Below are 44,422 nucleotides of genomic sequence, written 5' to 3'. Positions count from 1 at the left end.
ATGAACGCAGTTCCAAGACTCGTTAATCAGTAGTTGAGGGAGATGAACGCAGTTCTAAGACTCGTTAATCAGTAGTTGAGGGAGATGAACGCAGTTCCAAGACTCGTTAATCAGTAGTTGAGGGAGATGAACGCAGTTCTAAGACTCGTTAATCAGTAGTTGAGGGAGATGAACGCAGTTCTAAGACTCGTTAATCAGTAGTTGAGGGAGATGAACGCAGTTCTAAGACTCGTTATATCAAGTCCATCTAATTAGTTATCATAAACACTCGTGAAAACTCTCTGCGCCCACCGAAGTTTGCTCAACGGGGGGAACCCCCCTTCGGGTGAATCCTACGGATACGCTGCGCGAGCGCCAGTCACCTGCGGAGGGAAACCCTCCCGCAGTGCTGGACTCACTGCACCGCAACTTCTCTCTGCGTCTCTGCGTGAGCTTTAAGTGTAACTGTTTTGCCGGACATGATATTAATGAGTATCTGAGGCAGATGAATGGAGTTCTAAGACTCGCCGACGAGTATCTGAGGTGGATGAACGTAGTTCTAAGACTTGTCGACGAGTATTAATTTATCAAGAACCGGAGATTTTTGCAGATTTGGCTTTACCAATAGCTTTAAAGCGTTCACCCAACTGTTCGGCGAGAGTTTTTAACCCTGGAGTTTTCTTTGCGGCTGTTTTGACGTAATCATAAACTGTCAAACTGCTGCTCATGGCTTCACTACCAACTGCCAAAAGAGTATCATCTACTTGTTCGGTGAGTTGCCGCATTGAGGTTAAAAGTTCGGTGAGCGTAGTGGCTAATTGGTAATCTTGGACAAGTTCCTCAACTTTAAAACTGGCTGGGAGAATTTCACGGTTTGACTGAGCAGCAGTGACGCTATTATTAACGAAGGCTAGGCTTTTATCGCCCATTTTCACTAACTTACGCCGCTCTTCGGTGCTGAGGTTAACTAAAAAGGGTAGCTTTTTTTGGATTGTCTGTAGCGCTGCTTTAATGTCTCGGATATCTTCTGGCGAAAGAGTGCCTTTGATATTTTGATAACTCATCGTATTATTACCCTGGTATTTCTAATGGGAAAGTAGCAATAGTTGCTAAGTATATGATTCCCACAGATCAAGGTAATTGCACATTTTGTGGCAATTTAGGAGTAATTGAGGAGCGATCGCCCCAATACACCAACAGGCTGGTAGATAATAGACTATGCTAGTCCTAATTCTTTCGTGAATAACAAAATCCCCGACTTCTTAAAGAAGCCGGGGATCTAAGCCCTCAATTTTTACTTGTCTAATTCTGCCAACTTTTTCTGAGCAAACTCCCGGATTTTCTCAGGACGTTATCGCAATCGTAGAAAGCGGTTTGGCTTACGTATAAATCTAATTGCTGGCTTGCTGAACTACGAACTGGCACATGCTTGTTGATTCGTGCAGGAGGTCTAATGGTTTCAGATGCTCCCGAACTGAGGTTACATACCCTTCTAGGGTGTTGCGATACGAACAAAGTCTGACCACCCTGGCTATAAAACTTTTAGCAGGGTCATCAGGTTTCATATTTAGAGCCAGTCTCTTCTAGGGTGAGAGCACAACCTTGTCACTAACAGGGTTTGAAATCTTGAGTGCTTCTGCCTTTTCGTAAGCGCGAATTGTTGCCGGACGTGCATTAATTGTCTCAAACCAACGCTTCAGATTCGGAAAATCTTCTAGATTTTGATTTTGGCGCTCATAAAGGGCAATCCAGGGATAAGCAGCAATATCAGCAATGGAATAAACGCCAGCTACAAATTCTCTATCTGCTAGTCGTTTATCTAACACTGTATACAAGCGTCCTGTTTCTTTGACGTAGCGGTTAATGGCATAATCAATTTTTTCTGGTGCGTATTCGCTAAAGTGGTGGTTCTGTCCAGCCATTGGCCCTAAACCTCCCATTTGCCAGAATAGCCATTGTAAAACTTCTACGCGCACATCTTGAGGAATTAATTTCCCAATTTTTTCTGCTAAATATAGCAGAATTGCACCAGACTCAAAAACAGAAATTGGCGCACCTCCATTTGTCGGTTTATGGTCAACAATTGCGGGGATGCGATTGTTAGGAGAAATCTGACTAAACTCCGGCTTGAATTGCTCGCCAACCATAATATTTATAGGAATAATGTTGTAAAGAATTCCAACTTCTTCCAAGAAAATTGTGATTTTATTACCGTTTGGGGTTGGCCAATAGTATAGGTCAATCATAGGTTATTATCTCTAATTTTTGTAGTTTTTTTGCGAAATTAGACTTTTTTTGCTGCTAGTATTACACCACAAGAATTTCGGAGTAAGGACTGAAGAGCTTATTTTCAGAACGCTCTGTGCTGACTACGTACATATCTACTTCAGCTACTGCCTCCAGCTGGTTAGTTTCTTGCAGCCGTCTGCTACAAGTACATACACTAGCCTCAGTAAGCATTCCAGATTTGACGATAATCTAAAGTCACTAAACCACCTTTAGTTCCTTTAGTTGTAGTGTGGGCATTAGCCACCAAAACCCTTACCTGGTGGGTATTTCTCACTCCAATTAATATTTACTTATATATTTAAATTGATACTAGGAATAGTTTTATGGCTCTACAAGTTCAGCCCAGCCGAAAAGAACCAACTGTTACTTGGGAAGCACTTCCAGCCGACTTTATTTTACCTGACGATCCAGTGGAAAATATTCAGCAACCCTCTCTCGCTGCGGCGCTTACCGATGCTTTGGGAAGCTCAGGACGCATTCAACCGCAGATGCTAATTGGCTCTAATTTTGGATTAGTAGCCACAGTCAACAAAAAAATTGTTGTCAAAGCACCAGATTGGTTTTACATCCCGCAAGTGCAACCTGTGACCGCTGATGTAATTCGCCGTAGTTATACCCCAAATTTAGAAGGTGCTGCTGTTGCTGTGGTGATGGAATTTCTTTCAGACACAGAAGGTGGAGAACTATCAGTTCGCTCGACTCCACCCTACGGTAAACTCTATTTTTACGAACACATTCTCAAAGTTCCAACCTACGTCACCTACGATCCTTACGAACCTAGCCTAGAAGTACGGTGCTTGCAAAATGGACAATATACTTTGCAGCCAGCAGATGCAAATGGACGTTACTGGATTCCTGAGTTAGAGCTGTTTCTCGGAATTTGGCAAGGTGAAAGATTGTGCCAAACGATGAATTGGCTGCGGTGGTGGAATAAAGAAGGAAATTTGCTGTTGTGGAGTAACGAACAAGCTGAACAAGAACGCCAACGTGCTGAACAAGAACATCAACGCGCTGAACAAGAACGCCAACGTGCTGATATATTAGCAGCTAAGTTACGTGAGCTAGGTGTTGACCCTGATGCGATCGCATAAAGGGATAAAGGGAATAATAAGCAAAACAATTATTGTATCCCTCAGCGACTACCCGAACTTTAGAAAGATGCACCTGAGGTTGGGTAACAGCACCGAGATTCCATGAAACAGCAAAAAAATCAATTCAGTCATCTCACAGCGATAGAAAGAACTAACCTGTCATTTCCTGCACAGTTTTTATTAAATCAAAACCTGCTTCAAGGCAAAATACTAGATTTTGGTTGTGGTTTTGGCAATGATGTGAAGATATTGCGCCAAAAAAGCTTTGATATTACAGGCTATGATCCTTATTATTTTCCCCAATATCCTCAAGATAAATTCGATACCATAATTTGCTTTTATGTTTTAAATGTTTTGTTTCCTGAAGAACAAGCAAATGTTCTCATGGAAGTATCGCACTTACTAAATCCAGGAGGGAAAGCTTATTATGCCGTGAGGAGGGATATTAAAAAAGAAGGCTTTAGAGAACATTATGTCCATAAAAAGCCTACATATCAGTGTATTGTCAAATTGCCCTTTCATTCAGTTCATTTAGATGATTATCGTGAATTTTATGAGTATAGTCACTATAATCACCAGCGAAATTCGTCTAATAACTGTATATTTTGCAATCCTTATAAAAGTCTCAAACTATTAACCGAATCAGCTACTGCTTATGCCATGTTTGATGGTTATCCTATAAGCAAAGGTCATGTTTTGGTTATTCCTAAACGCCATGTTAGCAATTATTTTGACCTACCATTTAAAGAGCAATCTGCTTGCTGGTTTATGGTAAACAAAGTACAGGAGATTCTGAAAGCAGAATTTGCACCTGATGGCTTTAATGTCGGAATGAACATTAATCGAGAAGCAGGCCAAAATATGATGCACGCCAGTATTCATGTCATCCCTCGTTACAAAGGTGATACTGTCGGTGCTAAAAGTGGAATCAGAAACGTTATTCCTAAAAAGAAATAATTTTTTAACTAAACATTTTGCAACAGTGGTAAAAACTGAAGTTACTGCAAGTGCATAAATCTGAAAACTCTACAAAATCTGTTCCTAAAAAGAGTTAAGCAAGATTATCAGGATCTATTCCCAACGCCCTTAATTGTTCCGCCATCCTTTGGGCGCGTTGTTCTGCTTGTTGAGCGCGTTGTGCTTCTTGTTGAGCGCGTTGTTCTGCTTGTTGAGCGCGTTGTGCTTCTTGTTGAGCGCGTTGTGCTTCTTGTTGAATTTGTTCTTTTGGCGTAGGGTAACGCTTCCCCTCGGAGTCATACCAATACATCCATTCCCGCGTTACTCCGCAATAGTTTCCGCGTTCGCAGCCAATTCCTAAGCCAATTTCTGGTAGCCAAACAGGATTTCCTGGCTGTAATTCATACTTACCATTAACTAACTTATGCACTTCTAGATGCGGTTTGCGGCGACGACGGGAAGAATAAATTACGTAGTAAAGTACGCCTAATTCCGCATATTGATCTAATTTAGTAGTGTATTCTTTACGATAATTTTGGGAAACAACTTCTAGCACTAAAATGGGTAGAACGTTTTCATCCCACAGTACATAACTGGGGCGCAGTTCCTCATCATAAAATCGCTCTACCCCTAAACTCAAAAACCCATCAGGCACAATTGGTGGTTCATCAGGGTGATAATAAATACCCATATCTACCCCGAAAAACCAGTCCATGCGTTCTGCCCAAAGTATCAACAGTATTGCTTTGAGCAAGCCTGGTATTAATTCTTGTAGTTCATTATCCACAGGGGTTTCATCAGAGTCGGGTAGTTCTTCGGCAGAAGGCAAGTACCTCGGCAGGTTGTAGTTTAACATGGCTAGTTTCCCCAAAACTCACAAAAATTATAGCGATTTGTTGAGGGACGTAGTGATTTTTGATAATTACCAAAGCTGTAGTGATTGTCTAGAAGTTAAGCGATCGCACTGACTCTTAAACTTAAGGTAAGGTTTGTATCAACTTACCTCTTGATAGGTGAACAAAGTTTATCAGTGTTTGAAGAGATAAATACTACAATGACTGCTATAAATAATCCACCAATAGCGATCGCCACTTTGGGTTAGGCTAACAGTATCTACTCAACCCCCAAGAAATTTATGTAACTCTTAACTATTAATAAAGGTATTGATTTTTAGCACTACTGATGGTTTATATTTACCCAAAGGTGGCGCAAGCAGCCACTTATCTTCAAACACAGGAGGCCGCGCCACAGTACCCCCATAACTGATGCATACCCTGATTGCAAAGTGTCAGTTGAGGTTAAGTTGACATTAAAATAAACAATTTTTGCTGAATTGCGACGGATAAAGACTAAACTTAAAAGTCTTGTGCAGCAAAACCTGTAGCTTTAAATAAAGTAATTATGTCCAAGGTTCTCGTCTCCGATCCTATTGACCAGGCTGGAATTGACATTCTTTCCCAGGTTGCTACTGTTGATGTCAAAACAGGTTTAAAACCAGCAGAACTGGTACAAATCATTGGTGAATATGACGCGTTAATGATTCGTTCTGGTACACGCGTCACCCAAGAAATTATTGAAGCTGGCACGCAGCTAAAAATCATCGGTCGTGCAGGTGTGGGTGTGGACAATGTAGATGTCCCTGCGGCCACACGTCGGGGAATTGTAGTAGTCAATTCTCCTGAAGGTAACACGATCGCTGCTGCTGAACACGCGATCGCTATGATGTTGGCTATGTCTCGTCACATCCCCGATGCTAACGCTTCTGTTAAACAGGGTGAGTGGGATCGCAAAACTTTTGTTGGTGCGGAAGTTTATAAAAAAACTCTCGGTATCGTCGGTTTGGGTAAAATTGGCTCCCATGTTGCCGCTGTTGCTAAGTCCATGGGGATGAAGTTGTTAGCTTTTGACCCCTTTATCTCTACTGACAGAGCAGAACAAATTGGCTGTCAGTTAGTGGATTTAGATTTGCTCATGCAGCAAGCAGACTATATTACACTGCACATCCCCAAAACCCCAGAAACCACCCATCTCATCAACGCCAAAACCCTGGCAAAAATGAAACCTACTGCCCGCATAATTAACTGCGCTCGTGGTGGGATTATTGATGAAGCGGCTTTAGCAGTAGCGATTAAAGAAGGTACAATCGCTGGTGCAGCCTTAGATGTGTTTGAGTCAGAACCACTAGGCGAATCAGAGTTGCGATCGCTAGGTAAAGAAATCATCCTCACTCCTCACTTAGGAGCATCTACTACAGAAGCTCAAGTGAATGTCGCCATAGATGTTGCTGAACAAATTCGGGATGTTCTTTTAGGACTACCAGCACGTTCAGCTGTTAATATTCCTGGACTCGGCCCCGATGTGTTGGAAGAACTCAAACCTTATATGGAGCTAGCTGAAACTCTAGGTAATTTGGTAGGACAGCTAGCTGGCGGACGGGTGGAATTACTCAACGTCCGGTTGCAAGGCGAACTAGCAACCAACAAGAGCCAGCCTTTGGTGGTAGCATCCCTCAAAGGACTACTTTACCAAGCCCTGCGGGAACGGGTAAATTACGTCAATGCCAGTATCGAAGCTAAAGAACGAGGCATCCGAGTGATTGAAACGCGAGATGCATCTGTACGTGACTATGCAGGTTCGCTGCATTTGGAAGCTACAGGTACTTTGGGTACTCATTCGGTCACAGGTGCGTTGTTGGGTGAAAAGGAAATTCACCTAACCGATGTTGACGGTTTCCCAATTAACGTCCCCCCCAGCAAATATATGCTATTCACCCTGCACCGTGATATGCCAGGGATTATCGGCAAACTCGGTTCTCTACTCGGCAGCTTTAATGTAAATATTGCCAGTATGCAGGTAGGTCGGAAAATCGTCCGTGGTGATGCGGTGATGGCTCTGAGCATAGATGATCCCTTACCAGAGGGCATTTTAGCTGAGATTATCAAAGTGCCTGGTATTCGGGACGCGTACACAGTAACACTATAAAGTGCTGAGTTCTGAGTTGTGAGTATGAAAATTCAGACTTTTCTGTTCTACCCAAGAATCAGGCAGAACAAAAGAAATCTTTCTCAGCACTCATGACTCAGCACTCAGCATTCAGCACTCAAAGATGGCAAAAACTTGGTGGGAATTACAGATTTTATGTGAACCAGACCTAGAAGATTCTATCTTTTGGCGACTGGAAAATTTTGGCTGTCGTGGCACAGCTAGCGAAGGCAAAGGAAATTCTTCCTTAGTAAAAGGTTATTTACCGGAATTTCAAGCACACCTATTAGATTTAGCCGCACTGTCGTTGTGGCTGCGTCAAGATGCTTTATGTGTAGGTTTGCCAGCACCTGCTTTGCAATGGCAGCTGATTCATGAAGAAGATTGGGCTACAAGTTGGAAGCAATATTGGCATCCGGAGAAAATAGGCGATCGCTTTTTGATCAATCCCGCATGGCTACCATTACCAGAAACATCAGAACGGCTGGTAATTCGCCTCGATCCAGGCGTAGCATTTGGTACAGGTAACCATGCGACAACTCAGTTGTGTTTAGAATCTCTGGAAATGCGGCTGAATCCATTACCTAAATCTTTCACTGATTTAAGTGATAAACAAGAGCCTGTGATAGTTGCGGATATTGGCTGTGGTTCTGGTATCCTTTCGATTGGAGCATTGCTACTGGGAGCAGAGAAAGCCTACGCAGTGGATACTGACCCTTTAGCAGTGCAATCCACATTTAGCAATCGCGCACTCAACGAAATTAGTCCCGAACGCTTAGTACCAGCAGAGGGAAGTGTAGATATTTTGCAGAAACTGCTTGAGAAACCAGTAGATGGTATCGTCTGCAATATTTTAGCTAATGTAATTATTGAGCTAGCTCCAGAAATGAGTGCGATCGTCAAACCCACCACTTGGGGAATTTTCAGTGGTATTTTGCTTGAGCAATCGAAAGCAGTAGCTGATACATTAGAAGAAAATGGCTGGGTAATTGCAACCTTGTGGAAAAAGAAAGAGTGGTGTTGCTTGAATGTCCGCCGTTCTTAATTTAAACCCTTTAATTTACGATAAATAAATTAAGGGGATTTGCCTGTTTCCTTTTAAAAATCTTTATTTTGCCCTGAGTACTGAATGTAATGATTTGAGTAATTCCTGTAGCGTGTAGGGCTTAGGCAGAAATGCTTGAACATCTGTACCTATAGCTACATTAAACTGAGAACTGTCGGTAAGCCCACTAGCGGCAATCATCAAGACTTGTGGATTAATTTGCTTTAACACTCGAATGGCAGTTAGTCCATCCATCTCAGGCATCATCATATCCATCAATACAACACTGATTTCATTTCGATGCTGCAAATACAGTGCGATCGCCTCAAGTCCATCATTAGCTGTGAGAACCTTGTAATTAGATTTTTCCAGTGATGTCTTAGTAATTTCTCGAATAGTAGCTTCATCATCGACAACAAGAATTAATTCTCCCTGTCCTTGAGGCAGTTCTTTATGTAAAGATGGCAACACTTGGGTTCCCAACACCGTTGGCAAGAACACTTGGAATTTAGTTCCTTGCCCAACAGCACTCTCCACAGTCAGGAAACCACCGTGGCTTTTAATAATTCCTCTTACGGTTGACAGACCAAGCCCTGTACCTTTGCTTTGCTCTTTGGTTGTGAAAAAAGGCTCAAAAATTCTCGACATCACATCAGATGTCATGCCAGTTCCCGTATCCGATACAGTAATAACACTGTAGGGGCCAACAGAGGCTTCAAGATTCATGCGGGCATAATTTTCATCAATGAAAAAATTCTCCGCACAGAGCTTTAAAGTACCACCGTCAGGCATTGCATCGCGGGCGTTGATTACTAAATTCATTAAAACCTGATGCAATTGGGTAGGATCTCCAGAAACAAGCAAAAGTTCTGGCGATATATCTACGTCAACTTCAATCGATTTAGGAAATGTTTCTTTAACAATATGCTTAACTTCTAATATCAGATGCTTGAGTTGCACCATCGTGTGCTCACCTTCCATTCCGCGGGCAAACGACAGAACTTGCTTGACCAAAGCTGCTCCGCGTTTAGCGCTGGCTTCGATTATCGTCAGCAACCGTTCCTGCTTCTCAGGTTTGAGTTGTGTTTTAAGCAAGAGTTGAGCTGAAGTAATTATTGGTGTCAGCACATTATTTAAATCATGGGCAATACCACCAGCCAAAGTACCGATGCTTTCTAGGCGTTGGGCTTGGAGAAATTGCGTTTCGAGTTGTTTTTTCTCTGTGATATCGGTATTGACAATGAGTATTGATTGAGGTTGTCCCTCAAAATCAACTACCAATGTCCAGCGACTAGAGACAATAATTTCTTTGCCTTCTTTCGTGACTTGATACAACTCACCTTGCCACGAACCACACTCAATCACAGATTGCTGGGCTTGCTGGAGTTGAGGCGAAGTTTTATGAAGAATTAGCTGATGGAGATTTTGTCCCATAACCTCAGCAGCCTTCCAGCCATACAAAGCCTCAGCGCTTTTGTTCCAGAATCGAATTTGGTTGTCTAGAGATTGGACGATAATTGCATCTGTGGCAATATCAAGCAAAGCAGCTTGCTCACGAATTTTTTGTTCCGATTTTTGGCGCTCGATGAGTTCGGTTTGGATATGCTGATACAGTTCAGATTGCTGAATGGCGATCGCTACCTGCGTTGCTAATTGCTTAAGCAAATCAATCTCCAACTGCTCCCACTGTCGTGGTTCGGAACAGTGGTTAGCCACCAGCAATCCCCATAATTTTTCCCCCTGCACAATCGGTATGACCAAGTTCGCCCTGACCTCAAGTTGAACCAGAAAATCAACATGACATTTAGAGAAACCAGCTGTGTAAATATCTGCTACAGCTTGGATGCGACCCTGCTTATAAAGTTCACGGCAAGTAGGTTCTACAAAGAAGGAATCTGTGATTTTTGTACCCAGAATAGGTGACCAGCCAGGAGCTACGGATTCTACTGTCACAGAGCCACTCCAATCTTCATTGAAACGGTAAATGAACACCCGCTCAGTTTGGAGAAACTGCCGGACTTCCGAAACTGTAGTGCTAAGAATTTCTCCCAAATCAAGAGACTGGCGGATATGTTGCGTTATTTGTGCTACCAATCGCTCTCGTTCAGCTTGCTGTCGCCAGACTTTTTCTTCATACTGGTGTGCGGTCAATTCCGCTAGTTGTACTGCCTGGCTCTGACTTTCCAGCCTCACCCTCTCTCGATAGGGGCAAAAGAAATCAGCCAAAGCAGGCTCCTCTGACAACAAAGGGGCCAAATGAGCGATCGCTTTCGGTACTAATGGTACTAAAGCCATTGCTGTGTATACTGATACCAACGCAGTTATCGCTTTAAGCAATCCTGACACCCAATAAATTGGATACCAAAGCGTCCAAACCTCCATTAAATGAGTAGTACCACAAGCAACAATAAAAGCGCCAAACAACAAAAATATCCAATCAAAGGGCAAATCTTGGCGTTGGCGTACAAAATATAGCAGTGTGATTGGGATCGAGTAATAGGCTAACGCGATCAGCGAGTCGGACATAACATGCAGCCATACCAACCCTGGCTTCCAAAGGTAACAGTGTCCGTGGGGGATAAATGGCCCAAAAGAAAATAGATTATGCCAAAATTCCGACATATTAAACTTTATTTAATAACAAGCAGATATCTTCAACAAACAGCTAAGTAGATAAATATTTAGCTAACTTCATAATAGTTTTTATGCAGCAGTAACTAATTGCTGTTAATTTGATTGATTTATGGCGTTTTCAATCTTATGGCTGAGGTTGGTAATGTGCTTGAGATATATTAAACACTTAAGCTATTGTGTTTTTAATTTGCACAATTTTATAATTTGAATTTTATTTATTGCAGTCAAATTTCTATTTATTGAAGTTAATCAATACAATCTAGATGAACTTTTGGGCATTTAATCATTATTATTACTGATAGAGACGCGAAATTTCGCGTCTCTCGGCTTCAGGCTCTTAGGGGTTGCCAAAAATTAAATTATTCATTTTGTGGGGGAGCTACAGCGTCCTTGCGGTTTCCCGACTTGTAGACAACCGTAGGGTGGTAAGACAGCGCACACAACTTCTCTCCATCCCACAAGAAAATTTGAAATATTTTTTATTTGGAAGTCCCTTAAATTATGCTTTTTAGATGTTGTACCAACTGTGGCGCTTGCATAACACCTTCAATTCGGTCTACTGGTTGACCTTGTTTAAATAGTAGCAGTGTTGGTAAGGCGTAAATTTGATACTGGCTAGCTAACTCCGTGTATTTTTCTGTGTCAATTTTGACAATACGCAGGCGGTCTTTCAGTTGAGCATTAACTTGCTCTAAAATCGGAACCATCATCTGGCAAGGGCCACACCACTCCGCGTAAAAATCTACCAACACAGGTACATCAGAACCAGACAGCATTTCTTCAAAACTGTTGAATTGTTTTTTAGTAGTCATGTGACACACACAGATTTTCTCTTATTTGTTTTTAATAGTAATGCGTGTCAAATGGAATGGCTGTAACATAATTTTGTTTTTATTGTTGCTACATTTTGCGCCTCGTTCCAAAGCTGTAACTGTCTATTAAGTTAGGTCGGATCTCAATTCAAAATCCAAAATTCTATCAGTTACAGGTACGAATCGCCATAAGATAATTAGCGCGGTGATTCAAAACCTGAGGAATAGTTCATGGAAGTCTTGAGCGAAAATTTGCAAAGCTTGCGAGGAAAAGTGGCAGTTATTACTGGTGCTTCGCGGGGAATTGGGAAAGCGATCGCACTAGAATTAGCCACACTAGGAGCTAATGTAGTTGTCAACTATGCCAGTTCCAGCGCTGCTGCTGACAACTTAGTTGCAGAAATTACAGCAGCTGGGGGACAGGCGATGGCACTACAAGCTGACGTTTCTAAAGTCGATCAAGTAGACACACTGTTTAATACCGTCATCGACAAGTTTCAGCGCATCGATATTTTAGTGAATAATGCAGGTATTACCCGCGACACACTACTGTTGCGGATGAAGCCAGAAGACTGGCAAGCGGTAATTGACCTCAATCTTACTGGTGTTTTCTTATGTACGCGTGCTGCAAGTAAAGTCATGCTCAAGCAACGTTCTGGGCGCATTATCAATATTGCCTCCGTTGCTGGTCAAATGGGCAACCCTGGTCAGGCAAACTACAGTGCTGCTAAAGCAGGCGTCATCGGCTTTACCAAAACCGTTGCCAAAGAACTTGCTTCGCGCGGGATTACTGTTAATGCTGTTGCTCCTGGTTTTATCGTTACTGATATGACCAGTAATCTCAAATCTGAAGAAATTCTAAAATATATCCCTCTAGGTCGCTATGGTCAACCAGAAGAAATCGCTGGTATGGTGCGCTTTCTCGCCGCCGATCCTGCTGCTGCCTATATTACGGGACAAGTGTTTAACGTTGATGGTGGTATGGTGATGGCATAGAAAGTGCTGAGTGCTGAGTGCTAAGGAGGTTAAGAGATTTATGGGTCTTTCTTTATATACAATTTAAAATTCACAATTTAAACCTGAAAACTCAGAACTCACAACTCAGCACTCACGACTGCTGCCGCATTCTTTGCCAAACGGTAAAGCCTAAAGGAATGAAGATACTAATAATAGTAGCGAGCATCACTACTAAGGTCATGCCTTGGACTCTCATCGCCAGCAAGTTGCAAACTAAGGTAACTGACCAAAGGGTGAATGCAGCATGGCGTTGAGAGAATCCCCAAGCAAGCAAGCGGTGATGGAGGTGATCTTTGCCTGGAGTACTAAGGGGGTTTTTTCCTGCCATTAGCCGACGTACAAACACTTGAGTAGTGTCTAACACTGGTAACAGCAAAAATAAAACTGTCGGTACAAGAGCAACAACTGTGTTTTGTTGTAGGTTTCCTAAAATACTGGTTGCCGCTAACACATAGCCAAAGAAGTAGGCTCCAGCATCACCCATAATAATGCGTGAGGGATGGAAGTTGTGGCGCAAAAAGCCTAGCGCCGCACCCCCCAAAGCTCCCAACACTAAGGTCGCCGCCGCACGATTAGGAAACTGAGCAGAAACTGCTAACAAACTCATAGCAGTAATAAAACTGACGCCTCCTGCTAACCCATCCATACCATCCATCAAATTGATGGCATTGGTAATACCTACTACCCACAATACTGTCAGCAATGTTGATAGTAGGGAATCGATGGGTGTACCAAGAGGAACCGTAATACTGATCCCATTGGCAACCAATAACAATGCCGTAATAATCTGTGCCCACAAGCGAACAGAGGGGGGTAAGCCGAATTGGTCATCAATAAAACCAACCAGCACTAAAATAGAACCCCCCAAGAGAATCGTCAGTACTTGAGCTAATACGCTTTGGATCTCAATTGGTCTTAAGAGGCTAGCTAGTACCAGTGCCGCAATCACACCCGCGTAAATTGCCAAACCCCCTGCATTAGGCAAAGGTTCTCGGTTGAGCCGCCGGGCATTTGGTTGGTCAGCCCAACCTACCCGCAAGGCAAATTTGCGTACTATTGGAATTAAACGCCAAGTTACTAGCCAAGCCAAGATAAACGTAAATACTACTGCCAACCAGCCGGAGCCGCTAGGGTCGGCAATACCAAGGGGCTTAAGGGAGTTGTATAGATTCATCTCCCAATTCAACCATTACTATCTGCATCTAATATGAGCATCAACTGTATATTAATCAATTTTTTTATTTCCATTTGTAATCTGAGTTGTTTGAAGAATTAGCACTCTTGCCCTGTGAGTGCTAAATTGTCTAATGGAAGCGCTTGAGAAATAAAACATGGCAAAGATTATTGCATTTGATGAGGAATCGCGGCGGGCCCTAGAACGGGGTGTTAACGCTCTTGCCGATGCCGTAAAAATCACCTTAGGGCCAAAAGGTCGCAATGTTCTTTTAGAAAAAAAATTCGGTGCGCCCCAGATTGTCAACGATGGTATCACTGTTGCTAAAGAAATTGAATTAGAAGATCCTTTGGAAAATACTGGTGCGAGACTCATCCAAGAAGTAGCATCAAAAACGAAGGATGTTGCTGGCGATGGTACTACCACCGCAACAGTTTTAGCACAGGCTTTAATTCGGGAAGGGCTGAAGAACGTTGCAGCCGGTAGCAACCCAGTTAGCTTGAAGCGAGGGATCGACAAAACCGTTGAGGCACTCGTGGAAGAAATTGCCAAGATATCAAAGCCAGTGGAAGGAAGTGCGATCGCTCAAGTTGCTACGGTTTCAGCTGGCAATGATGAAGAAGTTGGTAGCATGATTGCCGAAGCCATGGATAAAGTCACCAAAGACGGTGTAATCACCGTTGAAGAATCGAAGTCCCTGACAACTGAACTAGAAGTAGTAGAAGGGATGCAGATAGACCGGGGTTACATTTCCCCCTACTTTATCACCAACAACGAGCGGCAGACGGTGGAATTTGAAAATGCCCGCATCCTGATTACCGACAAGAAAATCAGCAGCATCCAGGATTTAGTACCTGTTTTGGAAAAAGTTGCCCGTTTAGGTCAATCTTTGCTGATCATCGCTGAAGATGTTGAAGGAGATGCTTTGGCGACTTTGGTGGTGAATAAAGCGCGGGGTGTGCTTTCTGTAGCTGCTATCAAAGCGCCTGGGTTTGGCGATCGCCGTAAAGCTTTGTTACAAGATATTGCCATTCTTACCGATGGGCAGATGATTTCTGAAGAAATCGGCTTAAGCTTGGATACCGCTTCCATAGAAGCACTGGGAACTGCCCGCAAAATCACCATTGATAAAGAAAACACGACAATTGTAGCTGGCAGTACCACCAAGCCAGAGGTGCAAAAGCGGATTGCTCAAATTCGCAAACAATTGGAAGACACCGATTCTGACTACGATAAAGAAAAACTGCAAGAACGCATTGCCAAGCTAGCTGGCGGTGTCGCGGTAATTAAAGTGGGTGCGGCAACAGAAACCGAACTCAAAGACCGCAAACTCCGAATTGAAGATGCCCTGAACGCCACCAAAGCTGCGGTGGAAGAAGGTATTGTTCCTGGTGGTGGCACAACCTTGATTCACCTGGCTACAAAGGTAGAGGCGATTAAAAACAGCCTCCAAGATAGTGAAGAAAAAATTGGGGCTGATATTATCGGGCGAGCTTTAGAAGCTCCCTTACGTCAAATAGCAGATAATGCTGGTGCTGAAGGTTCGATTATCGTCTCTAGAGTACGAGAAACTGATTTCAACGTCGGTTACAACGCTGCTACTGGCGAATTTGAAGACTTGATTGCTGCTGGTATTATCGACCCTGCGAAAGTCGTGCGTTCAGCTTTGCAAAATGCCGCTTCTATTGCTGGTTTGGTCTTAACTACCGAAGCTCTCGTAGTTGAAAAGCCTGAGAAGAAATCCGCTGCTCCTGCTGGTGATGGTGGCATGGGTGGCATGGGCGGTATGGGTGGTATGGGTGGTATGGGTGGCATGGGCGGCATGGGTATGTTCTAATTGCCCATATACAACCATTTCCAATGCGTCGAATACAGGTGATTGTAGGGGCACAATATACTGTTCCCCCAGCCTGTGGACTTACCAAATAAAACCGCTGTAAATATTTCTTAAGCAGTTTGTCTTAGCCAAGACAAACTGTTTTTTATATCACTGCTGAACCAGAGGTGAGGAAATGATATCATATCGGCTTAAATGGTCATGTCATACAAATTCGTAATTCATAATTCGTAATTCGTAATTAAGGCACACTTAAAAAAGTTGGCTAGAAGTGATTTTTCATATGTTATCCTGCTTCTGAAACAATACATACTTGGACAATTTAGTGTTATTTGTAACTTAAATTAGGATATAAAACATGGAAAAAATAGCTTTTTATACTTTGTTGTGTGACGGCAATACAGCGGAGTTTATCTTGTCAAGGTGTCAGCTATATTTTGCAAAAATCAAAAATCAAATTTTGACAATTCTTGAGTATTAATAATTGACTAATGACCAATGATTAATTATTAGAGATAAAAATGCATGATCAAAAAAATTCGCTGCCGTCCTCAAGCTGCCCAAGAGCGATTTAGCAGGGACTTTTATCATCAACCGGGAAATGTACCAGGAACTCTCATCATTGATGAGAGTTCTGAATATCCTACGATTTTTTTAATTGATTACAATTCAATTAGCTATGTCCGTATACAAGTAGAAGCCCCGGAGGAATGCATTCCCTATATAGATACAGAATCTGTGTCTTGGGTTGACGTACAAGGTTTAGGTAATAAAGACATTTTACAACGATTAGGTCAAGTTTTTGATTTACATCCTCTAGTTTTAGAAGATGTAGTTAATATGGCAGAGCGACCAAAAACAGAAGACTATGAAGACCAATTATTGATAATCGCTCGTATGGTGGTGCCAAAGGAGAATGCATTTGGTTTTTATAGCGAGCAAGTAAGTTTAGTTTTAGGAAAACATTACTTACTCACTGTACAAGAAGAACCAGAACATGATTGCTTTGAAGGAGTAAGGAACCGAATTGATAAATCCAAAGGCATTATTCGCAAGCAAGGAGCCGATTATTTAGCTTATGCTCTTTTAGATGCAATTATTGATGGCTTTTTCCCTGTACTAGAACGTTACGGAGAGCAAATCGAAGATTTAGAAGAGGAAGTAATAGTTAAACCTACCCAGGAAACATTGAAAAAAATTTATCAAATTAAACGAGAGTTACTGCAACTGCGTCGCGCTATTTGGCCTCAGCGGGATGTAATTAGTTCCTTAATAAGAGATAGTGGTGAACTGATTAGCGAGGAAGTAAGAATTTACCTGCGAGATTGTTACGACCACGCAGTGCAAGTAATTGATATGGTAGAAACTTACCGAGAACTAGCATCGGGTCTGATGGATGTTTACCTGTCGGCAGTTAGTAATAAGATGAATGAAATTATGAAGCTGCTCACGGTGGTTTCGTCAATTTTTATTCCTTTAACTTTTGTAGCAGGAATCTATGGAATGAATTTCAATACTGAAATATCACCTTATAATATGCCTGAACTGAATTGGTATTGGGGATACCCGATTTGCTTGGCAGTGATGGCAGCGATTGCAGGTGGTTTAATATTCTTTTTTTGGCGACGGGGTTGGCTCGAAAAGTCTGTAAAGATTAAGCCAGATTAAATATGGAATATGGAAATGACTAAAATATACAAAATTAATACAGAGAGTTTATATTTGAAATTATGAGAGGGAACGGCGACCAAAATTTATTTATTTTAACGATTTATATCATCGGCGTCACTTATATATTTAATCTGATGATTGAATCGATTGACGACAAAGTTAAATTTGAGTTTAAAAAAGGAGTCGTTGACGATCAACTCAAAGAGCAAAATCTTCAAGATAAGCTAGGAATTTCTGTTAAACTCAATGCCTCATACTCATTTGACGAGTTGAAAGAGTTGTCGATTAGCATTGAGAATAAATCTGATAATCATGCTATATACGTTGACTGGGACAACAGCTCTTTGGTGGTAGAACATAGTAAACAATCGCGTCGGGTGATTCGTAAATCGCCAGATTTGACTCGTGACTTGGCTGTACCCCAAAGCCCCAGCTTAATTGCTCCTAAAAAAACACTTTCAGAAACAGTGACAGCGGAAGATGTTTTCGAGCGCGATGCCGTAGCTGGTACTTATTCAGCCAAAAAACCGATAGTTAATATCACTGCTTTGCAAAAAGGCCCTAGCAAAAAGTTATACAATGACTTTATTAACAGAACAAAGCAGTTGGAATTTTCGCTACAGCTGGTACTACGAATATCTGAAGTACGCGTTGGTCTAGCTCCTGGTGCAAATATCCCCCCCATGTGTATTGTCAATTGTCCTTTCACCATCAGGAAACTGCCTTGGACATACGCCCTGCCTTGGAATAAAAAGAAGTAATCAAAATCAGACACATAATGCCATCCAAGATTACACTGGATTTAAGGAGAGAGTAGGCGTAGGCGGTTGCAGATTCAGTCACAATGGCTGGTTTGAGGAAAGTCCGGGCTCCCGAAAGACCAAACTTGCTGGATAACGTCCAGTGCGAGCGATCGTGAGGATAGTGCCACAGAAAGATACCGCCGGGAATAGGGGCTGGGGACTAGGGACTAGGGACTGGGAAAAAATATTCCTAATCCCCAATACCCAATCCCCAGTACCCAATCCCCGGTAAGGGTGCAAAGGTGCGGTAAGAGCGCACCAGCAGCGTCGAGAGGCGCTGGCTCGGTAAACCCCGGTTGGGAGCAAGGCGAAAGGAACTACGGTTGGTCTTTTACCAGTTCCGCTAAAACAGAGCCGCTAGAGGCGTCTGGTAACAGGCGTCCCAGATAGATAACCGCCCTCATGCAGGGAAGTTACTTGTAACCTCTCTACATTCGAGAACAGAACCCGGCTTACTACCAACTCTCTCCCTATTTCAGTGCTGAGTGCTGAGTGTTGAATGCCCAATGACGGCAGTTGCTACCCTGCAGGAAGCCGCTTTGCGTCTACAAGCCGGGGAACCCTTTCGGCAGTCGCTCATGGGGGAAACCCCCTGCCTACCCGTCACTGCCTCACCAACGCACTGCCTCCCCAATGCCCAATGCTGAGTGTTGAGTTAGGAGTCTACAGTTAACAGTCATTTTCCCTTCTCCTGTTCCCCCATCTTATTTGATGTCTCTTGCTTATCCACGCCGTCAGCGGCAACTCGAGAGTTTAGTCAGAAAATTAGGTTTGCGAAAAGAAGCACCTATACAGTGGCAAATGCTAGACTTGGCGCTGACTCATCCGACTGTCTCTGAGTCAGCAAATTATGAACAACTTGAGTTTGTCGGCGATGCGGTAGTGCGACTAGTAGCGGCTGTTGTTTTGTGGGAACATTATCCAGATTGCCCTGTGGGGGATTTTGCAGCAATTCGTTCGGTGTTGGTGAGCGATCGCATCCTCGCCCAACTTGCAAGAGAATATGGTTTAGAACTTTATTTATTAGTTGCTGGCAGTGCTACCGCTGATAAAGTTGGTCAAGAATCGCGGTTAGCAGATGCTTTTGAAGCTGTTCTCGGTGCTTTGTACCTTAGCACCAACAATCTTGATCTCATTCGCCCTTGGCTAGACCCTCACTTCAAAAAACTAGCAGCAGAAATTCGTCTCGACCCAGCCAGACTCAACTACAAAGCCGCTTTACAAGAATGGACTCAAGCACAATTTAAAGTTTTACCCGAATATCGGGTTGTGGAAGTTAGCCAACCACACCGCAATCAAGAGCGTTTCGTCGCTGAAGTCTGGCTGCATGGAAAACAGTTAGGTCAAGGCAAGGGCCGCTCGATCAAAGCTGCTGAACAAGCCGCAGCTAAAGTAGCTTTTTTAGCCATTACTAATCAGGAACAACCCTGAACTCAAAAGCTTATTTGTTAGTTGATAATCATTGTTTAATTGTCAGTTGTAATTTTTTTTACCATTGGCAACTCACAACTGATTAATGACTAATGACTAAAATTACAATTGCTGTCTTCGGGGTTGGGCGTTGGGGAGTGCATTTACTAAGGAATTTTTTAGAACACCCTCAAGTACGGATTGGAGCGGTAGTAGACCCCAATCCAGAACGATTAGTGAAGGTGAAACAGCAATTTAATTTAAATGAAGATGTATTATTGACCACCCAGTGGCAGGCTATTAAACAAGTGCCAAATTTGTCAGGAGTGGCGATCGCAACCCCTGCTATCACCCATTACGATCTCATTAGAGATGCCCTCCAGCAGGGATATCACGTTTTGGCAGAAAAACCCTTAACTCTAGACCCGTTAGAATGCCGTGAACTTTGTCAATTGGCAGAGCAACAGCACTTAATCCTAATGGTGGATCACACCTATTTATTTCACCCAGCAGTTGAACAAGGGCAAAGTATTGTTCATGCAGGTAAATTAGGTAATTTACGCTACGGCTATGCCACCCGTACCCATCTAGGCCCCGTCCGGCAAGATGTCGATGCGCTGTGGGACTTAGCTATTCACGATATTGCCATCTTTAACGCTTGGCTAGGTCAGCTACCTGTGAAAGTACAAGCAACGGGTACGGTGTGGTTACAGGGAGTCGCTACGCTTGCAGGGGAGCAAGAGAGGAGGGGAGCCGAGGGGAAGAAAGATACAAATTCTTCTCGACCTCAAGGACTAGCCGATTTAGTATGGGTGACGCTGACATATCCAGATGGCTTTCAGGCATATATTCATCTGTGCTGGCTGAATAGCGATAAACAGCGGCGGCTGGCAGTTGTGGGCAGTCTTGGTAGCTTGATTTTTGATGAAATGTCACCTTTATCGCTTTTGACTTTACTACATGGCGAGTTTGAACTCCAGGGAAATCAATTTCTGCCTGTGAATCAAAGGCAAGAAACACTGGAAATAGAAAAGGCCGAACCATTACAGCGGGTCTGCGATCGCTTTGTTACTTGTATCCTTAAAAATATTCCCCCAGTTGTTTCATCTGGCTGGGTAGGCACAGAGTTAGTACAAATTCTCGCTGCCCTCACAGCATCTCTAAATCAGGGTGGGCAACCTATTTTTATCGACAAAATTTATTAAAATTATTAATTCGTAATTTACCTTTCTGAAGTTCCTTTAGCACAAGCACCTCCAGCCTGGAGGGAGGGAAGAACACCTTGTGGTGAAACTAGGCTGACCTCGCAAGTATTATCGAGAAGTGATAAATCGTGCTTCTGTGTATCCACCTCTGCTTTTGTACCTCCACAAACTGTACTAGTCTCAAGCAACGACTCTTCCCGAAAGGTAGGATAGCAGTTCATTTCCATTGCTTTCTCATCTATAGAGGGAACTGCCAGTTCTTCTAAATCCTCTTCTTCTTCTGGGGAAGACAACAGCGACATCTCAATTAAAGGCAAAGATATGGTCACTGTTGTACCTTGATGAAGACCTGCACTCTTGAGGGTAATGCTACCTCCCATCAGTTCGATTAAGTTTCGTGAAATTGCTAGTCCCAATCCCGTACCATCAAACTTGCGTGTAGTTGTACCATCTACCATTACAAAGGGGCGAAATAGTTTATGCTGTTGGGCAGGATCAATGCCTATACCTGTATCTGTGACATTAATCATCACCTGAGATTGGTGATCATGATGTTGAATTTCACAAGCGATCGTAATGCTTCCCTCTTCGGTGAACTTAGTAGCATTGCCAATGACATTAATCAGCACCTGCTTTAATTTTGCTGCGTCCGCCTTAACTGGAATTGGCTTGCTACCTAAATCGATTTTTAATTGTAAGCCTCTTTGTTGAACATTTACAGATTGTAAATTAATTACTTCCAGTAGTAATTGTCGGAGGTCAATAGGTTCTGTGACTACCGAAAGCTTACCTGCCTCAATTTTAGAAATGTCGAGTAATTCATTAATAATGCCTAATAAATGAATCGCTGTTTCATCGGCACGTTTGAGAAACTCAATTTCTTCTTCCCGGTTATCACACAAGCCATCGTGAACCAGGCGAACACAGTTAATAATAATATTGAGTGGATTCCTCAGTTCATGGGAGGTCGTAGCCAAAAACTGACTTTTGATTTGGTTGGCAGTTTTTGCTTCTTTCCACGCTATTTCTAGTTCTTCTGCCCAAGCTTTGAGTCTTTCGACCATTTGGTCTAATGCTTGTGCTAGTTGGTTAAACTCCCGAATTTTGAAGTTGTGAGGAACTGGTTGTGCGGCGTGGTGGCTGTAAATATTCAGAGCATAGTCTCGTAATTCTTCTACAGGACTTGCTAAGTAAGGGGCTAAATATAATGAAGCCAGTAAGCTTGCACCTATCAAACCAACTGTTAAAACGATTAGGATAAGTTTTATTTCCTCTAAACCAAACAGAGCATCGTCTACACTTGTCACAGCTAAGACAATCCATTTTTGCTGGGGCTGTTGTGTAATAGGATTGGCAATAGCTGTATAACCAGCAATTAATTCTTTTCCTTCTTTAAAATATAAATTTATAGAATCTGTTTGCCCAATGCTCACATCTTTGATTATGTTTTGGATTTGGGAAGCATATGGGTGCTGTTGAATATGAGTCCCCACTCGGTCTACTAATGGGTGCGCTAAAATCGTGCCATCTTCAGCAATGACAACCATAGCGCCTGTGAGCGATCCCGGCTGATTTGGAGTTTGTTGGTACAATGCTGACTGAAGACTTAAGTTATAAAGCAATTGACCCGCATTATCATAGACTGGGGTGGATAATAACAAGTGCAGTTGGTTTTTTGGATCTCTTGAACCGGTTGTTCCTGCCTTTGGGGGTAATATTGCGGTAATCTCAACTCCTTGGCTAGGCAAAGGCGAACTCAAGTCTCCAATTGCTTTATCACCACAACTACTAGCAACTATTTTGCTAGTTTGCAGATTTTTTAATTGCAGGCACTCGATGCTGGTTGGTAGTTGTTGCGCTATCTGAGCAAAAAATTCTTCCGCCTGATTGAGCGAACCAGACTGTATAACCTTTGTTTGGCTTACAATTAGCAAACTAGTTTTGAGGGTAGCGATCGCATCATTAATCTTCTCCCCTTTAATAACAGCACTTTCTGCTAAATTTTGCCGAGCAGTCTTTAATAGGCTAGAGCGTGCCTTATTCAAGGCGACAATCTCCCCTATCAGCAACACTGGGACAAACAAAAGCAGTATTCTCGTTAATAAAATACGCCTAAAGGATGATTGACGGGTTTTAGCCATCGAGTGTCTCACTTCGCATCTGCAAACCACAACAGCAAAGATATGCAATTGAACCAGCTAAATGAGACATTTTATTAAGTTATGAGGATTTTATCGCCAATTCTCAAAAATATCAAAGTTAGAAGCTGCAAAAAGAAACATGGTATACCAAAACTCTTGGAGGATAGTTGTAAAAGAGACTTGTGTTGCATATCGATACAGTGATGAAATTAGTGAACAGTGGCTTGCAAGCATGAATTTTTTTGAATCATCATACTAGCAAAGAAAATAATAAAACTATATAGATCAACTCAATGGTGCAACATCGTCCTCATACCATAGTGGTTTTGGCAATGAGTGCAGATGGCAAAATAGCAGATTTCAGGCGATCGCCTGCTCGGTTTGGCTCCAGTACTGATAAAGCGCACCTGGAAAAACAAATCGCTGCCTCTGATGCCGTTCTGTTAGGAGCCAATACCCTCCGCGCCTACGGTACTACACTAACCGTATCACATCGAACACTTTTACAACATCGAACTCAAGAGGGCAAGCCTACCCAGCCAGTTCATATAGTCATTACACACTCTGCTAACCTCAATCCGGAAATTCACTTTTTTAAACAACCAGTTAAACGCTGGTTGCTCACAACAACAGTAGGGGCACTTTCCTGGCAAGGACGTTCAGAATTCGAGCAGATTCTGGTTTTTGAAACACCAACGGGCAAAATTGATATTCCCGCTGCTTTGCATCACCTGGCACTTCTACATATACCACGTTTAGCGGTATTAGGTGGTGGTGAGTTAGTAGCTTCAATGCTGGAATTAGATTTAATAGATGAATTGTGGTTGACAATCTGTCCGCTAATTTTAGGTGGTATTAGCGCACCTACACCCGTGGAAGGTGGGGGATTTTTAGCTCATTTAGCTCCCCATCTCCAACTTTTAGAAGTTCATACAGTTGAGCAGGAAGTCTTTTTGCACTATCGCCTGCAACGACCAGCAGATTAGATTACCCTATTAGGGATTGGGGATTGGGTATTGGGCATTGGGTATTGGATAAAGAAGACAAGGAGCATGGGGGATGGGGGGACAAGAAGCAAGAGTTAATCATGGTTCTTTCCCCTTGTCCCCTTGTCCCCTTGTCTCCCCTGCACCCTGCCCCTTCCTTCCCAGTCCCCAGCCTCCAGTCCCCAGTCCCCAATCCCGGAAAGCTACACGATGGTAGAAAAACTAAAGCCTCGCTATTCTATCGTTTGGAGCCACAAAATTGCCGAAATACCCCAATCTGCATGGGATGCTTTAGCATTGCCGCTCAAAACCCCTTTTTTGGAGTGGGAGTGGCTGAATAATCTCGAAACATCCCATAGTGCTACGGCTAAAACTGGTTGGCTACCAAATCACTTAACACTGTGGCGAGACAGAACGCTGATTGCTGCGGCCCCACTATACCTCAAAGGTCATAGCGCTGGGGAATTTGTCTTCGATCACCAATGGGCAAACTTGGCTGAACGTATTGGGGTAGAGTATTACCCGAAACTGTTGGGAATGACGCCTTTTACTCCTGCTGAAGGCTATCGGTTTTTAATTGCTACTGGAGAAGATGAGGATGAGATTACAGCTTTGATGGTGCATGAGATTGACTCTTTCTGCTCCAAGAATCGCATTTCTGGCTGTCATTTTCTCTATGTTGATCCTGAATGGCGTCTTGTATTGGAACGGCATGGCTTTACCAGTTGGTTACACCATAGCTACATTTGGGAAAATGATGGTTTTCAGGCTTTTGATGACTACTTGAATGTGTTCAATGCCAATCAGCGCCGCAATATAAAGCGAGAACGCAAAGCAGTGGAGAAGGCGGGTTTACGGTTACAACCACTAACTGGTGATCAAATCCCACAGTCTCTATTTCCTTTGATGTATCAGTTCTATGCGGATACTTGTGATAAGTTTGGCTGGTGGGGCAGTAAGTATCTGACAAAGCGGTTTTTTGAACAGCTACATCTGCATTATCGCCATCGGGTGTTGTTTTTCGCTGCATATAGTCAGCAAGATAATCGCCATCCTCTAGGAATGTCTTTTTGTTTATTTAAGGACGACAGACTATATGGGCGCTATTGGGGCAGTTTTCAAGAGATAGATTGCTTGCATTTTGATGCTTGCTATTATGCGCCAATTGAGTGGGCGATCGCTAACAATATCCAAATTTTTGATCCTGGGGCTGGTGGACGCCACAAAAAACGTCGTGGTTTTCCTGCTAAACCTAATCATAGTTTGCACCGCTTTTACAACACACGTTTAGAACTGATTTTACGGCCTCATATCAGCGAAGTTAATCGACTGGAGCAAGAAGAAATTGAGGCGATGAATGCGGAGTTACCCTTTAGTAAACGCGATGCTTAAAAATTATAAATTACAGAATTAACAAGAACGAACCGGAAGATAGTAAAGGAAGAATTACACTTGAAATAGAGTGTAAAAAATTTGAACAGATTTAATTTTTAGAATGATTATGGATTTGATGGTAGAAGATTTAGCAGCAATTGATAACCAGCTTTCTCAACGTCATATTGACCTTGACCCTAGTGGATATTTCATTATTTACTTGGATAGAGAGGCAAAGTTAATTTATGCCAAGCATTTCACAAATGTAATTGATGAGCGTGGTTTAGCTGTCGATCCAGAAACGGGGAAGGTGATTCCCGCTAGAGGTAAAGTAGAACGCACTCACACGACGGTGTTCAGTGCTAGGACAGCAAAGGAACTTTGCGTAAAAATATTTGAAGAAACTCAGCCCTGTCCGGTGACTCTGTTAGACCATGCAGCTTATTTGGGTCGGGAATTTGTCCGAGCTGAGGTTGCTTTAGTAACAGGGCAAGAGTACGTTCAAGATTAAACCTATGAGCAAATTTGTAATTGCTAAACAGTGAACAGTAATCAGTTAACAGTTAATAGGCTGATAACTGATTACTGTTTGCTGACAGCTGATTACGGATCAATTAGCCATTATTAGAAGGTTGATTAACTTGATAGAGGTAGTAAGTTGCCATAGGGATAATGGTAGCGGCAATTAACAGTCCTACTACCCAAGCAGTTGCATTACCTTGGTCGGTTTCTTCTGCTTTTTTGAATGTGCCTTCTACCTGCACATTGTCAGCAATTTGGGGTGGGCCAGGATCGGGTTTACCGGAGAGGACGGCAACTAGGCGATCGCCCGCATCTAGAAATGCTTGGTTGTATTTGTTACCATTACGCAACGGTGCCATGACTGTTTCCGAAGCGACGCTCTCGGCTATAGAATCTGACAGCAAGGATTTAACTTTATCTCCGGTGATAATGGCGGTTCCATTAGTAACTGTGTCAATTACTAATAAGGCTTGATTAGCTTGTGCTTCTTTTGTGGGAAACCATTTTTCAAACAATGCTTTAGCGAAACTTTCTGGTGTTTCTCCATAGTCGAGTCGGCGAATGGTGACAATTCTCGCTTCGTATCCAGTTTGCTTTGCCAAATCCTCTAAAGTGCTGCTAATCTTCCCTTCATTGATACGGCTGATAACTTCTCCTTGATCTATAACCCAAGTGCCATTGCCTGCTGAGAGGTTGGGTATTTGATATACGCCTGTGGCTAATGCAGGTGTAACCATTAGCCAAGAAGCTAAAATGAGCATTACCGATGGCAAAATGAGCTTAATAAAGTGTTTTTGAATGCTAAATACTTGGTTGAGGAGCTGTTTCATTGGATAAACCTTAAGACAGACTTGCACCAAAAATACTACACAACCGCTGTCAAAATCACCTGGTCTATAGCTTTTTGCGCTTTGAAGTTTTAGTTACATCTAAAAGATAGGTTTGATACTCGAAGTTTTTTATGGCTCAAACTAGAAATACATGACTATCATCCTAACTAACGACGACGGTATCGACGCTCCTGGTATTAAAGCGCTGCTTAAAGCTGTCAACGGTAAAAATGTGATTATCGCCGCGCCAAAAGACCATCAATCTGGCTGTGGGCATCAAGTCACCACCACTCGTGCCATCAACCTCCAGCGCCGTTCAAAGACTGAGTATGCGATCGCAGGTACTCCGGCTGATTGTGTGAGAATTGCCATATCACAAATTTGCGAAGATGCCCAATTTGTGTTGTCAGGGATCAATGCTGGGGGCAACTTAGGCGTAGATGCTTATATTTCCGGTACTGTTGCTGCTGTACGAGAAGCTGCAATGAACGGGATTCCAGGAATTGCCATCTCTCACTATCGCAAAGCCAAGCAAAATTTTGGCTGGGAACTGGCTGCTAAATTCACTGCTGGAGTATTAGCTGACTTACTCCAGCGTCCTCTAGAACCAGGAAACTTTTGGAATGTGAATCTACCTCATCTGCAACCCGGAGAACCTGCACCTGAGTTGGTGTTTTGCCAACCCTGCACCAAGCCTTTACCCGTCAACTACCGTGTTGAGGGCAATGATTTTTATTATGTAGGAGAATATGGCAAACGCGATCGCACTCCAGGTAGCGATGTAGATGTATGTTTTTCTGGCAACATCGCTGTTACCAAATTAAAAGTTTAATTATTGAACCGCATACTTACTCATCTGGCCCTTGAAGCATTGACATCAGCTTATCTAGCGTTTGTGTCAATTGGCTAAGTTTTTGTAATGAATTATCCTGAGAATCAGCGAGAGTCTGTACAGCATCACACAATGCGAAGATTTGATAACCCTGCTGCTGTAACTGCTGTCCTTGAGCTTCAACTTGCACGCTAAGAGTCTCCAACCTTTGTGCGAGACTTTCAATTGTCTCCGTAGTGGAGAGTACTGCTTCGCCAATTTGCTCAACAATCGATTCCAAGCGACTGATCTTTACTTCGACTCCTGTGGAAATCATTTCTTTACCACCCCGATCTTGAGAAATCATCATAGTAATATCACTATTATTCTTGAATAATTTAATATACGTATAGCTACCAGATGGCTGCCACCCTGCATCCGTAATTTATTATTTTTTACTTTGCATTCTCATACCAGTTCTGTATGAGATAAATATATTTACTTTACGTAACTTAGTAATTTAGCAACCTTAATTCTCATTTACCATCTACTTTCTAGATGCGTTACCTGATGATTTTTACCATCAAATTCGTCCTTTAGTGCCTGTGTATTTTCTTCGTGCTATGGCTATCTCCCACCCACTAATTAAATTGTAGTAAATTATACTAATTTTTTTTAGTAATGATGAGCCAATCCTTATATAAGTTATTTGATCAACTTTATCTTAAAAATATAAAAAATCAGGATATTGGGAATCTTATTAAAGATTAAGTAAAATTACGGTACAAGTGTATTAATTTTAATAGGGTTGAGTTTATATTCAATTAAAGCTAAGTGATCCTCGATATTAGCCTGGATGATGTACACTACAACATTACACAGTAATTTTAAAAATGCCACTTCTACAGCTTGGGAATTACAATTTACTCCTCACCCCTCGCTACAATCTAAATTTAAACGTTGTCTAGATATTTTAGGCAGCTTGGTAGGGCTATTGATTCTGGCGATTGTATTTGTGCCGATCGCGATTGCTATTAAAATCGATAGTCCAGGCCCAATTTTTTTCACTCAAGAACGCTATGGGCTTCAAGGACGCTCATTTCGTATCCGTAAATTCCGTTCAATGGTTAGTAATGCGGAAGAATTAAAAACTTTAGTCAAAAATGAGGCTAACGGACTTATATTTAAAAATAAAAATGACTTTCGAGTAACTAAGGTAGGTAGCTTCTTGAGACGCACTAGTTTAGATGAACTACCTCAATTTTGGAATGTCTTAGTAGGAGAAATGAGTTTAGTCGGAACGCGTCCACCGACGGCTGATGAAGTGGTGAACTACACACCCCACCACTGGCAACGTTTAAATGTTAAACCTGGCTTAACTGGTGAATGGCAAGTGAACGGTCGTTCTCAAGTGACAGATTTTGAACAAATAGTTGATTTAGACTTGCGTTATCAAAAAAATTGGCATTTATTTTATGACTTATTGTTGATTAGTAAAACCATTTACGTAATATTTGCTAGAAAAGGAGCTTTTTAAAGACATTAATTCAAAATTTATCCGTTGCGTGAAGCACAAAGTCACAGGTTTTAAGGCATAAGGCAGAAGAATAATTTCTGTGCGGAGTGGCTCCGACTCTGCTTAGTTTTAGTCGGGGGTTTAAATCCCCGACTAAAAAATGTCTTTAATTCTAAATTTTGAATTTGGAATTTTGAATTGTTAATGATGCCATGCAAGTCTGAAAAATCGATTGTTTCATTGAGCGCTGATTGGTAAAATACTGGACTTAACTATTCTCCAACAATAAAACAATGGACTATAAAAACTTCTGTTATTTACATTATTGCTCTGATTGAGTTACTCAAAAATACGATACCACAAGCAGCAAAAGCTAAACTAATCAAGCTAATTTTACTCGGTAATATTTGATTAATTTCTCTGGCGCTCATAATCAGCACACACTGAGTTAAGGTAACGCCAAGCACATAGACTACCAAGGGCAGTATTCCAGCCCCAACGATGAATTCAGCATTAGCATAACCATGAAATAAACCAGCCAGCGCCCCCAACAATGAGAGTAATATCAAGTTTGGTTGTTTTGACATCAGCATGACGCCAATGGCCACAGTAGAAATTGCGATCGCTATGTCTGCACCTGCTAAATTCATATAGAAGAAATGAACTGCTGTGCCAAAGACTGCTGCTAAAACAAAAGATGCAGCGATCAAAGCACCACGAGCAATCCCAGCAGAAAGTAAGCCAATAGCTACAATACTAGCCAAACGATCCAAGCTAATTACGGGATCTGCTATTCCCCACAACAAGCCTTCCCAACAATTAGAAATAGACTCATGACCGTGGAATCCACTTAGTGAACTCAGTACGCTAATTAAGGCTAGAACCGCGATCGCCCCAAGATGGCGATGCTTTAATGCGGTAGTAGAAGGTGATAACTCAATTGCCAACATCAATTTATACCAAATCAGTTTTTTGGTAATTTATACTACCCGAATCCGATAAGAAACTAACGTAGTAATTCCTCTACTTGATGCTGGCTCCATAAAGTTCTGTAAAGACCCTGTTGTTGCAAGAGTTCTAAATGATTGCCAATCTGGACAATTTTTCCTTTGTCCATCACAAAAATCCGGTCAGCGGCGGCCGCTGCTGACAATTGATGAGTGATAAAAACGACAGTTTTTCTTTCAGTGCCACTGGAGAGATTTTTGAGGATTTGTGTGGCCGTTTGATTATCAACACTGGAGAGGGCATCATCCAAAATTAACACGGGGGCATCAACTAGCATGGCTCTAGCCAAAGCAGTACGTTGCCGTTGCCCACCAGAAAGAGTAATACCACGCTCACCAACTATTGTTTCGTATTGTTGCGGAAAATTGTTAATCTCTGAGTGAACCTGGGCAAGTTGAGCCACTGTTTCTACATCTTCTTGTTCCCTGTCTGGTTCACCATAGCGGATATTATTTTTGATTGTGGTACTAAACAAAAAGCTATCTTGTGGGACGTAGGCGATCGCACCTCGTAAATCTGCTAATGCTATCTTCGTAATGTCCAACTCATCTAAAAATAATTGCCCTGGCTCAATATCTAATAAGCGGGGTAAAGCATTCGCCAAAGTAGTTTTCCCAGAACCGATGGCCCCCACAATTGCCACTGTTTCCCCAGGATTGATCGTAAAGCTAACATTGTCTAAAGCAGGGGTAGTAGAACCTGGGTAAGAATAGCTGAAATTTTTTGCTGTAAGTGACCCTTTAACTTCAGCTTTGGATAGATGAATAACATCGGTTGTATCTTCAATCTTCGGTGTGACAGAGAGAATCGCCTCTAGACGATCAATACTTACCTCACCTCGTTGGTAGGCAGTAATTGTGAATCCTAATAAAGCAGTGGGGAAAACCAGACGCTCTACATAAATTAATAGCGCTAAAAAATCTCCAACAGCCAAGGTTCCAGCAGAAATTCGTGTTGCTCCTAGCCAGAGTATGATGAGCGAACTGATATTAGCGAGTCCGCCAATGAGTGGAAACAGTGTATTTCTGCTTTTCGCCAGTTCTAAGTTAGCCTTCAATAGCTGTTGATTCTTCTTGGCAAAGGCTCGACGCTCGTTTTCTTCTTGGGCGTAGATTTTAATTAATGCAATGCCACTGATATCTTCTTGGATGAGTTCACTGATGTCAGAAAGTTGCTCTTGTACGACTGTTTGTTGTTGGCGTAAACGATTACTAAAAAGATGCACCAAAAAGAACATCAAGGGATATACTGCCAAGGAAACTAATGTCAGATCCACACTAATTAGTAGCATTACTGGCAGTGTCAGAGCATAAGCAAACAATGTATTTGCTAGACTCAGTACTGCAAAACCCAACAACCGCTTGATATTCTCCACATCACTGGTAGCCCTACTAATCAAATCACCAATGGTATTGCTGGCAAAATAAGCAGGCTCCAATTTAAGTAAGTGTTCAAAAATCCGCTGTTTCAGGTCAAATTCTACCGCGCGTCCCACTCCAAACAGCCAAATGCGCGAAGCCATGCGGATGAGCCACATCGCTGAACTGAGCAAGATGATTATTACTACATAATGTAGTATTTCATACCAGCTAAAAGTTTTTGAAAGTTTCTCAACACAAGCGCGAATCAACCAAGGTATATAAACACCCAATCCATTTACAGTTAACAAAGCAAGAATGCCGAAAGTAGCTTCCTGCCAATGGGGACGCAGGTAAGCACCGAGTTTAGCAAGTCGTCGAGAATTTGCCATGCAAATACTTTTGAGAAGTTACCATTCTAGACCAACTACTGAGCAGTCTAGGCTTATCAGAAGTTCAGCAGCCCGCCCTACACAACTCAACAAATAAGTCGCTTTAAGAAAGCGGGAGCCGCCCACTCTATGAGAAGCCGCTCCGTATCTACAGGACGCCTACTCAAACTTCTCTCATTTTGCCAGAAATAAAAGTTTAAATAAGGCCAGCCACCAGTCCAGAGCGCTTTGGCCTTTTTATTGTTAACTTTTTAGGCTTAAGACTGGCGACCACGCAAGAAAAAGTAAATCTGGTTGAGATAACTTTCCCAGACTTGCGTTGTTAATTGCAGGGTTTCTGCACTCGGTACAAAGTCCTCAAGTCGTAAACCGCGAGCTCTAATGTCCTGAGGATTTTGCAACAGGTAAGGCGGAACTTGAACTCCCAAAGAATTAAATGCTATATTTGCCCGTCCCAGATTTTCACCAAGGATACTATCCCCTACTACATCTGAAATGTTGGGGGTAGTTTGCGGCCCTAAAGCCACTAGGGTTTCAGATGGGGAAGCCGCTGATCCTAAAGAAGAGGCTAGACGGAAATTCTGGACAATTACCGGAGTTGCTAGCTGAGTATCACCCACCATTGCGATCGGCGCTCTAACCAGAAAGTAGGCAATAGCTGGTGTACTTGCTAACAGCAAAACTGTTAGTGCCCAGCCCAGCAAGTATCCTCCTGGCTTGTCTATTCCACCTCCCTTGATTCGCTGGGCAGCAAAAATTAACATCAAAATCGATGCTCCCAGCGGTCTGAGCGGAAATGATACCAACCTCCACAAAGAAGCCACAGCTGGTTCAGCGGGGTTAATAAATGCCAACGCTAGAACGATAAACAGAATGACTAGGAGTAAACGCCCTACAAAATTCCCTGTCGGATAAAATCGTTGGAACAGAGAGTATACAATGGTACCAATTAAGAGCCACAGCAGTACCCGGCTTAGCAGTAGAAACATAGATTATCTCTCAAATTTTCCGGTACGGCCAGCCTAGAGGTTTCGGGTAGCGGATTTATTTTATCGTCAAATTGTAATCGTACTGTTACTTGACTTAAAATACCTCAAACCTTACACCCAAAGATTACCGTCGTAGTGATTTTAGTGCAATTTTTTGACAGTGCGTCTATTATTTATAATTTTCCAAATGAGTAATGGGGCACACGTAAATTACATTAATTGAGTAGCCGTCATCTACAAAGGAAAAACTATGTCATCTGGAAAGCCCACTATTTTGGTAACAGGGGGAGCTGGATATATTGGTTCTCATACAGTGCTTGCTTTGTTGCAAGCGGGTTATGACGTGGTAGTGCTGGATAATCTCGTGTATGGGCATCGTGACTTATTAGAGAAAGTTTTACAGATAGAGCTTGTAGTAGGTGATACAGCTGATCGCGCTCTACTGGATCAAATATTTCAAACCCATGATATTGCCGCAGTTATGCACTTTTCTGCCTATGCATACGTCGGAGAATCGGTCACAGACCCTGCTAAATACTACCGCAACAACGTTCTGGGAACCCTGACACTGTTAGAGGCAATGTTGGCAGCCTCTGTTAAAAAATTTGTATTTTCTTCTACTTGTGCAACTTATGGCGTGCCGGAAGTTGTGCCCATCCCAGAAAACCATCCCCAAAATCCGATTAATCCCTATGGCGCGACCAAGTTAATGGTAGAGCGGATTTTATCTGACTTCGATGTTGCTTATAGTCTAAAATCAGTGCGTTTTCGCTACTTCAATGCTGCCGGTGCTGATCCGAATGGTTTACTTGGTGAGGATCACAACCCAGAAACTCATTTAATCCCCTTGGTACTGCTGACAGCTTTAGGCAAGCGCGAATATATCTCCATTTTTGGTACTGATTATCCTACACCAGATGGTACTTGCATTCGAGATTACATTCATGTGAGTGATTTGGCAGATGCCCATGTTTTAGGGTTGGAATATCTTTTAAAAGGCAGTGACAGCGAAGTTTTCAATTTAGGTAATGGCAGCGGTTTCTCTGTTAGAGAAGTAATTGCTGCTGCCGAGCAGGTGACAGGGGTGACGATTCCAGTGCAAGAGAGCGATCGCCGTCCCGGTGATCCACCATCTCTGATTGGCAGTAGTGAGAAAGCTAGAAAAATCTTAGGCTGGCAACCTCAGTATCCATCAATCAAAGATATTGTTTTTCATGCCTGGCAATGGCATCAACAGCGACACAAAGATGAGTGCTGAGTGCTGAGTGGGGAGTGCCCAATAATGCCTAATCCCCAATGCCCAATCTTAGTCTCTACCAGATGTTTGCCGTTGCACAACGAATATCAAAATACCAGTGGTTGCCAGAATTGCTGAGGCGATCGCCCACAACGGTAACGATTGAAATTCAGTTTCTACTACATCGTTATTGACATCTTGCATCTTTCGTGAATTGTTTGCTGAACCAGATGCCACGGTAACTTCAAACTTTAGCTCAAAAGGTTTGAAATTTCCTCCCGCAGTCGGTTTACCACTCAGATGCAGCTGATAAGCTCCAGGTTTGGGAAATGTAATTTCTGCACCTGGTGTGCCTTGATATCGCTCAGCTGTCACAGGTTTTAACTTTGGCTCTAGCAGTGCCGGTTCTCCAGATATATGGGGTTCGGCATGAACTGCCAACTGGCAATTACACTCTTTGAGGGCAATAACCTTTCCTCCTTTGCGGGTGAGGGCAAACCAGGCTTGTGCGGGTTTCCCAGCTACAGGATTATCATTTGGTTCAATATGCAGTGTACCGCCAACATCTGCCGATATTTTGAGCGTATGGGCAGAGGTAGGGTGAAGATGAGTTGATATAGCCAACATAAAGGCTAATAGCTGACTCACCTTCAGTACAGCAGAAATAGGAGCTTTAGCGTGACTTGCTTGGCGGGACATACAATTTTGCTATGGTTAACCTTGACCAAAAACAGCGCGAACGCACCAGCAACACACACAGAGTCAAAAACCCTATGAGCGCTGCTGCTAATTTATTCCCCCCATTTGATTGTAAAGAACCCAGGTAATGGGAACCAATCAAAATCGCATGAATCACACTCAAGAGTAAAGCTGGCACACTCAATAAATGAATCTGCCGCCAACGCTTACCCAAAGATTTCTGTAATGAGTCAAAACTTGTTAACGCAGCGGGAGTCATCAAAACTAATGCTACAACACCCGCAGCCATGCCCCACTGAAACTCTAGCGGCAAGAACCAGAAGGCGGCAAAATTCCATTGCAGCGAATGTTCTATCATGTGGACAGTGTGAACCACAGACAGCACAAAAGCGCCGACCCCCAAAGCCCGACGGTAACGCAGGGGTGATGCCCACAAACCACTAATCGGACGAGCAATTAGGGCTAATATCAAGCAGATTAATGCGGCGTGTCCGGTGTAATCTACCATTGTGTCGCCAGTTCGCAGCAAAGTGATTACGCCAATGGCGAGAGTTACCCAACCGCCGAGGCGAAACAATTGGCTACGCTTGTTTTGACTAACTAAAGAGGTGGAAACGCCTACACCTAACATAGTAGGTAGAGTTCCCAAGCCAAAAGCCAGCATGGTTGCCGCACCCATCCATAAATTACCTGTTTGGGCAGCTTTAATCTGGGCAGCATACAGGAAACCACAAGGCATCAAACCCCAAGTCATCCCCAAAAGTGCTGGCGTCCACCATTTGGTTTGTAATGAAAGCTTGACCATTCCCGCACTCAGGCGATCATGTAAACTTGCTTGTAATAACGGGTGTAACACGGGAATTCGAGGCAGCAGGTTAGGTTTGACTTGTCCTAACCCAAACCAAATCAGCATTACACCAGTAATAATTGCTATCCAGCGGCGTAAGTCGCTGCCAATACCCGCTAGCTGTCCACCCTCCAGCAACACTGAACCCAGCGCTCCAATACCAGCACCGACTAGAACATAGCTCAACATCCGCCCTAGATTCAGCAAGGTATGAAATTTTAATTGCTGTCGCCAATCAGGAGTTCCCTGCTGATGAGATAGGGAGAATGCCATTGTTAGAGGGCCACACATCCCAAAACAATGTCCAAAACTGCCCAGGAGCCCCAGGAGCATAATGAGTAATAAATCTAACATAGATAAAGTCCTGAGTCCTCAGTTCTGAGTTTTGAGTGGAAGAATGAAGAAATTGTTTTCTTTTTATTTTCCTTTCTTTCTCAGCACTCAGTACTCCGTACTCAGTACTGTTATAGTGCGGAACTTTAAGTTAATTCGTCTACTGTGTCAAAAGACGCGTTGTCAAACTTGGTGTTTACGCTACCTTAAATCTGAGAAGCTGAGATAAATCAGATGAAAAAATGGATTTGGCTGGTGCTGTTGCTCTTGGCGGTAGTTGTAGTTGTAGGGACAAAAGGAACTGCCAAGAATGGATTCTTTGAGCAGCAATCCTCGCCAGTAATTGTTGAGAGCGTTCCAGCCGAAAATTCTCCATCAAGGGAATCTAAGCCAGTTTTTAATGAACTGCAAGTGTCTGCTGACAAGCTACTCACCCACATTCAAAAGTTGAATTTTCAGCGTTACACGATCGCACAGCGATCGCGTACTCGCACTTATATTACAACTGAACTGAGAAAATTAGGCTGGGCACCCAAGCTGGAAAAGTTCTCTGATGGTGTTAACATCTTTGCCGAACGACAGGGAACCCAAAAAACAGCGGGAGCCATTCTCGTAGCAGCACATTATGACACTGTTGCTGGCTCTCCAGGAGCCGATGACAATGCCAGTGGTGTAGCTGTAGTGCTGGAAGTTGCCAGACTTCTCGGTTCACAACCAACACCAAGGACGTTGCAGCTAGCTTTTTTTGATCAAGAGGAAGCGGGACTTTTGGGTAGTAAAGCTTTTGTGAACAAAACAGCACGGTTACAAAACCTCCGCGGTGTCATTGTTATGGACATGGTGGGTTATGCTTGCTACACTGCCGGATGCCAAAAATATCCCACTGGTTTACCTATCACTCCACCTAGCGATAAGGGTGACTTTTTAGTAGCAGTAGGCGATGCGGAACACTTGCCTTTGCTGAATGCCTTTCAAAATTCACAGATGTTTCCCCCAACCGCCTTCAACAAAGAGAATTCCAACCTACCAGCAGTCCTGACATTGCCTATTCCTCTAAAAGGCTTGCTGACACCTGATACCCTACGCAGTGACCATGCACCATTTTGGTATCAAGGAGTAGGTGCAGTGCTAGTAACTGATACTGCTAATCTCCGTACTCCTCACTACCATCAATCTAGCGATATTCCAGCTACAATTGACCGTTCTTTCTTCATAGGTTCAGCCCAGATTGTGCTGAATGCAACTAATACATTGTTAGAGAATGAGGGTGATTTAGCAACTCAACAATAATTTGGAATGAACTCGGGATTGCTAAAACAAATGTCAGAGGTTTTCAGCAATCTGCTGAGGATTAGCTTTTTGGTAGGCTGTGCTTGGTGTATTGTGAGGATCTGTTTCTTGCCAACGAAAAAACAGTCAGATGCAGCAATATTTCTCTGCCAATTGCTCTCCAATTTGTATCAGCCCATTCAAATCTTTCGTTACGACCAAAAGTTAAAAACGCTTTACGTTCAAGCTGGTAGAGCAGATGAGATTGCGGTGATAATTAATCAAGATGGAAATTGGAACTTTGTCTTATGATGCAGAACCTTAGCCAAATGACCAATACTGAGCTAAAACGTTTCCTGTCAGAAAACCGTAACAATGAAGAAGCATTTCGTGCAGCGTTAGAAGTTTTGATGAGTCGTCGTGACCCAGCGACACAGCAACCTTACCCCTTTGACTTAGAAAACCCTGAGACTCAAGTGGAAGCTCTTTTGAGAGAGAAACTTGCTCAGTCTGAGTGATCAAGTAGAAAATTCTCAGCCGTATGATGATCCAGCCTACTATCTCGATCAGGTGGGAAAGTACTACTGGTTTGATTTCGATGTTGTTTGTCCAAATGAAGAACTGTTGCAGTTACGTATGGTTTTTAATCATTTATCTTGAGGTTGAGGATAGGTTAAAGTCCAGTTCTGTTTATCATTGATTTGCCCGTACAAACCTTGCAGGATTAGTCGCAGTGCAGTACGAGTTCTCATGTAATCTCTCACCAAATGAGTTCCTGGCTCGGTAAAGATGTCATCATAGTTTTGGCTGTAGCCAAATGGCTTGGAACAGTCGCTACCAGCACCTTTGACTGTTAATACAAAAAATGGGGTTTCCTTAAATTCATTGGGAACCATAAAGATTCCATATACTTGGTGTTCACCACGCCACGGTTGAACAACAACTTTAGTGGCTTGTACTTGGTATTTTCTGATTTTTGATGCTAGAAAAGCTTCTGAATTGCAATCAGAATCATTTACGGGCCACCATAGAACAACGATACTTAGTGAAAGCAGCACAATTAAAATATAGGTAAGTTGGCGACGCATAAAGTAGAGTTCTTGCAAAAGTCCAAACATTAATAATTAACCGCCGATAAACGCCGAATCAGTAGCAAAATATAGCAATCCAATTTAATCCCTGAATCGCTCGTAGAGACAGCAAACAGGGAAGAAAGAATAAAGGTATACTGAGTTTTTTTAAAAATTAAATAGGAGTCCTATAAAATTCCTATATTTACCAAACCATTAGTGAATAGACTGACATTTTTTATTGAAATTATTCAACACAAAGGTACACAAGGTTTGGGTAACGGCAATTTCAAGGCCTTGTTTGAAGCGATCAAGCGTGAAAAAGGCGAACGTGGGAATTTATAGCACTCTGTGATTTTTTGCAAAGTAGAGTAGTCAAGTACACGGATATCAGCTATATTCCCCTCAGCATGGTAACCAAAGATGTTCATGAGACGAAGCTGGAAAAGTCTAAAGACAATCACAGGTTTGTTTTGCGCGATCGCACTTACACAGTTTTTTGGAGCAAATACTTCTGCACAAGCAGCTGATACGGTTATAGTACGTCTTGGTCTGTTTGCAGAATCTATCTCTCTTAGCGACTTAGAAAGTGCTGCGGCAACTGGAGAATTTCCGAGAAATTTAGCTTTTTACACCAACAATTTATCAGAACAAGACCGCCGCTTAATTTTGGGGGCACTACAGACGAGGATTCCACTAAATGTTGTGACCGTTAGTCGGTTACTTAATACGCAGATTGGTACAACAATTCTTAACGATCTGGCAACTGCTATAGTGCGAGAGGACAAAGCTGGAGCGCAAGCACTAAGAGCGGGATTTGTATTAGGCTCTACTGCACCTAAAGGACTTTCTATATTATCTTTTATTGCCGCCTATCCCAGTAAACGCCTAGAAATTAATTTGCCGCAAGCATTTACAGTTGCAAAAAACTTGAACTCAAGTTTTTGGCTCACTCAACAGTTTATGTTGGCGATCGCGCCCTTACTCGAACCCAGTAAACCTCAAACATCTTTTCCTTTTGATCCTAGCCAACCTGGAAGCGCGCAAGTACAGGTACTCAACTTAAAGTTGAATGATCAAAAGCGCGATCGCAACATTCCAGTAGATATTTATTGGTCAACTGCTGTAACTCCCGACAAACCTTTACTTGTCTTTAGCCACGGTTTAGGCTCAGTCCGTACAGACTTGCGCTATCTAGCAGAACATCTAGCATCCCACGGATATACAGTAGCAGCTTTAGAACATCCTGGTAGTAATGAGACAAATACTAACTTAGCAATACAAAACAAAACCAGGCTTTTAAAACCCCAAGAGTTTTTAGATCGTCCCAAAGATATTAGTTTTGTCCTTGATCAACTCGAAAAACTCAACCAAACAGCCAATAACCCACTACAGGGAAAACTCGCTACTAATAACGCGATGGTAATTGGCTATTCATTCGGTGGCGGTACAGCCTTAGCAATCGCTGGAGCCGAGTTACAACTAGAACGCCTCAAACAACGGTGTAAACAGAATTTGGCTGTGTTGAGTCTGGGTGAAACTGTTCAATGTCTTGCCCAAGAATTACCAGCAAACAGCTATCAACTGCGTGATACAAGAATAAAACAGGCGATCGCTCTTAGTCCTACCACTTCTTTGATGTTTGGCGAAACTGGCTTAACTAAGGTGCAAGTACCCACCCTGATATTAGCAGGTTCCGCCGATAAAACTGTCCCAGCTTTACCCGAACAGATTGTTGGATTTAGCAAAATCCCATCCCCAAAATGGCTTGTCGGTATTCTTGGGGGTACTCATCTAAGTGTAAAAGACCCTAGTACGACTTTGGATCAGCAAGGAAAACCAAATACGCCCCTGTCTGGCGGTGAAGTAGTAGGTGAACAAGCAGCTGACATTCGTAAATACTTAAAAGCTATAGCTTTGGCCTTTGCTGCACAGCTGACTCCTGAATCTGAAAAATACGCAATTTTTCTGACCTCAGATTATGCTCAGTTTGCTTCTACTGCTGCGTTCCCGATTCGCCTAGTTACCGAGATTCCTCCTCAAGCTATGGCAGTGGTAAAACAATTTATAAAACAATAATCAAATAATTCAGAATTTAGTTATAGAAACAGTTCTATCTGAGGATAGTCAACCTACAGGAAACTTAAAACTAGTCTTATAGAAGAACTTGTTTAATAAGGTGTAAATGTATGACATCAGCAAATTCTCCAGATAATCGCCAAGAAGAGGGTAAATATGATCCTCAAGATAACCCTGGAACCCAAACGACTGTACCAACTACAGAAGAAGGTGATACTCCTCTTGATGAGAGATATCGGATGACTGGTCAAGAATCAGGTAGTGAGGTTAGTCAGGGTGCTGAACCTGAAGCGGCTGGGGGTACTGTGACGACGCCTGGTCTTCCCAATCAAGGAACGGACTCTCGTTAAAAAGTTTCTTGAAATTTGATCAGGATTAACGATCGCCTCCGCCTTCACTGTCGCCATAAAATTTCTGGTTCTATAGTTGTAGGGGTGTTAGGCGATCGCAACTACGATGATCGTCTATTCATAGTCTTGTGTGAAATACTTGATGTAATGCTATTTCCCAGATCACCTCTTAGTATCTGTGGTGAAGTTTAAAATTCTAATACACTAAATTTCTTTTTGTAAAAAATATCGTTTATGCCCTTGGGGAAAGTCTTCCAGAACTCCGAATATTTTATAACCCAAACGTTCGTAAAAACCCAAGGATTGAAAGCTAAATGTATCGAGATAGACATGACCGCAACCACGCACTCTAGCTGCTTCCTCAGCTTTGAGTATTAGTCGTCTGCCGTAACCTTGACTTCGTAAGTCTTCTGCAACCCACAAGTGAGAGATAAACAACCATCCCCAATGTATTTTGCCAACTAAGCCGCCAACAATTTCATCGTTAGGATCTCTAATCCAAATAGCTAGCGGATATGCGATGTCCTCTTGCTTCTGACTATTATTGTTGTAGTCAAGAATCTTACCGATTACAGTACGAATATCTTCTGGATCTGGATGATCCTCAACTGTAAATTTTAGGTGTACCATCTAAATTTCACAGAACAAAATAACGGTAAGAACAGCATTTAATCTATCCGCCACTTATTGAAGTCTTAGTTGGCAAATCTTGGAGATACTCCGTCACGCTTCCTTAATAAAAGATTATTTTCTCGCAATTATCCAAATTGCGTGAACAATCCCAGGAATATAGCCGAAAAAGGTCAAGATGAGATTAATCCAAAAATCTTTACCCAGCCCTACTTGCAAAAATACTCCCAGGGGGGGTATGAAAATTGCACATAAGATACGAATTAAATCCATTGAAACCTCCTGTTGATCTCATAATGAGCAGATTTTTAGTTGTTAGTTAACTAATTCACAACTGCTCAGGGATATTTGAATATCTCAAAGATAACATTAGCGAACTCGATGGGTTGCTTTGGTGAGTTCGGTAAACTCTACTTATTAACCACCGCTAATTTTGGCTTTATAACCAAGCTTGGTCAAAATTTCGACAATTTTTTGCTTGTGATCGCCCTGAATTTCAATTTCATTGTCTTTGACTGTACCACCTGTACCACATTGGGTTTTTAACTGTTTTACTAAATCTGCCAATGTTTCTGGTTTGGCTTGAAAACCGCTAATTACTGTGACAGTTTTACCTTTACGTCCTTTACGGGAAGCTTGCACTTTGAGATTTTGTTGTTGCGGCGGTAGTTCGAGAATTGGTCTTTCTAAAGCGGCGGAGTTCTCGTTGCCAAATTCCTGATAGATGATGCGTTTGTTGGAGGAATTAGAAGAAGACATAATCTTTACTTAAGCATAATTCTAATATTAAGTTACTTTTATATTCATATCTTAGCGATCGCGTCCTCATGTGCCTCAGACTTTTCTATAATTAAATTCGTCCCGTCATCGAAATGAATCCGTGACTACCACTCCCATCTCTCCAAGATCCCCATCAACTGCTCAGGTTCCCGATACACAAGGACGCTTTGGACGCTTTGGCGGTAAGTACGTCCCGGAAACATTGATGCCTGCTCTTACTGAACTAGAAACAGCTTACCAACAATATCGCAATGACCCTGTTTTTCTCACAGAATTACAACAACTACTGCGAGACTATGTAGGGCGCGCCACACCATTGTATTTTGCTGAACGTCTGACTGCTAACTATGCTCGACCAGATGGCACAGGGCCGCAAATTTATCTAAAGCGTGAAGACTTAAATCACACTGGCGCTCACAAAATCAATAATGCCCTTGGTCAAGTATTGTTGGCAAAGCGCATGGGTAAGCAGCGGATTATTGCAGAAACTGGTGCAGGACAACATGGAGTGGCCACGGCAACAGTGTGCGCTCGGTTTGGGCTGGAATGCATAATTTATATGGGCGTTCACGATATGGAACGTCAATCATTGAATGTGTTCCGTATGCAACTCATGGGAGCAGAAGTCCGTCCAGTGGCGGCGGGAACAGGAACTCTTAAGGATGCAACTTCTGAAGCGATTCGGGATTGGGTAACGAATGTAGAAACAACTCATTACATTCTGGGTTCAGTAGCAGGGCCTCATCCTTACCCCATGATGGTACGTGATTTTCATGCCGTGATTGGTCAAGAAACTCGCGCCCAAGCAATAGAAAAGTGGGGTGGTTTACCAGATATTCTCATGGCTTGTGTGGGCGGTGGTTCCAATGCGATGGGATTATTCTATGAGTTTGTCAATGAGCCAGCTGTCAGGTTAATTGGAGTTGAAGCGGCGGGAGAAGGTGTGAATACCAATAAACACGCTGCTACCTTGACAAAAGGACAGGTTGGTGTTCTGCACGGAGCGATGAGCTATCTGCTGCAAGATGAGGATGGACAAGTAATTGAGGCACACTCAATTAGTGCAGGGTTAGATTATCCTGGCGTGGGGCCGGAACACAGCTATTTAAAAGATAGTTCTCGTGCCGAATATTACAGTGTCACGGATGCAGAGGCTTTAGCAGCATTCCAACGATTGTCACGCCTAGAAGGAATTATCCCAGCACTGGAAACATCTCACGCGATCGCCTACCTAGAAACCCTGTGTCCTCAGCTTAGTGGTAGTCCCCGGATTGTGATTAACTGCTCTGGACGTGGTGATAAGGATGTACAAACTGTAGCTAAGTTTCTCAATCCTGCATAGTTGCTTAAGCTTTTGAAATTCTCCCCATAACTAAAGCGGTGGGGAGAATTTTAATGTCATCTTTATAGGCATAATTGACGAAATAAGTAATAATACTGAGGCAATTTTTCGGCAACCTCAACCAAAGCTAGTGGACAACGCAGAATATTTCAGTATAAATGCTTACAATAATTTAAATTGTATGATGCTTTGTCATACTCTTTTTTACTTGAGGTTTCTACAAATGGGCAATAGAACAGCAGGAGAGACCAATTTATAGACGTAATTTAATAAATAAGTAATAATGCTGAGAGTATTTTTCGGCAACCTCAATTACAGCTAGTAAACATAGCTGATAATTTTCAGCATAAGCACTTACAACATTTAAGTTTTATGGTGCTTTAATGAACCAGAACGGTAGCAATTACAACCGTCTATCTAATCAGTTCATTAAGGCATTTAGTATGATAAGTAACAACATTTTCGGTATTGTTGTAGGTATTATTGTCCTAGCCAGTGGTGCAAGCGCTATTTCTGCAACAGCCCAAGATTCTACATACGACTCTTTGCAGGTATCAAGTTCTAGCCGTAGCTACCAAGTAGCCCAAACTACAATTGACACTGCTGCTCTAGAAGCGTCAACTTTTCAGCAAATTAATCAATATCGGGCTTCCCTGGGTCTACCTGCGCTGGCTCGTAATTCTAGCATTGATGCTCAAGCTAGGATTCATAGCCAGAATATGGCTAGTGGACAAGTCGCCTTTGGACATCAAGGATTTGCAACGCGAATTCAAGCAACTGGTATTGCGTATAGAGCAGCTGCTGAAAACGTTGCTAAAAACCGGGGATATAGCGACCCGGTGGCCGTAGCTGTTAGAGGTTGGCTTAACAGTCCTGGACATCTCGCCAATATCAAAGGTAATTACAACCTAACTGGTGTTGGTGTTGCTCGCAATAGCAGAGGTGAAATTTAC

Annotated in this window: 44 protein-coding genes, 1 other RNA gene and 1 pseudogene (1 of these 46 cut by a window edge); 27 read left to right on the top strand and 19 right to left on the bottom strand. The window is 42.6% G+C overall.

The window, feature by feature from the left end; all coding sequences use genetic code 11:
* Window positions 1-566: 566 nt before the first annotated feature.
* Window positions 567-1,043: a hypothetical protein gene (locus AC5JL8_RS03310; protein ID WP_495878348.1), complete on the bottom strand. Its 477-nt coding sequence runs from the start codon at window positions 1,041-1,043 to the stop codon at window positions 567-569.
* Window positions 1,044-1,313: 270 nt separating this feature from the next.
* Here AC5JL8_RS03310 and AC5JL8_RS03305 point away from each other — a divergent pair.
* Window positions 1,314-1,415 (top strand): annotated as a pseudogene (locus tag AC5JL8_RS03305) (IS5/IS1182 family transposase); the annotation flags it as partial.
* Window positions 1,416-1,562: 147 nt separating this feature from the next.
* On the opposite strand, the gene AC5JL8_RS03300 reads toward AC5JL8_RS03305, so the two are convergent.
* Both AC5JL8_RS03300 and AC5JL8_RS03295 read right to left on the bottom strand, forming a co-directional pair.
* Window positions 1,563-2,225 (bottom strand): glutathione binding-like protein, encoded by a 663-nt coding sequence (locus tag AC5JL8_RS03300; protein WP_495878347.1) that lies wholly within the window; start codon window positions 2,223-2,225, stop codon window positions 1,563-1,565.
* Between the two features lie 61 nt (window positions 2,226-2,286).
* Window positions 2,287-2,439: a hypothetical protein gene (locus tag AC5JL8_RS03295; RefSeq protein ID WP_495878346.1), complete on the bottom strand. Its 153-nt coding sequence runs from the start codon at window positions 2,437-2,439 to the stop codon at window positions 2,287-2,289.
* Between the two features lie 152 nt (window positions 2,440-2,591).
* Between AC5JL8_RS03295 and AC5JL8_RS03290 the strand changes: the two genes are divergently transcribed.
* Both AC5JL8_RS03290 and AC5JL8_RS03285 read left to right on the top strand, forming a co-directional pair.
* Window positions 2,592-3,359, top strand: coding sequence for a Uma2 family endonuclease (locus AC5JL8_RS03290; protein ID WP_495878345.1), 768 nt, complete (start codon window positions 2,592-2,594; stop codon window positions 3,357-3,359).
* Between the two features lie 102 nt (window positions 3,360-3,461).
* Window positions 3,462-4,316, top strand: coding sequence for an HIT family protein (locus tag AC5JL8_RS03285; RefSeq protein WP_495878344.1), 855 nt, complete (start codon window positions 3,462-3,464; stop codon window positions 4,314-4,316).
* 94 nt (window positions 4,317-4,410) lie between these two features.
* Here the strand turns inward: AC5JL8_RS03285 and AC5JL8_RS03280 are convergent, their stop codons facing one another.
* Window positions 4,411-5,172: a Uma2 family endonuclease gene (locus tag AC5JL8_RS03280; protein ID WP_495878343.1), complete on the bottom strand. Its 762-nt coding sequence runs from the start codon at window positions 5,170-5,172 to the stop codon at window positions 4,411-4,413.
* Window positions 5,173-5,717: 545 nt separating this feature from the next.
* Between AC5JL8_RS03280 and serA the strand changes: the two genes are divergently transcribed.
* Complete coding sequence (serA, locus tag AC5JL8_RS03275; RefSeq protein WP_495878342.1) at window positions 5,718-7,298, top strand: phosphoglycerate dehydrogenase; 1,581 nt, start codon at window positions 5,718-5,720, stop codon at window positions 7,296-7,298.
* 124 nt (window positions 7,299-7,422) lie between these two features.
* Window positions 7,423-8,343 carry a 50S ribosomal protein L11 methyltransferase gene (gene prmA / locus AC5JL8_RS03270; RefSeq protein ID WP_495878341.1) on the top strand — a complete coding sequence of 307 codons (921 nt, stop codon included), beginning with the start codon at window positions 7,423-7,425 and terminating at the stop codon, window positions 8,341-8,343.
* A 63-nt stretch (window positions 8,344-8,406) separates the two neighbouring features.
* Here the strand turns inward: prmA and AC5JL8_RS03265 are convergent, their stop codons facing one another.
* Together AC5JL8_RS03265 and trxA are read right to left on the bottom strand one after the other, a co-directional pair.
* Window positions 8,407-10,965: a hybrid sensor histidine kinase/response regulator gene (locus tag AC5JL8_RS03265; protein ID WP_495878340.1), complete on the bottom strand. Its 2,559-nt coding sequence runs from the start codon at window positions 10,963-10,965 to the stop codon at window positions 8,407-8,409.
* A 506-nt stretch (window positions 10,966-11,471) separates the two neighbouring features.
* The gene (gene trxA / locus AC5JL8_RS03260) at window positions 11,472-11,789 is read right to left on the bottom strand and encodes a thioredoxin (protein ID WP_495878339.1); all 318 of its coding nucleotides are present in this window, start codon (window positions 11,787-11,789) and stop codon (window positions 11,472-11,474) included.
* 231 nt (window positions 11,790-12,020) lie between these two features.
* Here trxA and fabG point away from each other — a divergent pair, with 231 nt between their 5' ends.
* The gene (gene fabG / locus AC5JL8_RS03255) at window positions 12,021-12,785 is read left to right on the top strand and encodes a 3-oxoacyl-[acyl-carrier-protein] reductase (RefSeq protein WP_495878338.1); all 765 of its coding nucleotides are present in this window, start codon (window positions 12,021-12,023) and stop codon (window positions 12,783-12,785) included.
* Window positions 12,786-12,897: 112 nt separating this feature from the next.
* Here the strand turns inward: fabG and AC5JL8_RS03250 are convergent, their stop codons facing one another.
* Window positions 12,898-13,980, bottom strand: a complete 1,083-nt coding sequence (locus AC5JL8_RS03250; protein WP_495878337.1) for an MraY family glycosyltransferase — start codon at window positions 13,978-13,980, stop codon at window positions 12,898-12,900.
* A gap of 157 nt (window positions 13,981-14,137) precedes the next feature.
* Here AC5JL8_RS03250 and groL point away from each other — a divergent pair, with 157 nt between their 5' ends.
* From groL to AC5JL8_RS03220, 6 genes are all read left to right on the top strand, one after another.
* Complete coding sequence (groL, locus tag AC5JL8_RS03245; RefSeq protein WP_495878336.1) at window positions 14,138-15,817, top strand: chaperonin GroEL; 1,680 nt, start codon at window positions 14,138-14,140, stop codon at window positions 15,815-15,817.
* A gap of 525 nt (window positions 15,818-16,342) precedes the next feature.
* Window positions 16,343-17,485 (top strand): magnesium/cobalt transporter CorA, encoded by a 1,143-nt coding sequence (gene corA / locus AC5JL8_RS03240; protein ID WP_495878335.1) that lies wholly within the window; start codon window positions 16,343-16,345, stop codon window positions 17,483-17,485.
* Window positions 17,486-17,547: 62 nt separating this feature from the next.
* The gene (locus tag AC5JL8_RS03235; RefSeq protein WP_495878334.1) at window positions 17,548-18,249 is read left to right on the top strand and encodes a hypothetical protein; all 702 of its coding nucleotides are present in this window, start codon (window positions 17,548-17,550) and stop codon (window positions 18,247-18,249) included.
* A gap of 48 nt (window positions 18,250-18,297) precedes the next feature.
* Window positions 18,298-18,762, top strand: an RNA gene (rnpB, locus tag AC5JL8_RS03230) — RNase P RNA component class A.
* Window positions 18,763-19,002: 240 nt separating this feature from the next.
* Entirely contained in the window at window positions 19,003-19,722 is a 720-nt protein-coding gene (rnc, locus tag AC5JL8_RS03225; protein WP_495878333.1) for a ribonuclease III, read from the top strand.
* A 92-nt stretch (window positions 19,723-19,814) separates the two neighbouring features.
* Window positions 19,815-20,906, top strand: coding sequence for a Gfo/Idh/MocA family protein (locus AC5JL8_RS03220; protein ID WP_495878332.1), 1,092 nt, complete (start codon window positions 19,815-19,817; stop codon window positions 20,904-20,906).
* 17 nt (window positions 20,907-20,923) lie between these two features.
* Here AC5JL8_RS03220 and AC5JL8_RS03215 read toward each other — a convergent pair whose 3' ends face one another.
* Window positions 20,924-23,047, bottom strand: a complete 2,124-nt coding sequence (locus AC5JL8_RS03215) for a sensor histidine kinase (RefSeq protein ID WP_495878331.1) — start codon at window positions 23,045-23,047, stop codon at window positions 20,924-20,926.
* A gap of 293 nt (window positions 23,048-23,340) precedes the next feature.
* On the opposite strand from AC5JL8_RS03215, the gene AC5JL8_RS03210 reads away from it, so the two are divergent.
* The 3 genes from AC5JL8_RS03210 to AC5JL8_RS03200 all read left to right on the top strand — a co-directional run bounded on the left by AC5JL8_RS03210 (window position 23,341) and on the right by AC5JL8_RS03200 (window position 25,918).
* Window positions 23,341-24,033, top strand: coding sequence for a RibD family protein (locus tag AC5JL8_RS03210; RefSeq protein ID WP_495878330.1), 693 nt, complete (start codon window positions 23,341-23,343; stop codon window positions 24,031-24,033).
* A gap of 210 nt (window positions 24,034-24,243) precedes the next feature.
* Entirely contained in the window at window positions 24,244-25,425 is a 1,182-nt protein-coding gene (locus tag AC5JL8_RS03205; protein ID WP_495878329.1) for a GNAT family N-acetyltransferase, read from the top strand.
* Between the two features lie 109 nt (window positions 25,426-25,534).
* Window positions 25,535-25,918: a DUF4346 domain-containing protein gene (locus AC5JL8_RS03200; RefSeq protein WP_495878328.1), complete on the top strand. Its 384-nt coding sequence runs from the start codon at window positions 25,535-25,537 to the stop codon at window positions 25,916-25,918.
* 103 nt (window positions 25,919-26,021) lie between these two features.
* On the opposite strand, the gene psb32 is transcribed toward AC5JL8_RS03200, so the two are convergent.
* The gene (gene psb32, locus AC5JL8_RS03195; RefSeq protein WP_495878327.1) at window positions 26,022-26,759 is read right to left on the bottom strand and encodes a photosystem II repair protein Psb32; all 738 of its coding nucleotides are present in this window, start codon (window positions 26,757-26,759) and stop codon (window positions 26,022-26,024) included.
* 151 nt (window positions 26,760-26,910) lie between these two features.
* Between psb32 and surE the strand changes: the two genes are divergently transcribed.
* Window positions 26,911-27,591, top strand: a complete 681-nt coding sequence (surE, locus tag AC5JL8_RS03190; protein ID WP_495878326.1) for a 5'/3'-nucleotidase SurE — start codon at window positions 26,911-26,913, stop codon at window positions 27,589-27,591.
* A gap of 16 nt (window positions 27,592-27,607) precedes the next feature.
* Here surE and AC5JL8_RS03185 read toward each other — a convergent pair whose 3' ends face one another.
* Window positions 27,608-27,940: a hypothetical protein gene (locus AC5JL8_RS03185; RefSeq protein WP_495878325.1), complete on the bottom strand. Its 333-nt coding sequence runs from the start codon at window positions 27,938-27,940 to the stop codon at window positions 27,608-27,610.
* A gap of 489 nt (window positions 27,941-28,429) precedes the next feature.
* Between AC5JL8_RS03185 and AC5JL8_RS03180 the strand changes: the two genes are divergently transcribed.
* Entirely contained in the window at window positions 28,430-29,107 is a 678-nt protein-coding gene (locus tag AC5JL8_RS03180; protein ID WP_495878410.1) for a sugar transferase, read from the top strand.
* A gap of 296 nt (window positions 29,108-29,403) precedes the next feature.
* Here the strand turns inward: AC5JL8_RS03180 and AC5JL8_RS03175 are convergent, their stop codons facing one another.
* The 3 genes from AC5JL8_RS03175 to fraI all read right to left on the bottom strand — a co-directional run bounded on the left by AC5JL8_RS03175 (window position 29,404) and on the right by fraI (window position 32,833).
* Window positions 29,404-30,036, bottom strand: a complete 633-nt coding sequence (locus AC5JL8_RS03175; RefSeq protein ID WP_495878324.1) for a HupE/UreJ family protein — start codon at window positions 30,034-30,036, stop codon at window positions 29,404-29,406.
* 56 nt (window positions 30,037-30,092) lie between these two features.
* A complete protein-coding gene (locus AC5JL8_RS03170) occupies window positions 30,093-31,844 on the bottom strand; it encodes an ABC transporter ATP-binding protein (RefSeq protein WP_495878323.1) in 1,752 nt (583 codons plus the stop codon).
* Between the two features lie 257 nt (window positions 31,845-32,101).
* Complete coding sequence (gene fraI / locus AC5JL8_RS03165; protein WP_495878322.1) at window positions 32,102-32,833, bottom strand: septal nanopore formation protein FraI; 732 nt, start codon at window positions 32,831-32,833, stop codon at window positions 32,102-32,104.
* A 250-nt stretch (window positions 32,834-33,083) separates the two neighbouring features.
* Between fraI and galE the strand changes: the two genes are divergently transcribed.
* Entirely contained in the window at window positions 33,084-34,091 is a 1,008-nt protein-coding gene (galE, locus tag AC5JL8_RS03160) for a UDP-glucose 4-epimerase GalE (RefSeq protein ID WP_495878321.1), read from the top strand.
* Window positions 34,092-34,139: 48 nt separating this feature from the next.
* Here galE and AC5JL8_RS03155 read toward each other — a convergent pair whose 3' ends face one another.
* Entirely contained in the window at window positions 34,140-34,697 is a 558-nt protein-coding gene (locus AC5JL8_RS03155; protein ID WP_495878409.1) for a hypothetical protein, read from the bottom strand.
* A gap of 46 nt (window positions 34,698-34,743) precedes the next feature.
* Window positions 34,744-35,970: an urease accessory protein UreH domain-containing protein gene (locus tag AC5JL8_RS03150; RefSeq protein ID WP_495878320.1), complete on the bottom strand. Its 1,227-nt coding sequence runs from the start codon at window positions 35,968-35,970 to the stop codon at window positions 34,744-34,746.
* 213 nt (window positions 35,971-36,183) lie between these two features.
* Between AC5JL8_RS03150 and AC5JL8_RS03145 the strand changes: the two genes are divergently transcribed.
* The 3 genes from AC5JL8_RS03145 (at window position 36,184) to AC5JL8_RS03135 (ending at window position 37,736) form a co-directional block, all read left to right on the top strand.
* Window positions 36,184-37,239, top strand: coding sequence for a M20/M25/M40 family metallo-hydrolase (locus AC5JL8_RS03145; protein WP_495878319.1), 1,056 nt, complete (start codon window positions 36,184-36,186; stop codon window positions 37,237-37,239).
* Between the two features lie 108 nt (window positions 37,240-37,347).
* Window positions 37,348-37,530 (top strand): DUF6888 family protein, encoded by a 183-nt coding sequence (locus AC5JL8_RS03140; RefSeq protein ID WP_495878318.1) that lies wholly within the window; start codon window positions 37,348-37,350, stop codon window positions 37,528-37,530.
* Window positions 37,527-37,736, top strand: coding sequence for a DUF6887 family protein (locus AC5JL8_RS03135; RefSeq protein ID WP_495878317.1), 210 nt, complete (start codon window positions 37,527-37,529; stop codon window positions 37,734-37,736). Before AC5JL8_RS03140 ends, AC5JL8_RS03135 begins: the two co-directional genes overlap by 4 nt.
* A 129-nt stretch (window positions 37,737-37,865) precedes the next feature.
* Here AC5JL8_RS03135 and AC5JL8_RS03130 read toward each other — a convergent pair whose 3' ends face one another.
* The gene (locus AC5JL8_RS03130; RefSeq protein ID WP_495878408.1) at window positions 37,866-38,306 is read right to left on the bottom strand and encodes a hypothetical protein; all 441 of its coding nucleotides are present in this window, start codon (window positions 38,304-38,306) and stop codon (window positions 37,866-37,868) included.
* Window positions 38,307-38,507: 201 nt separating this feature from the next.
* On the opposite strand from AC5JL8_RS03130, the gene AC5JL8_RS03125 reads away from it, so the two are divergent.
* The 4 genes from AC5JL8_RS03125 to AC5JL8_RS03110 all read left to right on the top strand — a co-directional run bounded on the left by AC5JL8_RS03125 (window position 38,508) and on the right by AC5JL8_RS03110 (window position 40,909).
* Window positions 38,508-38,633, top strand: a complete 126-nt coding sequence (locus tag AC5JL8_RS03125; RefSeq protein ID WP_495878316.1) for a hypothetical protein — start codon at window positions 38,508-38,510, stop codon at window positions 38,631-38,633.
* Between the two features lie 84 nt (window positions 38,634-38,717).
* Window positions 38,718-40,367, top strand: coding sequence for an alpha/beta hydrolase (locus AC5JL8_RS03120; RefSeq protein WP_495878315.1), 1,650 nt, complete (start codon window positions 38,718-38,720; stop codon window positions 40,365-40,367).
* A 110-nt stretch (window positions 40,368-40,477) separates the two neighbouring features.
* Window positions 40,478-40,717 (top strand): hypothetical protein, encoded by a 240-nt coding sequence (locus tag AC5JL8_RS03115; protein WP_495878314.1) that lies wholly within the window; start codon window positions 40,478-40,480, stop codon window positions 40,715-40,717.
* Window positions 40,718-40,732: 15 nt separating this feature from the next.
* Window positions 40,733-40,909 carry a hypothetical protein gene (locus AC5JL8_RS03110; RefSeq protein ID WP_495878313.1) on the top strand — a complete coding sequence of 59 codons (177 nt, stop codon included), beginning with the start codon at window positions 40,733-40,735 and terminating at the stop codon, window positions 40,907-40,909.
* A 12-nt stretch (window positions 40,910-40,921) separates the two neighbouring features.
* On the opposite strand, the gene AC5JL8_RS03105 is transcribed toward AC5JL8_RS03110, so the two are convergent.
* The 3 genes from AC5JL8_RS03105 to AC5JL8_RS03095 form a co-directional block, all read right to left on the bottom strand.
* Window positions 40,922-41,347, bottom strand: coding sequence for a GNAT family N-acetyltransferase (locus tag AC5JL8_RS03105; protein ID WP_495878312.1), 426 nt, complete (start codon window positions 41,345-41,347; stop codon window positions 40,922-40,924).
* Window positions 41,348-41,461: 114 nt separating this feature from the next.
* Entirely contained in the window at window positions 41,462-41,620 is a 159-nt protein-coding gene (locus AC5JL8_RS03100; protein WP_495878311.1) for a YqaE/Pmp3 family membrane protein, read from the bottom strand.
* 144 nt (window positions 41,621-41,764) lie between these two features.
* Complete coding sequence (locus tag AC5JL8_RS03095) at window positions 41,765-42,106, bottom strand: translation initiation factor (protein ID WP_495878310.1); 342 nt, start codon at window positions 42,104-42,106, stop codon at window positions 41,765-41,767.
* Between the two features lie 121 nt (window positions 42,107-42,227).
* Here AC5JL8_RS03095 and trpB point away from each other — a divergent pair, with 121 nt between their 5' ends.
* Window positions 42,228-43,469, top strand: a complete 1,242-nt coding sequence (gene trpB, locus AC5JL8_RS03090) for a tryptophan synthase subunit beta (RefSeq protein ID WP_495878309.1) — start codon at window positions 42,228-42,230, stop codon at window positions 43,467-43,469.
* Window positions 43,470-43,912: 443 nt separating this feature from the next.
* Window positions 43,913-44,422: the 5' portion of a CAP domain-containing protein gene (locus tag AC5JL8_RS03085; RefSeq protein ID WP_495878308.1), read on the top strand. The gene runs 27 nt beyond the window's last position; the window shows 510 of its 537 coding nt (coding positions 1-510); it begins with the start codon at window positions 43,913-43,915; its stop codon lies beyond the right edge, outside the window.

The organism is Mojavia sp. (assembly GCF_059505145.1).
Note: the sequence above shows the minus strand (reverse complement) of the source record. Positions and strands in the feature narration are given on the sequence as shown.

Bases quoted from the DNA above. Each gene is read 5' to 3' on its own strand.
- AC5JL8_RS03310 (WP_495878348.1), bottom strand. From the start codon at position 1,043: ATGAGTTATCAAAATATCAAAGGCACTCTTTCGCCAGAAGATATCCGA.
- AC5JL8_RS03300 (WP_495878347.1), bottom strand. From the start codon at position 2,225: ATGATTGACCTATACTATTGGCCAACCCCAAACGGTAATAAAATCACA.
- AC5JL8_RS03295 (WP_495878346.1), bottom strand. From the start codon at position 2,439: ATGCTTACTGAGGCTAGTGTATGTACTTGTAGCAGACGGCTGCAAGAA.
- AC5JL8_RS03290 (WP_495878345.1), top strand. From the start codon at position 2,592: ATGGCTCTACAAGTTCAGCCCAGCCGAAAAGAACCAACTGTTACTTGG.
- AC5JL8_RS03285 (WP_495878344.1), top strand. From the start codon at position 3,462: ATGAAACAGCAAAAAAATCAATTCAGTCATCTCACAGCGATAGAAAGA.
- AC5JL8_RS03280 (WP_495878343.1), bottom strand. From the start codon at position 5,172: ATGTTAAACTACAACCTGCCGAGGTACTTGCCTTCTGCCGAAGAACTA.
- serA (WP_495878342.1), top strand. From the start codon at position 5,718: ATGTCCAAGGTTCTCGTCTCCGATCCTATTGACCAGGCTGGAATTGAC.
- prmA (WP_495878341.1), top strand. From the start codon at position 7,423: ATGGCAAAAACTTGGTGGGAATTACAGATTTTATGTGAACCAGACCTA.
- AC5JL8_RS03265 (WP_495878340.1), bottom strand. From the start codon at position 10,965: ATGTCGGAATTTTGGCATAATCTATTTTCTTTTGGGCCATTTATCCCC.
- trxA (WP_495878339.1), bottom strand. From the start codon at position 11,789: ATGACTACTAAAAAACAATTCAACAGTTTTGAAGAAATGCTGTCTGGT.
- fabG (WP_495878338.1), top strand. From the start codon at position 12,021: ATGGAAGTCTTGAGCGAAAATTTGCAAAGCTTGCGAGGAAAAGTGGCA.
- AC5JL8_RS03250 (WP_495878337.1), bottom strand. From the start codon at position 13,980: ATGAATCTATACAACTCCCTTAAGCCCCTTGGTATTGCCGACCCTAGC.
- groL (WP_495878336.1), top strand. From the start codon at position 14,138: ATGGCAAAGATTATTGCATTTGATGAGGAATCGCGGCGGGCCCTAGAA.
- corA (WP_495878335.1), top strand. From the start codon at position 16,343: ATGATCAAAAAAATTCGCTGCCGTCCTCAAGCTGCCCAAGAGCGATTT.
- AC5JL8_RS03235 (WP_495878334.1), top strand. From the start codon at position 17,548: ATGAGAGGGAACGGCGACCAAAATTTATTTATTTTAACGATTTATATC.
- rnc (WP_495878333.1), top strand. From the start codon at position 19,003: ATGTCTCTTGCTTATCCACGCCGTCAGCGGCAACTCGAGAGTTTAGTC.
- AC5JL8_RS03220 (WP_495878332.1), top strand. From the start codon at position 19,815: ATGACTAAAATTACAATTGCTGTCTTCGGGGTTGGGCGTTGGGGAGTG.
- AC5JL8_RS03215 (WP_495878331.1), bottom strand. From the start codon at position 23,047: ATGGCTAAAACCCGTCAATCATCCTTTAGGCGTATTTTATTAACGAGA.
- AC5JL8_RS03210 (WP_495878330.1), top strand. From the start codon at position 23,341: ATGGTGCAACATCGTCCTCATACCATAGTGGTTTTGGCAATGAGTGCA.
- AC5JL8_RS03205 (WP_495878329.1), top strand. From the start codon at position 24,244: ATGGTAGAAAAACTAAAGCCTCGCTATTCTATCGTTTGGAGCCACAAA.
- AC5JL8_RS03200 (WP_495878328.1), top strand. From the start codon at position 25,535: ATGGATTTGATGGTAGAAGATTTAGCAGCAATTGATAACCAGCTTTCT.
- psb32 (WP_495878327.1), bottom strand. From the start codon at position 26,759: ATGAAACAGCTCCTCAACCAAGTATTTAGCATTCAAAAACACTTTATT.
- surE (WP_495878326.1), top strand. From the start codon at position 26,911: ATGACTATCATCCTAACTAACGACGACGGTATCGACGCTCCTGGTATT.
- AC5JL8_RS03185 (WP_495878325.1), bottom strand. From the start codon at position 27,940: ATGATGATTTCTCAAGATCGGGGTGGTAAAGAAATGATTTCCACAGGA.
- AC5JL8_RS03180 (WP_495878410.1), top strand. From the start codon at position 28,430: ATGTACACTACAACATTACACAGTAATTTTAAAAATGCCACTTCTACA.
- AC5JL8_RS03175 (WP_495878324.1), bottom strand. From the start codon at position 30,036: ATGTTGGCAATTGAGTTATCACCTTCTACTACCGCATTAAAGCATCGC.
- AC5JL8_RS03170 (WP_495878323.1), bottom strand. From the start codon at position 31,844: ATGGCAAATTCTCGACGACTTGCTAAACTCGGTGCTTACCTGCGTCCC.
- fraI (WP_495878322.1), bottom strand. From the start codon at position 32,833: ATGTTTCTACTGCTAAGCCGGGTACTGCTGTGGCTCTTAATTGGTACC.
- galE (WP_495878321.1), top strand. From the start codon at position 33,084: ATGTCATCTGGAAAGCCCACTATTTTGGTAACAGGGGGAGCTGGATAT.
- AC5JL8_RS03155 (WP_495878409.1), bottom strand. From the start codon at position 34,697: ATGTTGGCTATATCAACTCATCTTCACCCTACCTCTGCCCATACGCTC.
- AC5JL8_RS03150 (WP_495878320.1), bottom strand. From the start codon at position 35,970: ATGTTAGATTTATTACTCATTATGCTCCTGGGGCTCCTGGGCAGTTTT.
- AC5JL8_RS03145 (WP_495878319.1), top strand. From the start codon at position 36,184: ATGAAAAAATGGATTTGGCTGGTGCTGTTGCTCTTGGCGGTAGTTGTA.
- AC5JL8_RS03135 (WP_495878317.1), top strand. From the start codon at position 37,527: ATGATGCAGAACCTTAGCCAAATGACCAATACTGAGCTAAAACGTTTC.
- AC5JL8_RS03130 (WP_495878408.1), bottom strand. From the start codon at position 38,306: ATGCGTCGCCAACTTACCTATATTTTAATTGTGCTGCTTTCACTAAGT.
- AC5JL8_RS03120 (WP_495878315.1), top strand. From the start codon at position 38,718: ATGAGACGAAGCTGGAAAAGTCTAAAGACAATCACAGGTTTGTTTTGC.
- AC5JL8_RS03115 (WP_495878314.1), top strand. From the start codon at position 40,478: ATGACATCAGCAAATTCTCCAGATAATCGCCAAGAAGAGGGTAAATAT.
- AC5JL8_RS03105 (WP_495878312.1), bottom strand. From the start codon at position 41,347: ATGGTACACCTAAAATTTACAGTTGAGGATCATCCAGATCCAGAAGAT.
- AC5JL8_RS03100 (WP_495878311.1), bottom strand. From the start codon at position 41,620: ATGGATTTAATTCGTATCTTATGTGCAATTTTCATACCCCCCCTGGGA.
- AC5JL8_RS03095 (WP_495878310.1), bottom strand. From the start codon at position 42,106: ATGTCTTCTTCTAATTCCTCCAACAAACGCATCATCTATCAGGAATTT.